This is a genomic window from Micromonospora sp. NPDC004704, from assembly GCF_053601675.1.
On the sequence record NZ_JBSGCD010000003.1, the window covers coordinates 111,785 to 169,013 of the forward strand.

The 57,229-nt window shown below is 69.5% G+C and carries 54 protein-coding genes and 1 pseudogene (2 of these 55 cut by a window edge); 31 read left to right on the forward strand and 24 right to left on the reverse strand.

The genetic code is table 11. From position 1 onward, the window contains the following. Positions 1-5,287, forward strand: partial view of a polymorphic toxin-type HINT domain-containing protein gene (locus ACWEFB_RS04810; protein WP_452282282.1) — the 3' portion only. The gene continues 1,235 nt to the left of window position 1, outside the view; only the last 5,287 of its 6,522 coding nucleotides appear in the window; its start codon lies beyond the left edge, outside the window; it ends in the stop codon at positions 5,285-5,287. 17 nt (positions 5,288-5,304) lie between these two features. Beyond that, complete coding sequence (locus ACWEFB_RS04815) at positions 5,305-6,012, forward strand: SMI1/KNR4 family protein (RefSeq protein ID WP_452282284.1); 708 nt, start codon at positions 5,305-5,307, stop codon at positions 6,010-6,012. 128 nt (positions 6,013-6,140) lie between these two features. Here the strand turns inward: ACWEFB_RS04815 and ACWEFB_RS04820 are convergent, their stop codons facing one another. After that, positions 6,141-7,337, reverse strand: a complete 1,197-nt coding sequence (locus ACWEFB_RS04820) for a chitosanase (protein ID WP_452282286.1) — start codon at positions 7,335-7,337, stop codon at positions 6,141-6,143. Positions 7,338-7,606: 269 nt separating this feature from the next. Continuing rightward, positions 7,607-9,034, reverse strand: a complete 1,428-nt coding sequence (locus tag ACWEFB_RS04825; protein WP_452282288.1) for a trypsin-like serine protease — start codon at positions 9,032-9,034, stop codon at positions 7,607-7,609. 133 nt (positions 9,035-9,167) lie between these two features. On the opposite strand from ACWEFB_RS04825, the gene ACWEFB_RS04830 reads away from it, so the two are divergent. From ACWEFB_RS04830 to ACWEFB_RS04840, 3 genes are read left to right on the forward strand one after another with little or no spacing between them, the layout of a single operon-like run. After that, entirely contained in the window at positions 9,168-11,909 is a 2,742-nt protein-coding gene (locus ACWEFB_RS04830) for a BTAD domain-containing putative transcriptional regulator (RefSeq protein ID WP_452282776.1), read from the forward strand. 59 nt (positions 11,910-11,968) lie between these two features. Continuing rightward, a complete protein-coding gene (locus ACWEFB_RS04835; RefSeq protein ID WP_452282290.1) occupies positions 11,969-12,511 on the forward strand; it encodes an RNA polymerase sigma factor in 543 nt (180 codons plus the stop codon). An 11-nt stretch (positions 12,512-12,522) separates the two neighbouring features. Next, positions 12,523-13,560 carry a CU044_5270 family protein gene (locus tag ACWEFB_RS04840; RefSeq protein WP_452282292.1) on the forward strand — a complete coding sequence of 346 codons (1,038 nt, stop codon included), beginning with the start codon at positions 12,523-12,525 and terminating at the stop codon, positions 13,558-13,560. A 52-nt stretch (positions 13,561-13,612) separates the two neighbouring features. On the opposite strand, the gene ACWEFB_RS04845 is transcribed toward ACWEFB_RS04840, so the two are convergent. The 3 genes from ACWEFB_RS04845 to ACWEFB_RS04855 all read right to left on the reverse strand — a co-directional run bounded on the left by ACWEFB_RS04845 (position 13,613) and on the right by ACWEFB_RS04855 (position 15,772). Beyond that, on the reverse strand, positions 13,613-14,722 hold the full coding sequence (locus tag ACWEFB_RS04845; RefSeq protein ID WP_452282294.1) for a serine/threonine protein phosphatase: 1,110 nt from the start codon (positions 14,720-14,722) through the stop codon (positions 13,613-13,615). Positions 14,723-14,807: 85 nt separating this feature from the next. Next, positions 14,808-14,996, reverse strand: a complete 189-nt coding sequence (locus tag ACWEFB_RS04850; RefSeq protein ID WP_452282296.1) for a DUF397 domain-containing protein — start codon at positions 14,994-14,996, stop codon at positions 14,808-14,810. Beyond that, positions 14,987-15,772, reverse strand: coding sequence for a helix-turn-helix domain-containing protein (locus tag ACWEFB_RS04855; RefSeq protein ID WP_452282298.1), 786 nt, complete (start codon positions 15,770-15,772; stop codon positions 14,987-14,989). Before ACWEFB_RS04855 ends, ACWEFB_RS04850 begins: the two co-directional genes overlap by 10 nt. A 292-nt stretch (positions 15,773-16,064) precedes the next feature. Here ACWEFB_RS04855 and ACWEFB_RS04860 point away from each other — a divergent pair, with 292 nt between their 5' ends. The 3 genes and pseudogenes from ACWEFB_RS04860 to ACWEFB_RS04870 all read left to right on the forward strand — a co-directional run. Beyond that, entirely contained in the window at positions 16,065-16,580 is a 516-nt protein-coding gene (locus tag ACWEFB_RS04860) for a DUF6328 family protein (RefSeq protein WP_452282300.1), read from the forward strand. Positions 16,581-17,211: 631 nt separating this feature from the next. Further along, positions 17,212-17,520: a MerR family transcriptional regulator gene (locus ACWEFB_RS04865; RefSeq protein WP_326556321.1), complete on the forward strand. Its 309-nt coding sequence runs from the start codon at positions 17,212-17,214 to the stop codon at positions 17,518-17,520. 160 nt (positions 17,521-17,680) lie between these two features. Then, positions 17,681-19,678, forward strand: a pseudogene (locus tag ACWEFB_RS04870) (acyl-CoA dehydrogenase family protein); the annotation flags it as partial. Positions 19,679-19,890: 212 nt separating this feature from the next. Here the strand turns inward: ACWEFB_RS04870 and ACWEFB_RS04875 are convergent. The 8 genes from ACWEFB_RS04875 to ACWEFB_RS04910 form a co-directional block, all read right to left on the reverse strand. Further along, entirely contained in the window at positions 19,891-20,496 is a 606-nt protein-coding gene (locus ACWEFB_RS04875) for a hypothetical protein (RefSeq protein WP_452282302.1), read from the reverse strand. Positions 20,497-20,554: 58 nt separating this feature from the next. After that, positions 20,555-21,544, reverse strand: a complete 990-nt coding sequence (locus tag ACWEFB_RS04880) for a hypothetical protein (protein ID WP_326556323.1) — start codon at positions 21,542-21,544, stop codon at positions 20,555-20,557. Positions 21,545-21,663: 119 nt separating this feature from the next. Next, positions 21,664-22,074, reverse strand: a complete 411-nt coding sequence (locus tag ACWEFB_RS04885) for a Fur family transcriptional regulator (protein WP_452282304.1) — start codon at positions 22,072-22,074, stop codon at positions 21,664-21,666. A 28-nt stretch (positions 22,075-22,102) separates the two neighbouring features. Further along, a complete protein-coding gene (locus ACWEFB_RS04890; protein ID WP_326556325.1) occupies positions 22,103-22,423 on the reverse strand; it encodes an ArsR/SmtB family transcription factor in 321 nt (106 codons plus the stop codon). 16 nt (positions 22,424-22,439) lie between these two features. Beyond that, a complete protein-coding gene (locus ACWEFB_RS04895) occupies positions 22,440-23,345 on the reverse strand; it encodes a metal ABC transporter permease (RefSeq protein WP_326556326.1) in 906 nt (301 codons plus the stop codon). Then, entirely contained in the window at positions 23,342-24,124 is a 783-nt protein-coding gene (locus ACWEFB_RS04900; protein ID WP_452282307.1) for a metal ABC transporter ATP-binding protein, read from the reverse strand. The genes ACWEFB_RS04895 and ACWEFB_RS04900 overlap by 4 nt, the downstream gene beginning before the upstream one ends. A gap of 14 nt (positions 24,125-24,138) precedes the next feature. Beyond that, positions 24,139-25,086, reverse strand: coding sequence for a metal ABC transporter substrate-binding protein (locus ACWEFB_RS04905; RefSeq protein WP_452282309.1), 948 nt, complete (start codon positions 25,084-25,086; stop codon positions 24,139-24,141). Positions 25,087-25,152: 66 nt separating this feature from the next. Further along, on the reverse strand, positions 25,153-25,410 hold the full coding sequence (locus ACWEFB_RS04910) for a DUF6703 family protein (RefSeq protein WP_452282311.1): 258 nt from the start codon (positions 25,408-25,410) through the stop codon (positions 25,153-25,155). 27 nt (positions 25,411-25,437) lie between these two features. Here ACWEFB_RS04910 and ACWEFB_RS04915 point away from each other — a divergent pair, with 27 nt between their 5' ends. The 3 genes from ACWEFB_RS04915 (at position 25,438) to ACWEFB_RS04925 (ending at position 28,012) form a co-directional block, all read left to right on the forward strand. Further along, positions 25,438-25,779 (forward strand): antibiotic biosynthesis monooxygenase family protein, encoded by a 342-nt coding sequence (locus tag ACWEFB_RS04915; RefSeq protein ID WP_326556330.1) that lies wholly within the window; start codon positions 25,438-25,440, stop codon positions 25,777-25,779. A 196-nt stretch (positions 25,780-25,975) separates the two neighbouring features. Then, complete coding sequence (locus tag ACWEFB_RS04920; protein WP_452282778.1) at positions 25,976-26,452, forward strand: hypothetical protein; 477 nt, start codon at positions 25,976-25,978, stop codon at positions 26,450-26,452. Positions 26,453-26,632: 180 nt separating this feature from the next. Continuing rightward, positions 26,633-28,012 carry a glycine--tRNA ligase gene (locus ACWEFB_RS04925; RefSeq protein WP_326556331.1) on the forward strand — a complete coding sequence of 460 codons (1,380 nt, stop codon included), beginning with the start codon at positions 26,633-26,635 and terminating at the stop codon, positions 28,010-28,012. Positions 28,013-28,058: 46 nt separating this feature from the next. On the opposite strand, the gene ACWEFB_RS04930 is transcribed toward ACWEFB_RS04925, so the two are convergent. Continuing rightward, positions 28,059-28,838 carry a hypothetical protein gene (locus tag ACWEFB_RS04930; protein WP_452282314.1) on the reverse strand — a complete coding sequence of 260 codons (780 nt, stop codon included), beginning with the start codon at positions 28,836-28,838 and terminating at the stop codon, positions 28,059-28,061. A gap of 74 nt (positions 28,839-28,912) precedes the next feature. Between ACWEFB_RS04930 and dusB the strand changes: the two genes are divergently transcribed. Further along, entirely contained in the window at positions 28,913-30,064 is a 1,152-nt protein-coding gene (dusB, locus tag ACWEFB_RS04935) for a tRNA dihydrouridine synthase DusB (protein ID WP_452282316.1), read from the forward strand. Positions 30,065-30,181: 117 nt separating this feature from the next. On the opposite strand, the gene ACWEFB_RS04940 is transcribed toward dusB, so the two are convergent. Continuing rightward, a complete protein-coding gene (locus tag ACWEFB_RS04940) occupies positions 30,182-31,807 on the reverse strand; it encodes a beta-N-acetylhexosaminidase (protein ID WP_452282318.1) in 1,626 nt (541 codons plus the stop codon). 292 nt (positions 31,808-32,099) lie between these two features. On the opposite strand from ACWEFB_RS04940, the gene ppdK reads away from it, so the two are divergent. Further along, positions 32,100-34,847 (forward strand): pyruvate, phosphate dikinase, encoded by a 2,748-nt coding sequence (ppdK, locus tag ACWEFB_RS04945; protein ID WP_452282320.1) that lies wholly within the window; start codon positions 32,100-32,102, stop codon positions 34,845-34,847. A 25-nt stretch (positions 34,848-34,872) separates the two neighbouring features. Here ppdK and ACWEFB_RS04950 read toward each other — a convergent pair whose 3' ends face one another. Further along, entirely contained in the window at positions 34,873-35,376 is a 504-nt protein-coding gene (locus tag ACWEFB_RS04950; protein WP_326556336.1) for a roadblock/LC7 domain-containing protein, read from the reverse strand. A 412-nt stretch (positions 35,377-35,788) separates the two neighbouring features. Here ACWEFB_RS04950 and ACWEFB_RS04955 point away from each other — a divergent pair, with 412 nt between their 5' ends. From ACWEFB_RS04955 to ACWEFB_RS04970, 4 genes are all read left to right on the forward strand, one after another. Then, positions 35,789-36,151, forward strand: a complete 363-nt coding sequence (locus ACWEFB_RS04955; RefSeq protein WP_452282322.1) for a VOC family protein — start codon at positions 35,789-35,791, stop codon at positions 36,149-36,151. Positions 36,152-36,171: 20 nt separating this feature from the next. Then, positions 36,172-37,401: a deoxyguanosinetriphosphate triphosphohydrolase gene (locus ACWEFB_RS04960; protein WP_452282324.1), complete on the forward strand. Its 1,230-nt coding sequence runs from the start codon at positions 36,172-36,174 to the stop codon at positions 37,399-37,401. Between the two features lie 58 nt (positions 37,402-37,459). Beyond that, the gene (locus tag ACWEFB_RS04965) at positions 37,460-38,488 is read left to right on the forward strand and encodes an alpha/beta hydrolase (RefSeq protein WP_452282326.1); all 1,029 of its coding nucleotides are present in this window, start codon (positions 37,460-37,462) and stop codon (positions 38,486-38,488) included. 94 nt (positions 38,489-38,582) lie between these two features. Beyond that, positions 38,583-39,422, forward strand: coding sequence for a siderophore-interacting protein (locus ACWEFB_RS04970; protein WP_452282328.1), 840 nt, complete (start codon positions 38,583-38,585; stop codon positions 39,420-39,422). Between the two features lie 48 nt (positions 39,423-39,470). On the opposite strand, the gene ACWEFB_RS04975 is transcribed toward ACWEFB_RS04970, so the two are convergent. Together ACWEFB_RS04975 and ACWEFB_RS04980 are read right to left on the reverse strand one after the other, a co-directional pair. After that, positions 39,471-40,622 carry a low temperature requirement protein A gene (locus ACWEFB_RS04975; protein WP_452282330.1) on the reverse strand — a complete coding sequence of 384 codons (1,152 nt, stop codon included), beginning with the start codon at positions 40,620-40,622 and terminating at the stop codon, positions 39,471-39,473. A 63-nt stretch (positions 40,623-40,685) separates the two neighbouring features. Then, complete coding sequence (locus tag ACWEFB_RS04980; protein ID WP_452282332.1) at positions 40,686-41,576, reverse strand: NAD-dependent epimerase/dehydratase family protein; 891 nt, start codon at positions 41,574-41,576, stop codon at positions 40,686-40,688. 155 nt (positions 41,577-41,731) lie between these two features. Between ACWEFB_RS04980 and dnaG the strand changes: the two genes are divergently transcribed. Both dnaG and ACWEFB_RS04990 read left to right on the forward strand, forming a co-directional pair. Further along, positions 41,732-43,609 carry a DNA primase gene (gene dnaG, locus ACWEFB_RS04985; protein WP_452282334.1) on the forward strand — a complete coding sequence of 626 codons (1,878 nt, stop codon included), beginning with the start codon at positions 41,732-41,734 and terminating at the stop codon, positions 43,607-43,609. Beyond that, on the forward strand, positions 43,610-44,152 hold the full coding sequence (locus ACWEFB_RS04990) for a hypothetical protein (RefSeq protein ID WP_452282336.1): 543 nt from the start codon (positions 43,610-43,612) through the stop codon (positions 44,150-44,152). It begins immediately after the preceding gene. Positions 44,153-44,275: 123 nt separating this feature from the next. Here ACWEFB_RS04990 and ACWEFB_RS04995 read toward each other — a convergent pair whose 3' ends face one another. Beyond that, complete coding sequence (locus ACWEFB_RS04995) at positions 44,276-45,325, reverse strand: sugar phosphate isomerase/epimerase family protein (RefSeq protein WP_452282338.1); 1,050 nt, start codon at positions 45,323-45,325, stop codon at positions 44,276-44,278. 334 nt (positions 45,326-45,659) lie between these two features. On the opposite strand from ACWEFB_RS04995, the gene ACWEFB_RS05000 reads away from it, so the two are divergent. Beyond that, positions 45,660-46,592, forward strand: a complete 933-nt coding sequence (locus tag ACWEFB_RS05000; RefSeq protein ID WP_452282340.1) for an ABC transporter ATP-binding protein — start codon at positions 45,660-45,662, stop codon at positions 46,590-46,592. Between the two features lie 8 nt (positions 46,593-46,600). Here ACWEFB_RS05000 and ACWEFB_RS05005 read toward each other — a convergent pair whose 3' ends face one another. From ACWEFB_RS05005 to ACWEFB_RS05015, 3 genes are all read right to left on the reverse strand, one after another. Beyond that, positions 46,601-46,948, reverse strand: a complete 348-nt coding sequence (locus ACWEFB_RS05005) for a winged helix-turn-helix transcriptional regulator (protein ID WP_326556347.1) — start codon at positions 46,946-46,948, stop codon at positions 46,601-46,603. A gap of 323 nt (positions 46,949-47,271) precedes the next feature. Beyond that, positions 47,272-47,493: a hypothetical protein gene (locus tag ACWEFB_RS05010; protein WP_452282343.1), complete on the reverse strand. Its 222-nt coding sequence runs from the start codon at positions 47,491-47,493 to the stop codon at positions 47,272-47,274. Beyond that, a complete protein-coding gene (locus tag ACWEFB_RS05015; protein ID WP_452282345.1) occupies positions 47,490-47,762 on the reverse strand; it encodes a hypothetical protein in 273 nt (90 codons plus the stop codon). Before ACWEFB_RS05015 ends, ACWEFB_RS05010 begins: the two co-directional genes overlap by 4 nt. Positions 47,763-48,005: 243 nt before the next feature. Between ACWEFB_RS05015 and ACWEFB_RS05020 the strand changes: the two genes are divergently transcribed. Next, positions 48,006-48,815 (forward strand): helix-turn-helix domain-containing protein, encoded by an 810-nt coding sequence (locus ACWEFB_RS05020; protein WP_452282347.1) that lies wholly within the window; start codon positions 48,006-48,008, stop codon positions 48,813-48,815. Next, the gene (locus ACWEFB_RS05025) at positions 48,806-48,997 is read left to right on the forward strand and encodes a DUF397 domain-containing protein (protein WP_363591653.1); all 192 of its coding nucleotides are present in this window, start codon (positions 48,806-48,808) and stop codon (positions 48,995-48,997) included. The genes ACWEFB_RS05020 and ACWEFB_RS05025 overlap by 10 nt, the downstream gene beginning before the upstream one ends. A gap of 62 nt (positions 48,998-49,059) precedes the next feature. On the opposite strand, the gene ACWEFB_RS05030 is transcribed toward ACWEFB_RS05025, so the two are convergent. Both ACWEFB_RS05030 and ACWEFB_RS05035 read right to left on the reverse strand, forming a co-directional pair. Further along, a complete protein-coding gene (locus ACWEFB_RS05030; RefSeq protein WP_452282349.1) occupies positions 49,060-49,314 on the reverse strand; it encodes a type II toxin-antitoxin system RelE family toxin in 255 nt (84 codons plus the stop codon). After that, the gene (locus ACWEFB_RS05035) at positions 49,311-49,733 is read right to left on the reverse strand and encodes a hypothetical protein (RefSeq protein WP_452282351.1); all 423 of its coding nucleotides are present in this window, start codon (positions 49,731-49,733) and stop codon (positions 49,311-49,313) included. The genes ACWEFB_RS05030 and ACWEFB_RS05035 overlap by 4 nt, the downstream gene beginning before the upstream one ends. Before the next feature lie 462 nt (positions 49,734-50,195). Between ACWEFB_RS05035 and ACWEFB_RS05040 the strand changes: the two genes are divergently transcribed. The 9 genes from ACWEFB_RS05040 to ACWEFB_RS05080 form a co-directional block, all read left to right on the forward strand. Beyond that, positions 50,196-50,591, forward strand: a complete 396-nt coding sequence (locus ACWEFB_RS05040; RefSeq protein WP_452282353.1) for a hypothetical protein — start codon at positions 50,196-50,198, stop codon at positions 50,589-50,591. Positions 50,592-50,601: 10 nt separating this feature from the next. Next, on the forward strand, positions 50,602-51,084 hold the full coding sequence (locus ACWEFB_RS05045; protein WP_452282780.1) for an NUDIX hydrolase: 483 nt from the start codon (positions 50,602-50,604) through the stop codon (positions 51,082-51,084). Positions 51,085-51,159: 75 nt separating this feature from the next. Next, positions 51,160-52,374, forward strand: a complete 1,215-nt coding sequence (locus tag ACWEFB_RS05050) for a low temperature requirement protein A (protein ID WP_452282355.1) — start codon at positions 51,160-51,162, stop codon at positions 52,372-52,374. Between the two features lie 33 nt (positions 52,375-52,407). Beyond that, the gene (locus tag ACWEFB_RS05055) at positions 52,408-52,797 is read left to right on the forward strand and encodes an ArsR/SmtB family transcription factor (protein ID WP_452282357.1); all 390 of its coding nucleotides are present in this window, start codon (positions 52,408-52,410) and stop codon (positions 52,795-52,797) included. Beyond that, positions 52,794-53,462: an SRPBCC family protein gene (locus ACWEFB_RS05060; protein WP_452282359.1), complete on the forward strand. Its 669-nt coding sequence runs from the start codon at positions 52,794-52,796 to the stop codon at positions 53,460-53,462. Before ACWEFB_RS05055 ends, ACWEFB_RS05060 begins: the two co-directional genes overlap by 4 nt. 127 nt (positions 53,463-53,589) lie before the next feature. Beyond that, a complete protein-coding gene (locus ACWEFB_RS05065; protein WP_452282782.1) occupies positions 53,590-54,405 on the forward strand; it encodes an ABC transporter permease in 816 nt (271 codons plus the stop codon). 13 nt (positions 54,406-54,418) lie between these two features. Next, a complete protein-coding gene (locus ACWEFB_RS05070) occupies positions 54,419-55,225 on the forward strand; it encodes an ABC transporter permease (RefSeq protein WP_452282361.1) in 807 nt (268 codons plus the stop codon). A gap of 75 nt (positions 55,226-55,300) precedes the next feature. Further along, positions 55,301-56,374, forward strand: coding sequence for a YihY/virulence factor BrkB family protein (locus ACWEFB_RS05075; protein ID WP_452282363.1), 1,074 nt, complete (start codon positions 55,301-55,303; stop codon positions 56,372-56,374). A gap of 159 nt (positions 56,375-56,533) precedes the next feature. Then, positions 56,534-57,229: the 5' portion of an ROK family protein gene (locus tag ACWEFB_RS05080; protein WP_326556361.1), read on the forward strand. It continues 483 nt past the right edge of the window; 696 of the gene's 1,179 nt are visible here — the first part of the coding sequence; the start codon lies at positions 56,534-56,536; its stop codon lies beyond the right edge, outside the window.

The window sequence follows — 57,229 nt, forward strand, 5'->3', positions numbered from 1 at the left end:
GGACGGCCGCCAGACGCAGTACTACTACACCGGCACGGTGCTGACCGCGGTGAAGGACGCGCGCGGTTACCACTGGAAGTACACCTACGGCGCCAACGGGCTGCTGACCGAGGTCATGAACCCGCAGCGGATCGTCGAACTGCGCAACGAGTACGGCGCCGACAACCGGGTGGTGCGCCAGACCGACGCGCTCGGCAAGGCGACCACCTTCGAGTGGAGGGCGGCGGAACAGGAGGCGCTGACCGTCGACCCGGACGCGGTGAAGGTCTACGACGGCTACCGGGGCAACGTGCTGGTCTACACCCAGCGCGGCAACGGTGACGCCGAGAACCACCGCTACGACGGCTCGCTCAACCGCCCGCTGGTGGTCAACGCCAAGCACAGCCAGCACGAGGCGACCTTCGACGACGCCGGCAACCGCATCTCGCAGACCGCGCCGAGATCGCTCAACTTCGGCACGAAGACGAAGTACGACGCCCGGAACAACCCGACCGAGCACACCGACGCGAACGGCAACGTCTGGACGGACACGTACAACGAGTTCGACGAGCTGGTCGAGAGCGTCGACGCCGAGAAGAACAAAATCACCTACGCGTACGACGAGCGTGGTCTGCTGGTCAGCCAGACCGACCCGCGCGGCAAGGTGACCCGGTACGAGAACCTGCCGGTGGGGGACCACAACTCGGGCCTGCTCAAGGCGGTTGTCTCGCCGGAGGGGCGCCGTTCCGAGGTCGGCTACGACCGGACCGGGCGGGGAATCCTGTCCGTCGATCCGCGCGGCACGGTCCGGCACGCCGACCGCGACGACTACACCACCCGGTACGAGTTCGACGCCCAGGACCGGCCCACCGTCGTGCGCCAGCCGGGCAAGCGCGGGGTGGTGCGGACCAGCTACGACGAGGTTGGCCGGACCAGGACGCAGACGACCCAGCTCGACGCGCGCACCGAGTACCGCTACTTCGACAACGGGCTGCTCCGCTCGGTCAGCGACTCCCGGCGTACCACCTCGTACACCTACACCGACGCGGGGCGACGCGCTTCGGCGCGGGTGGAGATGAAGCACGAGCCGGACCTGGTCACCACGTACGCGTACAACGCGAAGGGGTTGCTGAACAAGGTCACCTCGCCGCGCGGCAACGTACCCGGGGCGAACCCGGCGGACTTCACCACCACCTACCACTACGACGCCAACGACAACCCGCTCCGGGTCGAGCGCCCGTATCCGGGGGGCCGTACGGTCAGCCGGGACATCAGCGTCGACGAGTTGGACCGGACCAGGACCAGGACCGACGAGCACAACAAGACCTCGCAGTTCGACCGGGACAACACCGGCAACGTCACCGCCGTCAGCGACAACCTGGGCCGGACCTCCCGGATGGAGTACGACCGGAACGGGCGCCAGACCTCGATCCGGGACGCGGGCACGAACACCTCGCGATTCGAGTACGACGAGGCCGGCAACAAGATCAAGCAGATAGCCGCCACCGGTGGCATCAGCACCTGGGAGTACGACGGCGACGGTCTCCTCGTCGCCGCGACCGAGCCGCGCGGCAACGTCGAGGGTGCGGACAAGGAGCGGTTCACCAGCCACCACGAGTACGACCTGGCCGGTAACCGGGTCAAGAGCATCGACCCGCTGGACCACGTCACGTCCTACCACTACGACGCGAACAACCGGCTGGTCTCGGTCACCGACGCGAAGGACCGCACCACGCACTACACGTACCGGGAGGACGACCTTCCCCGTACGGTGCACACCCCGGACAGCCCGTACGACCCGCGCGAGCCGGCCGACCGGTCCACCGTCTACGACTACTACGAGGACGGCCTGCCCTCGTCCGTGCGGGACCCGAACGGCCACCGGACCTCGGTAGAGTACGACGAGGCCGGACGGGCGACCAGCAGCACGGACCCGCTCGGCCGGGTCACTGAGGTCAGTTACGACGCCGAGGGCAACCCGGTCTCCACCATCACCCTCGGAGAGCGTGAGCGCCTGTCACCGCAGGAGCGGGCCCGCCGGACCGCGGTGGACACCTACGACATCGTCGGCCGCCGGGAGACGCGGGCGCTCGGCAGCGGGGGGCCCAGGTACACCTGGGGCTACGACGCCAAGGACCGGACCACCGAGTACGGCGACCCGACCGGCGTACGCACCGTCGTCTACGACGACGAGGACCAGATCGACAAGGTGACCCGTAACGAACCCGCCACCAACCTGGTGGAGGAGTTCGACTACGACTACGACGTGCGGGGCAACATCACCCTGCGCGCCTACCCGGACGGCACCCGGATCACCGCCGACTACGACGGGGACAGCCGGATCACCTCGTTGACCGCCTCCGGTGGCTCGGCCGGCGCGGTCGCCTCCACCTGGCGGTTCGGCTACGACGTCGCCGGCCGCCGGACCAGCACCACGCTGCCGACGCCGACCGGGCTGATCGAGCAGCGCGGCTACGACGACGCCGGTCGCCTGACCAGCATCGGCACCACCCGCGCCCCGGCACCCGAGCAGTTCACGCTGCCCGCCGCCGAACCGGGCGGTGCCGCCGCCGGTGACGACCGGCCGAAGCCACCGACCGACGTGACCGCACAGCCGGGCGCCGGCCTGGCGGTGGTCTCGTGGAAGCCGTCGAAGGAGCACGGGCACGACGACGTCGCCGGCTACACGGTCACCGCGCAGCCCGGCGGCAAGTCGGTCACCGTCGGCCCGACCGCGAGCAGCGCGATCGTCAACGGGCTCGACGCGGGTGTCGCGTACACCTTCACCGTCACCGCCCACGACCGGTACGGCGCCGGTGCGCCGTCCGTCGCCTCGGCCCCGGTGGTGCCGGTGGCGCTGCCCCAGGACCCGATCTCGGCCTACCAGCTCGACCTGGACGAGGTGGGCAACCCGACGAAGGTGGTGACCACCCGGGGCGGCGTCTCGGAGACGGTCGCCTACGCCTACGACAAGGTCGATCGGCTCACCTCGGCCTGTTACGCGGTCGATTCGTGCGGCGGCAGGACCAAGCCGGTCGGGCGGATCGACTACGAGTACGACCTGGTCGGCAACCGGACCAGCCAGAAGCGCACCGGGAACGCCGGTGACGACACCACCACCTACCAGTACGACGCCGCCGACCAGCTCACCAAGCAGGTGATCCGGGAGCCGAAGCACGTCACGACCACCGAGTACGCGTACGACCTGAACGGCAACCAGATCCGGTCCGGCACCGACAGGTTCGAGTACAACCTCGACAGCTCGCTGGCCAAGGCAACGGTCAACGGCCGGGTGGCGACGTTCGCGTACGACGCCACCGGGTTGAGGTTGACCACCACCACCGATCCCGGCGAGCAGGCACAGACGCAACGCTGGTCGTGGGACGTCAACGGCACCCTGCCCCAGATCGCCGTCGACACGGTGACCAACTCCACCGGCCAGACGATCGAGAAGCGGGACTTCGCCTACGGCCCGGATGACGAACCGCTGGCACTGCTGGACGGGGCGGCCGGGGTGCATTCCTACACCCACGACTCGCTCGGTGGTGTGGCGAACATGCTCTCGCCGACCGGAACGCCGCTGGTCGGCTACGACTACGACCCGTTCGGCAACCCCCGTGCCGGCCCGACCCTGGCCGGTCAGGGCGGTCAGGAGCACTCGCCCAGCGGCTCGGGTGGGCAGGGGCCGGGCACCCAGGCGAGCGCCCCGGAGAACCCGATGCAGTTCGCCGGGGCCTACCAGGATTCCAGTTCCGGCAACGGCAACTACTACCTGCGGGCCAGGAACTACAACCCGGAGACCGGGAGGTTCTCCTCGGCCGACCCAATGCCCCAGGGGGGTGCGGCGACCTCGGCCTACACGTACGGGGACAACAACCCGACCTCGTACACCGACCCGACCGGGGCGACCCCGGAAGCGGCTGCCACCGGGGCGGGGGAGACCGGGCCGAGTCCGGAGGACGTGGCCAAGGCCCAGCAGTTGCAGAGCAAGAGTGTGTTGGACATCGTCCTGGAGGCCGGTGGCCAGATCCTGATGGAGTTCCTCGGGATCAACGACATTCTCAACTGCATCAAGGGTGACCTGGGCGCCTGCGTATCGATGGTGATCGGCGCGTTGCCCTGGGGCAAGATCTTCAAGGCGAAGAAGATCGCCGAAGCGATCTTCCGGGCCGGCAAGGCCGTCGTCACCTTCTTCCAGGAAATCAAGTGGGCCCGTGCCATTCTCCAGGGCGCGGAGCAGGCGGCTCAGGCTGCGAAGGCGGCTGCGGCGAGAGCGGCGGCAGAGGCTGCGGCGAAGGCGGCAGCGGCCAAGGCCGCAGCTGAGACGGCAGCCAGACGGGCCGCCGCCGCCGCTGCGGCCAAGGCGAAGGCAGCGGCGGCGAAGGCCAAGGCCGCGACGAAGAAGAAGCCGGACTGCAAGGACAGCTTCGTCGCCGGCACGCCCGTCGTGCTCGCGGACGGCAGTCGCGTGCCGATCGAGCGGGTGCGGTCTGGCGACACCGTGCTCGCCACCGACCCGGAGACCGGCCGGACCGAGGCACGGCAGGTGACCCACACCATCCGTACCGACGACGACAAGGCGTATGTCGAGGTCACCGTCAAGGGCGAGGATGGCAAGGGGCAGGCGCTCACCACCACCGACCACCATCCGTTCTGGTCGGTGACGCAGGGCCGCTGGGTGGAGGCCGGAGATCTACAGCCCGGGGAACTCTTGCGTACCTCCGCGGGCACCTACGCGCAGGTCGGTGCGATCCGGCACTACCAGGCAGAGCAGGTCACCTACAACCTGACCGTCGACGGCATCCACACGTACTATGTGGTCGCAGGCGACACGCCGGTCCTTGTGCACAACGTCGGGGGCCTGCCGTCCGCGCCAGGGCTCATCGACGTGGGCGTGAGTGGGCCGTCCTGCCCGCTGTCGACCCGCGGTGAGTACTACAACATGAGCACGGCCACGAAAAAGGGTAAGCCCGCTCTGACGCCGGACGAGGTGCAGAACCTGCACGACTACGCGCGAGGCTCGAATAGGTGGCTGGAGGCGAACGGCCCGCAGGTCGTGCAGTCGACCAGGTTGTTGCAGGCAGATATGCGCGCTGCCATCGAAGCGGAGCGGAGGACCAACCCCGGCAGCTATCCGGCGGGATGGGTGCCGGGCCACATGCCGGACACGGGAGTGACTGGTATGGCGAATCCGCCGTCGTGGTTGCCCTCCCCATCGAGGGCAAATAGCATCGCGGGCGGTGGCCTCAGCTCCCGGATCGGGAAGACTCTGCGAGGCTTCCTCGTTGACGGCGTGTACATCACGTGATGCGGTGAGGGGATGCGATGAGCGGAGACGTTCTCCGACGTCTGCGAGGGTTGGAACTTGCAGATGTGGGACAGGCTCTAGACGATTCTGATCGAACGGAGACGCTCCTGGGAGAGCTGCCGAGCGTTTACGCGGCAGCTCTCCGCATCGCAAACGGATTCACGGTTCACAGCGGCATGAACCGCGTGTTCGGGATCCGTGCGGACCCGCACATGGATCTCCGGTCCTGGAACGAGGAGGAAGGTTGGCGATTCGCCTGGGGTGGAAAGGCGGATCCCTCCTTCCTCATGTTCGGCGAGACTGCGTTCGGAGATCAGTACGCGCTGCGTTGGACCGGAAGTTCCTACGAAGACGTTGTCTACCTCCTCGATGTGAATCTTTTGAGTGTGCGGCCCATCTTCGACTCGTTTGCACACTTCTTGGATCAGGAGATCGTGCAGAATGCACTGAGTCCCTCCCATCCGGTGGCGGTGGCCTGTGTCGGCAAATTCGGCCGCGTGTCCCCTGACGAGAATGTTGTCCTTACTCCTTCCCTCCTGCTGGGCGGGTACGAGGATGTTTCGAACATGGTGAAGATCGAGAGTTACACGGCGATGATTTATGGGGGCGACATCTACACGGCAGTGGTGTCGGCACCCGACGAGGCCGCCGTCGTGGGCGTGGAGCCCTGGGTCGATGACGTCGGCCGGCAAAGATTGCGTGTCGTATTCGCGGAGGAAGCCTGAGCACCTCCACGGCGCCCCTTGCCGGAGTGGTCCCGGGAACGAACTACCGGCTCGGTCGGTGTTCGGCTACAGATGGGGGGTCGAGGCGAAAGCCTCGACCCCCCACCCGTTGGTGGCGCAGCAGGGCGCTAGCTGTTGATGGTGAACGTGTCCCCGTAGACCTGCCAGGTCAGCGGCGTGTTCAGGTCGAGGTTGCCGTTGCGCAGGAAGACCCGTTGCGCGGTGTCGACGCGGCTGGTGTCGCTGTGCGCCTCCTCGGTCTTCATCGCGGCCACCCGTGCGTCGAGGAACGCGTTGAGGTAGTCGACCTCACTGCCGCCCTGCGCCGGCGTACGGGCGACCCGCATCGCGGCGGCGCGGATGCCGCCGAAGCTGACCGCGCTGTTGCCGGGGCCGTGCATGACGATGGCGTCGTAGTAGGCGAACTGCCCGAGGGCGCGCAGCCCGTCCTGCTTGGCCTGGTTCACCGACGGGTTGAAGTAGGTCCCGTCCCGTTCGGCGTCCTGCGCCGCCTGGAACACCGGATCCTGGGCGGCCGTACGCCAGTCGGCGGGAAAGTTGGGGTCGAGCCCGGCGTGGGAGTCGGACCCGTTCACGTTGCGCAGCGCCGGCAGGTACTTGGCCAGCACGTTGTTCGGTGACTGGTTGGTGTAACGCTGCACCACCTGGAGCATGTCCCCGGTGCCGGAGCAGAAACCGATGATCCCGGCGGTGTAGCCGCGCCCGTCCCGGATGTCCTCGATGTAGCGGTACTGCGCCCGCCAGTCCAGTGAGGAGTTCTCCGCGCTGGACACCAGTTGCATGGCGATGTCCTTCTTGTGGGGGTCGGTCAGGTCCACCCCACCGGGCGTGCTGGGGGTGGGGGTGGGCGTACCGCCGCCGGAGCCGGCGCCGTAGACGGTCAGTTCCCAGAGCGAGTAGCCGTACGGGGTGCCCCGGCTGGTGCCGTACATCCGGAGGTAACGCCCGGTGCCGGTGAGCCCGGTCAGGTCGTCCACCCCGCCGTTGCCGCTGCTCGTGGAGTAGATGGTGGTCCAGGTCGTCCCGTCGGCCGAGGTCTGGATCTGGTACGCGCTGCCGTACGCGGCCTCCCAGTCCAGCTTGACGTGCGTGATCGTACGGGTGCCGCCGAGGTCCACGCGGAGCCACTGCGGGTCGACGCCCCCGGCGCTGGCCCACCGGGTGCCGGTGGACCCGTCGACCGCGTTCGCCGGGCCGAGCGTCGAGGTTTCCGTCGAGGAACTGGTGGTCGGGCGACCCTGGGAGAGCACGGTCTCGGCCGCGCTGGCGGAGTTGCCCCAGACCAGCGGCAGCGTGGCCGTCACCGCCGTCGCTACCGTGGCAGCGGCGAAACCGGCCGTTCTACGTGGACTTTTCACCTGATCTCCCCAAGAAAACTGTTAAGACTGTTTACATCTCGTAGGGAACCACTCCCGTCGATCCGGGTCAACCCACCAAAGCTGGACTTAATACTCGTACCCGGTCCCGGTATCCCGTACGCGCCGGGCCCGGCGGTCCCGGAACGAACGCTGCCCCGGTCGATGACCGGGGCAGCGTTCCGGGGCGGGGTGGGCGCCACGCGGTTCAGTGGGTCTCAGTACCGCTTGATGATTCCCGGCAGGATCTTCTCGGCCAGCCGGATGTCGGTGAAGTACTCGCGGCAGGGTGACTCCAGGGCGCCGGTGTAGTGGTCGCTGCCGCCGCCACCGCCGCCGCTGTGGATGCCCTTGGCGATGATCTTCCCGGCGGAGTTGATGGTGAAGATCGGGCCGCCGGAGTCACCGGGCGCGGTGCAGTGGCCGTGCTTGGTGCCCTTGGTCATGTTGCGGGCGACGGTCCCGTCGCTGTACTTGACCGTCACGTTGACCGAGGTCACCTTCCAGTTGCAGATGGTGCCCTTGGTGCTGCCGCCGGTGCAGTAGTGGTCCCCGGTCTTCGGGGCCCGCGACGAGATCCCGCCCACGACGCGACTCGTGCTGGAGGTCGGGCCGCCGGTGTACACCCGCGGGAAGGTCGAGTAGCCGCTGTTCATCTTGACCAGCGACAGGTCCCCGCTGTAGTACGACGCGCCGTTGATCTTCGTCGAGCCGCTGGCGTTCGCCCAGTTGTCGTCGATCACCTTGCCGACCGCGGACGAGTACCCGTTCATGTAGACGTTCTGGTTGAGGCTGGTGCAGTGCCCCGCGGTGATGAAATAGCGCTGGCCCTCGTGGGTCCAGGAGAACCCGATCGTGCAGCCGTCCGGGCCCATCCGCGCGCCACCGTAGAACGGGCTGGTGTCGTTGTGCCGGGCCTGGATCTCGCCCGCGTTCTCGCCGGGAGTGAGCCGCAGCGCCACCATCCGCGTTCCGTACCGCACGGCCAGGGCCAGACGCATGCCCTGGGTGACGCCGGATGCCTCGACCACCACCCGGTTTCCGGGTGCGTCGATGTAGGCGGAGTACATGTGCTCGGAACCGGCCAGGCCGGCGGACAACACCTCGTCGCGCGCCGCGGCGAGCTGGGCGAGGCTGTACGTCACCCGCGGGGTCGCGGGGTAGTAGAGCACCGGGAAGGCCGGTACGTCGGCCGCACGCGGTGCGGACAGCGGCGCCACGGCATCGGTCTCCTTGACCGACGACTCGCCCGGCACACTCTCGTCCACGCCCTGCTCGTCCGGATCGACCGACGGGACCGCGATGCTGCCGGCGGCGTAGGCCACCTTCGTCGGACTCGCCGTGGTGAGCACCGGGGCGGCCACCCGACCGGTCAGCGCGTCGTAGTAGGGCGGCGCGAGGTCGGTCGGATCGGCCTCGGCACGGGCCTCCGCCGTCTCCAGCGCGGCCGCGTCCCGGGCCGACAGCTCGGTCAGCCCGTCGCCCAGGTCGGCGGTGAAGACCGCCACCGCGGTATCGGTGGCGGCGGCGTCCTCGGTCACCTCCGTGTCGGCGCTGGCCACCCCGGGCAGGGCTAGCACCACGCCGGACGCAAGCAGTCCGAGCACCAGGGCTCGGGCCATCGCCGGCCGCATTCGTACCCTCATACAGATTCCTCCCGTGGGGCGGGTCCACATCGGACCGCCGTTGGTGACAGCATGCGGAGCGCCAGTGGGTCGGGAGTTGAACAGAATCTTGACAAGCAGGTGAGGGTCACGCAGGGTGCAAATCTTGAACGACGTGAATGTTCGTCTGCTCGGCAGTGCCGATGGTTCGATCCGACCGCAGCAACGCCTGGTGCTGGCCGCGCTCGCCGTCGACGCCGGCCGGCTGGTGCCCTGGGACGTCCTGGTCGACCGGGTCTGGGGCGAGGACCCACCGGCCCGGGCCCGGCAGACGTTGTACACCCACATTGCCAGGATCAGGAAGTCCGCGCCGGTGAGCCGGGTCGCCGGCGGCTACCTGCTCGACATCGACCCGGACCGGGTCGACCTGCACCTGTTCAGCCGCCTGGTCGAGCGGGCGGGATCGACACCGGTCGGATCCGGGCACGGAGGACCCGACGAACCCGAACGTGCCGACACACTGCGCCGCGCGCTGGAGTTGTGGCGCGGCGAGCCGCTGGCCGGGCTGCCCGGCGACTGGGCCGGGCGCACCCGTGAGCAGTGGCGGCAGCGCCACCTGGAGGCCGTCGCCGCGTGGGCACAGGCCGAGCTGGATCGGAACAACCCGCAGCCGACCCTGCGTCCACTGACCGCGCTCGTCGACGAGCACCCGCTGGTCGAACCACTGGTGGCAACACTCATCCGGGCACTGCACCTGGTCGGGCGTACCGCCCAGGCGCTGGAGCGGTACGTCGCGTACCGCAGCCGGCTCGCCGACGAACTCGGCATCGACCCCGGTACCGAAATGCTGGAACTGCACCGGCTGCTGGTGAGCGAACCGGCGCCGGCACCACCGGCGGACCGGGTGTTCGCCGAACCGGCCACCGTACCGGCGCAGTTGCCCGCGGCGGTCACCGGCTTCGTCGGACGGCACCGCCCCCTCGCCCGGCTCGACGCGCTCGCCGACACCCGCGCCGGGGTGGCGATCCTCATCGGCATGGCGGGGGTGGGCAAGACCGCACTTGCCGTGCACTGGGGCCGGGAGTCGCGGGCACGCTTCCCGGACGGGCAGCTCTACCTCAACCTGCGCGGCTTCGAAACGGACCAGGCCGTGGTGCAGTCGTCGACCGCGCTGCGGATCCTGCTGGAGACGTTGGGCGTACCGGCGCAGCGCATCCCGGTCGAACCGCAGTCCCAGGTGGGGCTCTACCGGAGCCTGCTGGCGAACAAGCGGATGCTGGTGCTGCTCGACAACGTGCGCGATGTCGAACAGGTACGACTGCTGCTGCCCGGTGCACCCGACTGCTTCGTCATCATCACCAGCCGCGATCAGCTCACCGGGCTGATCGCGAAGATCGGTGCCCATCCCGTACCGCTGGAGCCGCTGGACCAGCAGGAGGCGCGCGACCTGCTGGCGGTACGCCTGGGCGAGCGGGTCGCCGCCCAACCCGAGGCGGTCGGGCGGATCGTGCAACGGTGTGCCCGGCTGCCGTTGGCGCTGGCGATAGCGGCAGCCCGCGCCGCCGTACAACCCGACCTGCCGCTCGCCGCGCTCGCCGACGACATGTACGCCGAGACCGTGCTCGACTCCTTCGCCGCCGATCCGGGCACCGACCTGCGGGCCACCTTCTCCTGGTCGTACCGGGGACTCGGTGCGCCGGCCGCCCGGATGTTCCGGTTGCTCGGGGCGCACGTCGGGCCGGACATCTCGCTGGCGCTGGCGGCGAGCATGGCCGGGGTCGGCCTGACCGACGCACAGCACCTGCTGCGGGAGCTGACCCGGGCCCAACTGCTGATGATCGCCTGCGCACCGCAGCGCTGGGTCTTCCACGACCTACTCAAGGCGTACGCCGCCGAACTGCTCGACGACACCGAGCGGGCGTACGCCACCGTGCGCCTGCTTGACCACTGCCTGTACCACGCCCTGCGGGCCGCCGCCCGGCTCGAACCGAACCGGAAGCTGATCACCGTCGCACCGGTGTCGCCGACCCCGGCCGGACCGGCGCCGGCCAGCCTCGACACGGCCATGAGCTGGATGCAGGCCGAACATGCGGTGGTCGAGGCGGCGGTCGCACGGGCCGAACGCGACGGCTACGACACCCACGCCTGGCAACTCGCCTGGACCCTGTTCACCTACCACCGACGGCAGGGGATGGTTCGGGAGTGGGTGGACTGCCAGCGGACAGCGGTACGGGCCGCGGCCCGCGCCGGTGACCCGGTCGGGCAGGCGAACGCCCACTACCAGTTGGCCGCCGCGCAGTTCCGGTACGGCTGCCACGACTCGGCCGAGCAGAACGTACGGCAGGCACTGCGCCACTACGGCGACCTCGCCGACCACTACGGGCTCGCCAGCAGCCACTATCTGGTCACCAACCAACGGGAGGCGACCGGCGACTTCGCCGGGGCACTGGAGCACGCCGACGCGGTGTACCGGCACTACCGGTTGGCCGGGCATCTCGCCGGGCAGGGCCGGGCGCTCTGCGCCATGGGCTACTACCAGGCGAGACTGGGCCGGTACGAGGCTGGGCTGGTGCAGTGTCGTGCGGCGTTGACCCTGCTGCGCGAGGCGCGTGACGTCACCGGGGAGGCGTTCACCTGGCACAGCCTCGGCTACATCCACCAGCAGCGCGAGGAACCGGACGCGGCGGTGGCCGCGTACGGGACGGCGGTGGCCATCCACCAGGAGCTCGACGACCGTAACAATCTCGCGCCGACGCTGGAACACCTGGGTGACGCGCAGTTGGCCGCCGGTGACCCGGTGGCGGCGGGGGTGAGTTGGCGGCGGGCGCTGGACCTGCTGACCGGGTTGGGGCGCGCCGACGCCAGCGGCCTGGGGGCAAAACTCGACCGGCTGACCGGTACGGCCATCCACCGGTAATCATCCCGACGGCGGCGACACAGGACAGGGTGAAGGTCGCCGACGAGTTGGGAGTTCGGATGGGTCCACCGCACAGACGCGACGAGAGCTGGTTCACCGGGATCTACACCGACCACTACGCCCACATCGTCAGCTACGGGCAGCGGCGGCTCGGCGACCCGGAGGCGTCGGCCGAACTCGCCCAGGAGGTCTTCGTGATCGCCTGGCGGCGCCGCGCCGAGGTGCCGGCCCGCACCCTGCCCTGGCTGTACGGGGTGGCCCGGCGACTGCTGGCGAACCACTGGCGGGCCCGGCGGGCCGCGCCGGACGTACTGCCGATCGTCGACGAGGAACGGCTCTGGCAACCGGTCCCGTCCGGACCCGAGGCGAGCGTCGCCGTCACCGACCTCCGCGCCGCGCTCGGCACCCTCACCGACCTCGACCAGGAGATCCTCCGCCTGGTCGGCTGGGAGGAACTGACCGTGTCCGAGGCCGCCCAGGTCCTCGGGTGCACCCGTACGACCGCTGCGGTGCGGTTGCACCGCGCCCGGAAGCGACTGACCGCCGCGATAACCGCCCGGAAGGCCCGGCCCGCGCCACAGCCGGCGCCGGCCCGGTCCTGAGAGGAACCGTCATGTTCGGAGAACAGCAAACCCGTACCCTGCTCGGACCGGCCGACCCGGTCCGGCCCGGCACCGTCGCGCCGCCCCGGCTCTCGGCGCACGACCTGATCGTCCTCGCCGAGGCCGCGCCCGCACCGGTCGGTGACCGTCGGGCCACCCGCCCGACCCGCCGGCTTGTCCTGTCGGCGGGCGCCGTGGTCGCGCTGGCCGCCGCCGGAACCGTCGTCTACACCTCCGACGACCGAATCGTGCAGGTGCCGAACATCGTCGACCGGCCCGGGGAGGCCGGCCCGGGGAGCGCGACGGCTCCGGGGAGCCGGGTGCTGGTGCCGATCGCGTACCAGTTCGCCGAGAGCACCACCCCGGCCGCCGCCGAACTGCGCGCCCTCGCCGGACGCCTCGAAGACGCGCCGTACGAGAACAGCACCGGCAGGTACGCCTACCACTCCTCGAAGTCGTGGGGTGATCCGCTGATGGGGAAGGGTCCCTATGTGATGGGGATGGTCAGCGAGCTCAAAATCTGGCAGGCGGCAGACGGGTCGGGAAAGCAGATCCGGACCGAACTCGACCCGGAGTTCCCGGACGAGGCGTCCCGCGACTACTGGACCCGCAACCCGCCGCAGCCGAACAAGAAGTTCCCGGAGGCCGGCGGTGCCGACTCGCTGCCGCCGATCGAGATCCCGCCGCTGCCGGCGGACCGCGCGGGCCTGTCGGACCTGCTCAAGGTCGAGCACGGCGCCGGCGCCGTGAGCAAGGAGACCATGACCGTGTACGGGCGCTACGTCGTCCCGCGCCGGATCCGGGCGGAGATCCTGCGGGTGCTGGCCGACGTACCCGGTTTCCTGTGGCGGGGTGAGGTGACCGACCGGGTCGGACGGCCGGGACTGGCCATCACCTTCGACGACCGCGTACACGACCAGCAGCACCTCCTGATCTTCAACAGGAGGACCGGAGAACTCACCGCCCACGAACTCGTGCTGCTGGACCCGATCCAGATCACCAGCTACACAACCCTCCTCGACACCGGCCGTACCAACACCCCCGGCTGACCCCGCACCCCCTCCTCGGCGATCTTGCAGTTGTGGTGCCTCATAAAAGCGGTCAATCCGGCATCCTGGGCGCCACAACTGCAAGATCAACGGGGTGGGGGTGGGGGACGGGGCGGGTGCGGTCGATCTCGTGGGCGGGGTAGGGGGTGGTGCGGGCGGTGCCGTGGAGGTGCCAGTAGAAGTCGTTCAGGACGGCGGTGACTGGGGCGTGGCGGTGGATGATCGCGGCGGCGGTCGGGGGGAGGTTTGCGGGGGGCTCGCCTTCGGCGTACCGGCGGATCAGTTCGTTGCGTTCGGCGGCGGTGAACCGGCCCTCGACGGTCGGGCCGACCAGGGTGGTGACCAGCCAGTTGACCAGCGTCGTCACCGCGTACGCGGCGTCGTGGCTCGCGTTCGTGGCGAGGAAGTCCCGCTCGGCGGGGGACAGGTCGAACCGGGGTGAGGTCGCCAGGCCGAAATCGGCGAGGTAGAGCCGCCGGCCGTCGGTGAGGATGTTGCGAAAGTGCGGGTCGAAGTGCGCCAACCCGTTGCCGTTCATGAAGGCGACGTCGGCGATCAGGTTCCGTTCCACCATCACGCAGGCCGCCTCGATCGCGTCGCTGCCGAGGGCGACCTGTTCGGTCAGCCAGGCGTCCAGCGTCTGCGGCAGAGGTTCGAGGAACAGCACCACGGTGGCGGTGGACCTGGCCGTCGCCAGCAGCCGTTCCCGTACGGCCGACGAACCGCCCCAGTACGCGACCGTCGCCTCCACGTCGAGGTGTTCCTCCGGCGTCGGCAACACCCCCGGCAGTACGCGCCAGTGGTACATCAGCGGGAAGCTCCCGCTCTGCCCGCTGAGCACCCAGTTCGTCGTCATGACGTTCGCGGCCAGTTCACGCCAGACGCCGAAGCTCGGGCCACCGACGCCGTACTGGTTCGCGGTGGGAAGTTGGAACATGTTCGCGGTGGACCTGAGGTTGCCGGGCTGCCGTTCCAGGTCGGTCAGGGGTACGCGCTTCGCGAAGACCGGTACGCCCTCGACCTCCAGTGCCACGGCCGAGCCTCCGATACCGGCGACGATCGGCGGCGCGTCGTCCACCAGCGCGCCGAGTTGCCGGTCACCGAGCAGTGCCAGGGCGGTGGAGACGATTGAATATCTGCGCAGCCGGGCGGAGTGGGACATGCCGGAAGTCTATGGAGTCGGATCGATAGATAATGGCCGGCGAATTCACCGGGGCCAGCCCTGCGAGCGGGGGAGACGAGTGCGGTCAGCGGCCCTTGGCCGTGGTGACGAACGCCTGCCATGCCGTGGGGTCGAAGGTGAGGACGGGGCCCTGGCGGTCCTTGCTGTCGCGTACGCCGACGATGCCGCGCAGGTTGTCGGCCACCTCGACGCAGGTGTTGCCACCGTTGGACGAGCGGGTGGACGTGCGCCAGGTGGCGCCGGTCAGTTCCATGTCTGGGCCACTTCCTTGATCAGGTTGATGGACTGCCGGTGGGGCAGTGCCTCGCTCCGAATACGCTCCCATGTCTCCTGGAGAGTCGCAACGTCCCCGTGATGGCTGACGACCTGGCCGCGAAGTTGGTTGTCCAGGTAGGCCACCCAGCCCCCGCCGTCCTCGAAGCCGGCGAGCAGGAACGGGCCGTTCAGGCCGACGTGTACGCCGACCTCGTACGGCACCACGTGGAGGTCGACCTGCGGTAGTTCGGCCACAGTGACCAGGTGGTCGAGTTGCTCGGCCATCACCGTGGGGTCGCCGACCCGCCGGTGCAGGGTCGCCTGGTCCAGCACGGCGATGAGTTGCGCCGGGTCCTCGCGGGTGATGACGCACTGCCGTTCCAGTCGCGCCGTGACCCGGCGGTCCACCTCCGCCTGCTTGAGCGGGCGACCGGAGAGGATGACGGCGCGGGCGTACGCCTCGGTCTGGAGCAGGCCCGGCACCAGGTTCGGCTCGAACGTGCGGAAGAGTTTCGCCTCCTGCTCGGCCTCCCGCCAGGGGCGGAACCAGGTCGGCTCACCTTCGCGCAGGGCGATCTTCAAAAGCTGGACCAGTAGGCCGCTGGTTTGTAATACCTCGTCCACCCGCTTCAGGAACGGCACGTCCAGCGGTCGGGTGCCCACCTCCACCGCGCTGATCGACGAGGCCGAAAAGTTGATTTTCTTGCCGAACTCCTCCTGGTTCAGTCCGGCGGAGGTACGCAGCCGCCGTAGCTGGAATCGGATCAGATCCATGGTCGGGGTGTCGGTCGTCATATCGCCTCCCGTGATTGCCGCCGGTATGGGGGACGACCGTAGTGGGCTGCGGCCCGAACGGGTGACCGACTGCCCGGTAGTCGACAAGGAAGTCCTTTGTTGGGGCAGGACGGTGGCAGCGCGGTGGCAATGTGTGGCGTGGTTGTGGAATCGGTACGAAGTGGGCGGGGGCCGGTTGCCTGCTCGTCTGTGAGTCCTGGTCATGTTTGGTGCAAACTCCCGCCGGGCAAACCTGGCCGCAACCGAAACATGAACGAGAGGTGGCCCGAGGGTGTCCAAGGAGACCGAGAAGCAGCGCTGGCAGCGCAACTTCGCCGATCTGCTCCAGGAGTTGAGGGTCGCACAGACCGGCGTGCAGATCCTGTTCGCGTTCCTGCTCACGCTCCCGTTCAGCAACGGCTTCCCGGACACGAGCCAGTTCCAGAAGGACGTGTACGTGGTGGCGCTGCTCGCCGCCGCCGCCGCGACCGCGCTGATCATCTCGCCGGTTGCGTTCCACCGGGCGTTGTTCCGCCAGGGTCGCAAGCCCGAGCTGGTGCTCTTCGCGCACAGCATGGCCACCGGTGGGCTGGGCTTCATGCTGATCGCGATGGTCAGCTCGGTACTGCTGATCACCGACTTCGTCCTGCCCCGCCCGATCGCGTTCGTGTTGAGCGGGTTGACCGCGCTCTGGTTCCTGGTCTTCTGGGCCGGGCTGCCGTACCTGCGTCGCAAGTGGGGCGAGGACGAGGACGAGGACGAGGACGCAGCGGAGGACGACAGTCCGCGGGTGCTGCCGGGGAGCTGACCGGGGCGGCGACACGGTTTCGGAGCGTCACCGGCCGATGCCGAAGAGTTGAGTCAGATTCACTAAAAAAACTATCGCGGTTGGGGTAGATATTCCTCGCCGGGCAGGGTAACGTTCCTGGTGTCGAGAGAGCACGATCAACAAAGACGCGGACGGACTGACCGGCACGCGAGGACGCGACCGGCAGGAAGAAGTTGGGGCCAGGCACCTGAACAGGGCTCCGGCTTGATCGAGTGTCGTCGGAAGTGCATGGGGCCAGGTGTTTGCTAGGGGCTCCGGCAGCGACAGACACCGCAGTAGTAGCAAGGTAGGTAGTAAGTAGTGGTAGCAAGGTAAGTGGAAGTAACGGTTAGTAGGAACAGCAAGGTAAGTAGAGGAATCAGAGGAAAGGGGAGGGAAAGACACCGTTGGATCGCCCGTCGGCGACGCTCTTGTGCGTCGGACGGACACCGTAGTCCCATCGGAACGAAAGGTGGTCTCCGGTCACGATTATGCGATCCTCGCACCGCCAGCCGCTTCAGACGGCCGGTGCGCACACGAGAGACCGGCGTCAGCGTCGGTAAATGGTGTTCAACCCAAGACCCTGGGCCCCGGTGCTTCGGCACCGGGGCCCTCGTGACGCGGAGGTGCAATGGGTCAAGACCCGAACACGACGTTCGACGACGAGCACTACCCCGCCTACACCATGGGCCGGGCCGCCGAGATGCTCGGGATCACCCCGGGATTCCTGCGCAGCCTGGACGAGGCGAAACTGATCGAACCCCAACGCTCGGCCGGCGGCCACCGCCGATACTCTCGCTACCAGTTGCGCCTCGCCGCGCGGGCGCGGGAACTGGTCGACCAGGGCACCGCACTCGACGCGGCCTGCCGGATCATCATCCTCGAAGACCAACTCGAGGAAGCGCTGCGGATCAACGAGGAACTGCGCGGACGCGAGTGACCGATCCCGGTACGCCGACCGTTCGGCGTACCGGCACAGGTGCCGTTCGTTGCCGGAAATCCTGGGGAGTGCACGAACCTACCGCTGGGTAACAGAGCGCAGTAGCGTTGTCCGTGCAGGGCAACGCGGGCTTGCACCGTACCTCGCCTAGGGGGTTGCCATGACCACCACGCAGAACGACCGGCCGATGGCGGACGGCGCCGACGAACCGGGGCCGACCAGTTCGAAGGACGGAGCCGGACCACTGCCCAAGGAGGCCGGTCAGGTCTCCGAAAAGGAGGCCCGCCAGGTCGCCGAGGCGGCCCGGCAGACCGACTGGGGCAAACCGAGCTTCGGCAAGGAACTCTTCCTCGGCCGGTTCCGGCTCGACCTGATCGACCCGTGGCCGCGAACCGACCCGGACCGCGCCGGCAAGGCCGAGGAGTTCCTCGCCCGGCTCGACACCTACGTGCGCACCGAGGTCGACGGCGCCCGGATCGAACGCGACGCGAAGATCCCGGACGAGGTGTTCCACGGGCTGGCCCGGCTCGGCGCCTTCGGGATGAAAATCGACGAGGAGTACGGCGGCCTCGGGCTGTCGAACCTGCACTACTGCCGGGCCCTGACCCTCGCCGGGTCGGCCAGCCCGGCGATCGGGGCGCTGCTCTCCGCCCACCAGTCGATCGGTGTGCCGCAGCCGTTGAAGATGTTCGGTTCCGACGAGCAGAAGCAGCGTTTCCTGCCCCGGCTCGCCGCCGGTGAGGTGTCCGCGTTCCTGCTCACCGAGCCCGACGTCGGCTCCGACCCGGCCCGGGTCGGCACCACCGCCGAACCCACCGAGGACGGCACCGGGTACCGGCTCAACGGGGTCAAGCTCTGGGCCACCAACGGCACCGTCGCCACCCTGCTCGTGGTGATGGCCCGGGTTCCGGCCGCCGAGGGTCGGCGTGGCGGGATCACCGCGTTCGTGGTCGAGGGCGACTCGCCGGGCATCACCGTGGAACGGCGCAACGAGTTCCTCGGCCTGCGCGGGCTGGAGAACAGCGTTACCCGGTTCCACGACGTCTTCGTGCCGAACGAGAACGTCATCGGCGCTGAGGGCAAGGGGCTGAAGATCGCCCTGACCACGCTCAATACCGGACGGCTGTCGCTGCCCGCGATGTGTGTCGGTGCCGCCAAGTGGTCACTCAACGTGGCCCGCGAATGGTCCGCCGAGCGGATCCAGTGGGGGCGCCCGGTCGGGCAGCACGAGGCGGTGGCGAAGAAACTCTCCTTCATCGCCGCCAGCACGTACGGCCTGGAGACGATGCTCGACCTCTGCTGCCTGCTCGCCGACGACAACCGTAACGACATCCGGATCGAAGCGGCCCTGGTCAAGCTCTACGCCAGCGAGATCGCCTGGCAGATCGGCGACGAACTGGTCCAGATCCGGGGCGGGCGGGGTTACGAGACCGCGGACTCGATCGCCGCCCGAGGTGAACGCGCCGCCGGTGTCGAACAGCTCCTGCGCGACCTGCGGATCAACCGGATCTTCGAGGGCTCCACCGAGATCATGCACCTGCTGATCGCCCGCGAGGCGGTCGACGCCCACCTCGCCGTCGCCGGAGACATCATCGATCCCGACGCCGGACTCGGCCGCAAGGCCCGCGCCGCAGCCACCGCCGGCGCCTTCTACGCGAGGTGGCTGCCGACGCTCACCGTCGGTCGCGGTCAGCAACCCACCTCGTACGCCGAGTTCGGCCCGTTGGCCCAGCACCTGCGTTACGTCGAGCGGTCCTCCCGGAAGCTGGCCCGGTCGACCTTCTACGCGATGTCCCGCTGGCAGGGCAAACTCGAACGCAAGCAGGCGTTCCTCGGCCGGATCGTGGACATCGGCGCGGAACTGTTCGCGATGGCGGCGGTCGCCGTCCGGGCCCGCGCCGAATCCGAGCAGCGCCCCGAGGGCGTCGAACTGGCCGACCTGTTCTGCCGTCAGGCCCGGTCCAGGGCCGAGATCCTGTTCCACACGCTCTGGGAGAACACCGACTCGGTCGACGTGGCGGCGGCCAAGCGGATCCTCACCGGCCGGTACGCGTTCGTCGAGGACGGTGTGATCACCCCGGCCGCCGAGCGGGACTGGGTCGCCGCCTGGGAGCCGGGCCCGTCGACCGTGCCGGACGTACGCCGCCGCATCCCACCGGACCCGTCCACGACGACCCAGCCGGGGACCGGGGAACTGCTACCAGACGATCAGGATGACCAGGGCGACCACGGCCAGGTTGAGCGGGATCAGGAGCAGGTAGGCGAACCGGGGGATGCCCCGACCCCGCTGGGCGGCCCAGAGCAGGGCAGCCGCGTAGAGCAGCAGAAGGACGCTCAGTAGGCCCAGCAGGATACGCACAGTTGTCGACTCTATCGACCGACACGCAGGCCGAGGCGCCTGAGTTCCAGGGCGGCCAGCGCATCGACGGTGGATTCGTCGCCGCGTCGCCACGCCTCGGCCACGTCCGGATCGATCTTCGTGAGCTGGCGCAGCGGCTGGTTGGTCAGCGCCCGCAGCGCCAGCAGGTCCCGTCCGGCCGGTGCGTTGCGCAACGAGGTCGCCGCGTTGGCCCGGCGGATCCACCGCAGCCGCAGCGGCAACCAGCCGAGCAGCACCAGGGCGAGCGGGAAGACGAGGGCGAGCAGGGCCAGCGTGAGAGCCAGGTCGGCGACCTGTTCCTGCTGGTTGTGACCGGCTTCGGCGAGCGACCGGGCGGCGTCGGCCGCCCGGTCGAACGGGCCGGTCAGGTCGTCGCCGACCAGTGGCGTACGACCGATCTTGTCGCTCGTCTCGCTGAAGTTCCGGGCCAGGTCGGTGCCGGCGCCCTCCAGCTTCTGGCCCGGAACAGCGAGCTTCTGGATCAGGTCGTGGAGCCACATCGAGAACCGGATCGACAGGTACACCCAGGCGATCACGAGGAGATCGGTGAAAACCTGCCGGGCGGCTTTGGGAAAACGGTCAGCGTAAATCTTCACGCCGGCCAGGGTGCCACGTTCGGGCGGAGTGCACGAGGTCCCGACGGACGCACCTGCGCTACGCCCAGGGGGCGGTGGGGTACCAGGGGATGATCTCCCGCCGGTCGAGCAGCCGTACGTCCCAGTAGAGGAAGGTGAAGACCCCGGCCACCAGCAGTGCGACCGCCGTGACCACGGTGATCCGGCGCGGGTTGACGGCGATCCACCGTTGCAACCGCCCGCCGACCACGTACGTGAGGATCAGGAACAGGACCGCCATCACCACGACGTTGCCCAGCGACTGGAGGGTGAAGGCGGCGGCGCCGTACAGGGGGTTGCCGCTCTCGGCCGCGTCCCGGAACATCTGCCGGAACAGCGGGAACGGGCGTCCGATCAGGAAGGCGCCGATCAGCACTCCCATGAACACCATCGGTGCGTTCGGAAAGCGCCGGGCGATCCGGGCGAACGGGTCGCGTACGACTCCGAGAGCCGCCAACCCGAGGTAGGTCATCGCGAGTCCGACCAGCCCGAACACCACCATCGACTGGATGCTGCGCGGTGACAGTTCACCGACCGGATTCGGTGCGGTCGAGAACTGCGGCATGTCGGTGCCGACGAGTCCGACGACAACGCCGTACGGGATGGAGACGGCGAACATGCCGATGGCCAGCCAGCCCAGTGGCTTCAACGTCTGGCCGAGCCGCTGCCACCGGCCCCCGGTACCGCCGAGCAGCGGTGCCACCGCCCCGAACGCGGCGATGTTGCAGGCGGTGAACGTACCGGCCAGCCCGGACACGAAGGCGAACGCGATACCGGCGGCGATGCCGGCGATCGGGGTCTCCTTGGCGTCGTGGCCCAGCAGCGTGTTGGCGACGTTGTCGCCGATGGTCGAGTCGACGAACTCCGCGGACCAGACCACGGTCAGCAGGAAACCGCCGAGCACGCTGAGCAGGATGATGAGCCCTCGTCGACGGGGAAAATACCCATTGACGAGGGTCGAGGTGGGGGCGGAGTCGGGAACTGCGGTGGAGGGGATGTGGACGAGATCCGGATCGCGGGTCTGACTCATGGCGGTCCTCCCGATTCGCAGCCGTGCCCGGGCGACGGCAAACATGCCGACCGAGTATCGAATCGGGATCGTCGCAGCGGCTACTCCGAGAGTGCTCAGATTCGTAGCCGTGAATGGACTCAGGCGACGCAGTCCGGGCAGGTGCCGAAGATCTCCAGGGTGTGGCTGACGTCGGCGTACCCGTGTTTGGCGGCGACCCGGTCCGCCCAGTTCTCCACCGCCGGCCCCTCGATCTCGACCGTACGGCCACAGCCCCGGCAGACCAGGTGGTGGTGGTGCCCGTCGCTGCACCGCCGGTAGAGGTGCTCGCCACCGGCCGGGCGCATCACGTCGATCTCACCGGCGTCGGCGAGCCCCTGCAACGTCCGGTAGACGGTGGTCAGACCGACCCGTTCGCCCCGGTCGCGCAGCATCCCGTGCAGGTCCTGGGCGCTGTGGAAGCCCGCCACCTCGGCCAGCAGGGCGCTCACCGCGCTGCGCTGCCGGGTGTTGCGTACGGCAGCGCCGGTCTCCGCCTCCGCGTCCACCATGATCCCCTCCAGCTCGCCGGCAGGTCGCTCAGCTCGCGGTCAGGCGGGCCGGTGCCGCCTCGCCCGCGTGGCTGACCGCGTCCGCGACGATGTGCGCGATGTGCTCGTCGACCAGGGCGTACGCGATCTCCCGGCCACGGCGTGAGCCGCGCACCACACCCGCCCCGCGCAGCACCCGCAGGTGCTGGGAGACCAGTGGCTGGGCCGCGCCGAGCTTCTCCACCAGCTCGTGCACGCAGCGCTCCCCGTCGGCCAGCTCCGTGACGATCGCGACCCGGATCGGGGCGGACAACGCGCGCAGCAGTTCACCCGCGCTCTCGTACACTTCGTATCCGCTTCCGCTCGTCACCCCGTAACGGTAACCACTATCGTCCCGGTCCGACCAACGGGGCCGCGTGCTCCAGCACCGATTCGGGCGTCTCGACCGGCGGAATGCCCGCCGCGACCGGCACCACCCGCCGACGGACCGCCCGCCAGCCGGCACCACCGGCGGCGATCAGCAGGAAACCGGCGATCGAGACCACCACGATGGTCGCCCCCGGTGCGGTGTCGGCGGTCCCGGCCAGCCACACCCCGACCGCGGCGGCGACCAGGCCGAGCGTCATCGCCGCCGTCATGGTGCTCCGGAAACCCCTGGTGAACTGCTGGGCGGTGGCGACCGGGATCACCATCAGGGCGCTGATCAGCAGCAGCCCGACGGTCCGCATGGCGATCGTCACGGTCACCGCCGTGGTCGCGGCGAGCAGGAGGTTCAGGGCGCGTACCGGGACCCCGGACACCCGGGCGTACTCCTCGTCGTGTGAGATCGCGAACAGCACCGGACGCAGGCCGATCATGGTGACCAGCACCACGGCCGCGACCACCACGATCACCACCAGATCGCGGGGCGCCGTCGTGGTCAGCGCGCCGAACAGGTACGACATCAGGTTCGCGTTGCTCCGGTTGTCGGAGAGACCGACCAGCATCACCCCACCGGCGATCCCGCCGTAGAACAGCAGCGCGAGCGCCAGGTCCCCGGAGGTCCGGCCCCGTTCCCGTACCAGCTCGATGGCGACCGCCCCGACCGCCGAGACGATCACGGCGGTGAGCACCGGGGAGGTGTTCAGGAGCAGGCCCACCCCGACCCCGGTGAGGGCGACGTGCCCGACCCCGTCACCGATCAGCGACATCCGGCGCTGCACCAGGTAGATGCCGAGCGCCGGGGCGGCCAGCCCGATGACCAGTGCCCCGGCCAGCGCGCGGAGCATGAATTCGTACTGGAAGAGGCTCATTTGATGCACAACCCCGGTAGTTCCTCCGGACCGTGCGGGTGGACGTGGTCGTGCCCGGCACCGGCGTGATGACCCGCCGGCTCCGGCACCGCGCCGTTGTGCACGATCTCTCCCTGTCCGACGACCACCGCCCGGCTGATCAGCGGTGCGAGGGGGCCGAGTTCGTGGGCGACGAGCAGCACCGTCCCGCCGTCGTCGACGAAGTTACGCAGCGCACCGGCGAACGCCTCCTGGCTGGCGGCGTCGACACCGGCGGTCGGCTCGTCCAGGATCAGCAGCTCCGGCTGCCCGGCCAGGGCGCGGGCGATCAGGGTCCGCTGCTGCTGGCCGCCGGAGAGGGTGGCGACCGGGTCGTCGGCCCGGTCGGCGAGGCCGACCGCGCGCAGGGCGCTGGCCACCGCCGTACGGTCGGCCGCGCCGGGCGGGCGCAGGAATCCGCGCCGGGCCAGCCGGCCGGACCCGACCACCTCGGCCACCGTCGCCGGTACGCCGCCGCCCGCCCCGAGCCGCTGCGGTACGTATCCGAGTCGGGCCCACTGCCGGAACCGCCGCAGCGGGGTGCCGAACAGCTCGACCGACCCCCGGCTCAGCGGGACCAGCCCGAGTACGGCCCGGATCAGGGTCGACTTGCCGGACCCGTTGGCGCCGAGTACGGCGACCACCTCACCGGCGGTCACCTCCAGCGAGACGCCGCGCAGGATGGGGCGTTCGTCGTACGCGACGATGGCCCGGTCGACGGTGATCACCGTCCGGGACTGCCCGCGCTGTTCCCCGTTCACCCGTTGATGCTCGCTCATGGGCAGTTCAGGGCGGTCTTGAGGGCGCCGAGGTTGGTACGCATCACCGAAAGGTAGTCCGCGTTCCCGCCCGCCGGCAGTCCCTCGATTGGATCAAGGACGGCGGTCTTCGCCCCGACCTCCCGGGCGATGGTCTCGGCGACCTTCGGGCTGACCAGGGTCTCGAAGAAGATCGTGGTGGCGCCGTGTTCCCTGGCCTCGTCGGCGACCTCGGCCAGCCGCTTCGGCGACGGCTCGTCCTCCGGGGTGACCCCGGAGATGCCGACCTGTTCGAGCTGGTAGCGGGCGGCGAGGTAGCCGAAGGCGGTGTGCGCGGTCACGAGTTCCCGGCGCTGGCAGGTGCGCAGGCCCTGGGTGTACTCCTGGTCCAGCGCGGTCAGCTCCGTACGCAGCGCCTGTGCCCGCGCGGTGTAGTCGGCGGCCCGGTCCGGGTCGGTTGTGGCGAGCCGTTCGGCGAGCCGGTCGGCGATGGTGGCGAGCCGGGTCGGGTCGAGCCAGACGTGCGGGTCCTTGACCTCGGACCGCCCACCGGCGCCGCCGCCCTCCTCGTGCTCGTGGCCACCCTCGGCGGCGTCGCGCAGCGGCTCCACCCCGGCGACGTCGAAGGCACGGTCGCCCCCGACCTGCTCCACCGCGTCGTCGACGGCCGGCTGGAAGCCCTTCAGGAAGACGATCACGTCCGCCTCGCTGACCTGGCCGACCTGGCCCGGGTTCAGCTCCAGGTCGTGCGGTTCGGCACCCGGCTTGGCCAGGTTGGTGACCCGTACGGCGTCTCCGCCGACCCGCTCGGCGACGTACTGGAGGGGGTAGAAGGCGGCGACGACCTCGACCCGGCCCCCGGCATCGCCCCCGACGGCGTCCTGCCCGCAGGCGGCGAGGCCGCCCAGCAGGAGCAGGGCGCCGGCCGCGGCGGCCAGGGTACGCGGAGCCGAGCGGATCACCATGTCACCCACTGTCCGCGCAGGCGACAATGATTGTCAAAAACGCATGAGTGCATGTAAGGAAGGCAACTACAGGATCTTCACCAGGGCGATCGCCACCAGCAGGGTCAACATCACCAGGCGGATGGTCCGGGTGACCGGCGCCTGCACCGGCCAGGTGACCCGCATCAGGGCGGCCAGGCCGGCGGCGAGCGCCAGCAGCACCGCCCCGCCGACGATCCCCGGTGCGAAGAGTCCCACCAGCGCCACGGCGACCGTGGCGAGGAACACGGCGGTCGGGTTCACCCGGGCGAGACGGGCCAGCAAGACGCTCTGCGTACGCTGCATGGCACAGACTCTACGAGGAGGCACCGGGTGCTGGTGACGAACCGGTTCGTGGTCGACGAGGACAACGCCGAGTCCTTCACGGAACGGGCCCATGCCGCGCTGGCGGCGCTGGCCGCCCGACCCGGCTACCAGCGCGGGCAGCTCGTCCGCGCGCTGGAGGACCCCCGGCAGTGGTCGCTGGTCACCGAGTGGGAGTCGGTGGGCACCTACCGGCGGGCGCTCGGCGCGTTCGACGTCAAGATCTACGCCACCCCGCTGCTCGCCGAGTCGCTGGACGAGCCGTCGGCGTTCGAGGCCCTCGCCACCGCCGAACCGGGCGGCCAGGTCGAGGTCGCCGTCAGTGACCGGGCCACCGACCCGAGCCGGTGAGGTCGGGGTCGGGGTCGATGGGTTCACGGTCGGCACCGATGCGGTTGCGGTCGGAGCCGACGATGCCGAGGGCACTACCCTTGCGTCCATGACCTTTCCGGGGCCGGCCGGCCCGCCGATGCCGTACCCGGTGACACCCGGACCGGAGGGTGCGCCGGCCGCGTACCCGGCGCCGGTCGGACCGGGGCCGTACGGCGTGCCCGCACCGCCGCCGGGGCCGGGCGTGACGCCCCCGTTCGCCGCCCCGCCGACCGAGGGTCGGACCATGCGGATGTGGATCGGGCTCGGGGTCGCCGGCCTCGCCGTCCTGCTCTGCTGCGGTGGCGGGGTGGCGGCCGTGGTCGGCCTGACCGTCGCCGGCACCGAGGCGATCAACGAGCAGGCCCGCGCGGTTGCCGGTGACTACTTCGAGGCGGTCAGCAACGAGGAGTACAACAAGGCGTACGACTTCCTCTGTGACGCCGCCCAGCGCCGGGAGTCGCCCCGGGAGTTCGAGGAGCGGGTCTCCGAGGAGCCGGAGATCGACTCCTTCCGGATCGGCGAGGTGACGGTGGTCAGCGACCTGATCGTCCCGGTCGGGGTGACGTACGCCGGTGGTGGACGCGACGACCTGCAGGTGCGGTTGGCGCAGGACGGCCGGACCGGTGCGCTGGAGATCTGCGGCATCACCTGACGGGGCAGCATCACCTGACGGGGCGGCCGGCACCGGCCAGTGGGGGAGTCGGCGGTGGTGCCGGCCGGCGGAGTAACCTGCTGGGCTTGGACCTCCGGCGACGTCTGCCGGGTTCCGCCCTGCCCGTCCCGTCCCCGAACACGTCCCCGCCGACCGCCAGTCGGCGTAGGAGGAGAACCAATGCCGGCCGACCGTATCGATGCCGTGGTCAGTCTCGCCAAGCGTCGAGGCTTCGTCTTCCCCTCCAGCGAGATCTACGGAGGCACCCGGTCGGCCTGGGACTACGGCCCGCTCGGCGTCGAGCTGAAGGAGAACGTCCGCCGCCAGTGGTGGCGCAACATGGTGCAGCAGCGTGACGACGTGGTCGGTCTCGACTCGGCCGTCATCCTCGCCCGGGACGTCTGGGCCGCCTCCGGGCACCTGGAGGCGTTCGTCGACCCGCTGACCGAGTGCCAGTCCTGCCACAAGCGGTACCGGGCGGACCACCTGGAGGAGGCGTTCGAGGCCCGCAACGGCCGTCCGCCGGCCTCGCTGGCCGAGCTGAACTGCGCGAACTGCGGCAACAAGGGCACCTTCACCGAGCCCCGGATGTTCAACGGGCTGATGAAGACCTACCTCGGCCCGGTGGAGAGCGACGAGGGCCTGCACTACCTGCGGCCGGAGACGGCGCAGGGGATCTTCGTCAACTTCGCCAACGTGATGACCTCGGCGCGCAAGAAGCCGCCGTTCGGCATCGCCCAGGTCGGCAAGTCGTTCCGCAACGAGATCACGCCGGGCAACTTCATCTTCCGTACGCGCGAGTTCGAGCAGATGGAGATGGAGTTCTTCGTCGAGCCGGGCTCGGACGAGCAGTGGCACGAATACTGGCTGCGCGAGCGCTGGAACTGGTACCTCGACCTCGGGCTCAGCGAGTCGAACCTGCGGATGTTCGAGCACCCGCAGGAGAAGCTCTCGCACTACTCGAAGCGCACCGTGGACATCGAGTACAAGTTCATGTTCGGCGGGACCGAGTTTTCCGAACTGGAGGGCATCGCCAACCGGACCGACTTCGACCTCACCACGCACAGCAAGCACTCCGGGGTCGACCTCTCCTACTTCGACCAGGAGAAGGGCGAGCGCTGGATGCCGTACGTGATCGAGCCGGCCGCCGGCCTGACCCGCGCGGTGCTGGCGTTCCTGCTGGAGGCGTACGACGAGGACGAGGCGCCGAACACCAAGGGCGGGGTGGACAAGCGGACCGTGCTGCGGTTCGACCCCCGGCTGTCCCCGGTCAAGGTCGCCGTCCTGCCGCTGTCGCGCAACCCGGAGCTGTCCCCGAAGGCCCGCGACCTCAGTACGGCGCTGCGCAAGCGCTGGGTGGTCGAGTTCGACGACTCGCAGGCGATCGGTCGGCGTTACCGCCGCCAGGACGAGATCGGCACCCCGTTCTGCGTCACGGTCGACTTCGACACCCTGAACGACAACGCGGTCACCGTACGGAACCGGGACACCATGCTCCAGGAGCGCGTCTCCCTCGACCAGGTGGAGAACTACCTGATCGAGCGCCTCCCCGGCTGCTGACCCGCCGGTTCGGGTAGCTGCCGGGCCAGCTCGGCCTCCGGGCCGGTCAGGCGTCGGGCCAGACCAGCCACATGAGCAGGCCCGCCACCAGGATCACGGCCAGGCCGGTGAGGCTGAACGCCCGGGCCATGCTCCGGGAGTCGGCCATCGCGGTGATCCGGCGGTGGTGCACCTGCTCCCCGGTGTCGGTGGTGAGGACCGTCACCGGTCCGCGCCGGGACGCGGCGAGCACGGTGTAGCCGCCGTCGGTCCGGGCGCTGCCGACCGCGTAGACCAGCCGGCCGGCGGGCACGACCAGTTCGGTCAGCACCAGGGTCTCGTGCTTCCTGGTGCCGACGAACGTGTCCCGGGGCACGATCGCCGGTACCAGGTTCTCGTCGTCGCGGCGGTAGCGCCGGACCGTCGTGGTGGTGATCGGCGGGTCCCCGTCGGTCGACTGCCGGCGCAGCAGTCGAGGGTCGAGGAGCAGTTGCCCGGTGTGGTCCTGGAGGGCGGGTGGGCCGGGTGCCTCCTGCGCCCAGAGGTGGTCGACGCTCGTCGCGCTGTCGTCGTACCGGCGGGACGGGTCGCGGACCAGGTCGACGGCGTACCAGGCGCAGGTGGTCCCGGTCACCGGGGAGACCACCAGCCCGGCCGGTCCGGCGGTGACCATGCCGGCGGCGGCCAGACGCTGCCGGCCGGGACGCCAGTCCGCGAACGGCACCAGCGGGGTCCGTTCCAGGATCCGCCGCTGGCGGGCCTCGCCCCAGCGGAGCAGGACGGCGATCCCGCTGACGACGAGCAGGCAGAGTCCCAGGCCGAACAGGAGCGCGGCGAAGGTAAACACGGCGATCAATATATGCCAGGTTGGCAAGCAGGGGTCGTTACCGGCCGTGCGGTCCGAGGTGGGATGCTCGGAGGATGACGTCGACCGCCGCCCCGGCCGTGCCGGGATCGCTGGCCCTCGGCGGGCACCAGGTGTGGCCACCGGTGGTGCTCGCGCCGATGGCCGGCATCACCAATGTCGCCTTTCGTCAGCTCTGCCGGGAACAGGGCGGCGGGCTGTACGTCTGCGAGATGGTCACCACCCGGGCGCTGGTGGAGCGGAACCCGCGCACCATGCGCATGATCGCCTTCGGCGGTGACGAGCGCCCACGCAGCCTCCAGCTCTACGGCGTGGACCCGGAGACCACCGCGGCGGCCGTCCGGATGGTGGTCGAGGAGGACCTGGCCGACCACATCGACCTCAACTTCGGCTGCCCGGTGCCGAAGGTCACCCGCAAGGGCGGCGGCGCGGCGTTGCCGTGGCGGCGCCGGCTCTTCGCCCGGCTGGTCCGGGCCGCGGTCGAGGCGGCGGCACCGGCCGGGGTGCCGGTCACGGTGAAGATGCGCAAGGGCATCGACGACAACCACCTGACGTACGTCGAGGCCGGTCTCGCCGCACAGGAGGCCGGGGTGGCGGCGGTGGCGCTGCACGCGCGTACGGCCGAACAGCGCTACTCGGGCAGCGCGGACTGGGACGCGATCGCCACCCTGAAGCAGGCGCTGGACGTACCGGTGTTGGGTAACGGCGACATCTGGGAGGCGGACGACGCGCTCCGGATGGTGGCCTTGACCGGGGTGGACGGGGTGGTGGTCGGCCGGGGCTGCCTGGGCCGGCCGTGGCTCTTCGCCGACCTGGCGGCGGCGTTCGAGGGGCGGTCCGAGCGGCGGCTGCCCGACCTCGGTCAGGTGGCCGCGACGATGCGCCGGCACGCCGAGTTGCTGGCTGAGTGGTTGGGCAGCGAGCGGGACGGTTGCACCGACTTCCGCAAGCACGTGGCCTGGTACCTCAAGGGCTTCCCGGTCGGCGGTGAACTGCGCCGGGCAATGGCGATGATCAACAGCCTGGCCGAACTGGACGACCTGCTCGGCAAGCTCGACCCGGCCGAGCCGTTCCCGATCGGCACCCTCGGCCAGCCGCGCGGCCGGACCAACGCGCCCGGCAAGGTCCACCTCCCCGACGGCTGGCTAACCGACCGCGACAGCGACCTAGTCCCAGCCGACGCCGAGATGGACAACTCCGGCGGCTGACGGGCCTGACCCCGCCCCCGTCCCTCCCCAACCCACGCGACGATCTTGCAGTTGTGGTGCCTGAATTGGGGGGCTAGGTCAGGTTTGTGAGCAGCCACAAGTGCAAGATCGGCGGCTTTACGCCGTGCGTGGGGTGGGGGTGGGGGTGGGGACGGGGGGCCAGGGGATTTCGGGGGAGGGGTGGAAGGTGATTCCGGCTCGGGTCCAGCGGGGGGAGTGGGTGGCCAGGCGGAGGCGGAAGCCGTCCCAGTCGCGGGTGGTCGCGGGTGACCAGGCTAGTTCGGCTACTGCTACCAGGCGGGGGTACGTCATGAACTCGATCTCGGCGACCGTACGGATGGTTTCCGTCCACAGTGGTGCTTCGACGCCGAGTACGGACTCCGCCGGCACCCCGTCGAGGTAGGTCCCCGGATCCCAGTCGTACGCGGTTCGTACGTCGATCAGCCCGGCCCAGTCCTGCCCGAGCGTGGTCGCGGCGGTGTACTTCATGTCCAGGTAGGTGCGGTTGCCCGGCGACATGATCACCCGTGCGCCCTGGCGTACCGCCGAGGCCACGTTCTCGTCGCTGGTGGTGGTGCCCCAGTACTGGAGCACCCGGCCCGGTACGTGCTCGGCCGGCGCGAGCTGGTGCCAGCCGACCACCGTCTTGCTCTTGGCGGCGACGATCCGCTGCACCCGGTTCATCACGGTGCCGTAATCGGCCGCGTCGAGCTTGAACGCCTCGTCGCCCCCGATGTGCAGGTACGGGCCTGGGGTGAGGGCGGCCAGCTCGCCGAGTACGTCGTCGACGAAGTCGTACGTCCGCTCGCTCGCCACGGCCACCGAGCTGAACCCGACCTCGGTGCCGGTGTACGGCGCCGGTGCGACCCCATCCGGCGCGAGTTCTCCGTACGCGCTGAGCGCGGCGTTGGTGTGGCCGGGCAGGTCGATCTCGGGTACGACGGTGATCCGGCGGGCGGCGGCGTACTCGACGATGGTCCGGTAGTCGGCCTGGGTGTAGTAGCCGCCGGTCCCGCCGCCGACCTCGGTGGCGCCGCCGATCTCGGCCAGCCGGGGCCAGGAGGCGATGGCGATCCGCCACCCCTGGTCGTCGGTGAGGTGCAGGTGCAGGTGGTTGAGCTTGTAGCGGGCGAGCTGGTCGACGAAGCGGAGCACGTCGGGCACCTCGAAGAAGTGCCGGGAGACGTCGAGCATCGCGCCCCGGTAGGCGAACCGGGGTGCGTCGACGATCTGCCCGCTGGGTACCTCCCACGGGCCGGGCGCGACGGTGGTGCTCTCGATCTCCGCCGGCAGCAACTGCCGCAGGGTCTGTACGCCGTAGAAGAGGCCGGTCGCGGTCGCCGCCCGGATCACGACACCCTCGGCGGTCACGTCGAGCCGGTACCCGCCGTCCGGTTCCGTGGCCGGTGCCGGTTCGGTGTCCGCTTCGAGGAGCAGGGTGACGGTGTCGGCCGGGGGAGTGTCGTCGGCGGCGAGCGGGGTGACCGGTAGCGGGTGGCCGGTGGCCGGGCGGAGCAGGTCGGCGAGGTGCTCCCCGACGGCGAGCGCGGCCGGGTCGTCGCTGGTCCGGATCGTCGTCCCGGCGGTGAGCAGGTAACGCACCCCTGGGGTGGGCCGTGCGCTCACCGGAGCGGGGATCACCTCGGTCAGCCGACTCCCGACGCCGTCGAGCGCCGGGGCGCCGGTGCGGGGGCGGGGTACGGGCGGGTGCGTGCGGGACTGCTCCAGGGGTGCACTGCTCATCGTCAGTCAGCTTCCTCGCGGCCAGACCGGGGGTGGACGCCGTACGGGTGTGCCCACCAAGGTTAGCGCTGCTCGGATGCGTGCTCGTGCGCGTGGAAACGCTCCCATAAACCGGTGCGAACACGGACAGGGACGACGCCTGTGCCTATTGTCACCCAATGCTGACGGGTCGCCTTAGGCTGGCTTAACCTTCGCGGACCAATGGCCATTGGTTCTCCCCGGTACGGACTTCCTCCGTCGGGGTAACAGACCAACTAAACCTTCGTTCAGCGTCGTACGTGGGAGGCTTCTGGTGGCATCGAGCGAAACCGCAGCGAGGGACAGCGCACCGAGAGACAGCGCACCGAGCGAAAGGCGCAAGTTCGTCTACAACTTCGCCGAGGGCAACATGGATCTCAAGGATCTGCTCGGCGGCAAGGGCGCCAACCTGGCCGAGATGACCAACCTCGGCCTGCCGGTGCCACCCGGATTCACCATCACCACCGAGGCCTGCCAGGCGTACCTGGCCACCGGAACCGCACCCGGCGAACTCGCCGAGCAGATCACCGCGCACCTGACCGCACTGGAGCGGGCGATGGGCAAGCGGCTCGGCGACCCGGCGGACCCGCTGCTGGTGTCGGTCCGGTCCGGGGCGAAGTTCTCCATGCCGGGGATGATGGAGACCGTCCTCAACGTCGGGCTCAACGACAACAGCGTGGCCGGGCTCGCCATCCAGTCCGGTGGCAACGACCGGTTCGCCTGGGACTCGTACCGGCGCCTGATCCAGATGTTCGGCAAGACCGTCTGCGAGGTGCCGGGCGAGGAGTTCGAACACGCCCTGGACGAGGCCAAGCGGGCCAGGGACACCACGAACGACCTCGATCTCGACGCGGCCGACCTGCGGGCGCTGGTCGACACGTACAAGACGATCTTCCGTAAGCACACCGGGCGGGACTTTCCGCAGACCCCGCGCGAGCAGCTCGATCTGGCCATCTTCGCCGTCTTCGGCTCGTGGAACGCCGACCGGGCGGTGCTCTACCGACGGCAGGAGCGGATCCCGACCGACCTCGGCACCGCGGTCAACGTGGTCGCGATGGTCTTCGGCAACCTCGGCCCCGACTCCGGCACCGGGGTCGCGTTCACCCGCGACCCGGCCAGCGGAGCCCAGGGGATCTACGGCGACTACCTGGCCAACGCCCAGGGCGAGGACGTGGTCGCCGGCATCCGCAGCACCGTCCCGCTGCAACAACTCGAAAAGCTCGACCCCCGGTCGTACGGGGAACTGCTCGGCATCATGGCCCGGCTGGAGGAGCACTACCGGGACCTGTGCGACATCGAGTTCACCATCGAGCGCGGCAAGCTCTGGATGCTCCAGACCCGGGTGGGCAAGCGGACCGCGGCGGCGGCGTTCGTGATCGCCGGGCAGCTCGTCGACGAGGGACTGATCGACCTGGACGAGGCGCTGCACCGGGTCAACGGCGCCCAGCTCGCCCAGCTCATGTTCCCGAGGTTCCGGCTGGAGCACGACATCGCCCCGCTGGCCGACGGTATCGGGGCCTCACCGGGTGCGGCGGTCGGGAAGGTGGTCTTCGACGCCGCCCGCGCGGTGGAGCTTGCCGGCGAGGGTGAGTCGGTCATCCTGGTCCGCCGGGAGACCAGCCCGGACGACCTGCCCGGCATGATCGCCGCCCAGGGCATCCTCACCTCGCGCGGTGGCAAGACCAGCCACGCCGCGGTGGTCGCCCGGGGGATGGGCAAGACCTGCGTCTGCGGCGCCGACGCCCTGGAGGTGAACGTACGCGAGAAGCGGTTCACCGCGCACGGGCAGGTGGTGAAGGAGGGCGACGTCGTCTCGATCGACGGCACCACCGGTCGGGTCTACCTCGGCGAGGTGCCGGTCTCGCCGTCCGAGGTGGTGCGCTACTTCGAGGGCAGCCTCGAGCCGGCCGAGTCGGACGATCCGCTGGTGCAGGCCGTACACCGGATCATGACCCACGCCGACCAGCGGCGGGTCCTGCGGGTACGGACGAACGCCGACACCGGGGAGGACGCGGCTCGGGCCCGGCGGTTCGGGGCCGAGGGGATCGGCCTGTGCCGGACCGAGCACATGTTCCTCGGTGACCGGCGGGAGCTGGTCGAGCGGCTGATCCTGGCCCGGACCGAGACCGAACGGCAGGAGGCGCTGGCCGCGCTGCTGCCGCTGCAACGGGCCGACTTCGTGGAGATCTTCCGCGAGATGGACGGGCAGCCGGTGACCGTACGCCTGATCGACCCGCCGCTGCACGAGTTCCTGCCCCCGCTGGAGGAGTTGGCGGTGAACGTGGCGGTCGCCCAGGAACGTGGTCAGGACGTGGCCAAGCAGGAGGCGCTCCTGTCGGCGGTACGCCGGATGCACGAGCAGAACCCGATGCTCGGGCTGCGTGGTGTCCGTCTCGGCCTGGTCATCCCCGGCCTGTTCGCGATGCAGGTACGGGCGATCGTGGAGGCCGCGGTGGCGTGCGCCCGCGAGGGACTGGTGGCCGAGCCGGAGATCATGGTCCCGCTGGTCGGCGCGGTCCAGGAACTGGAGACCGTACGCGCCGAGGCCGAAAAGATCATCACCGAGGTGGTCGGGGACAGCGGGGTGAAGGTGCTGGTCGGCACCATGATCGAGGTGCCCCGAGCGGCGCTGACCGCCGGACAGATCGCCGAGGCGGCCGAGTTCTTCTCCTTCGGCACCAACGACCTGACCCAGATGGGCTGGGGCTTTTCCCGCGACGACGTCGAGGGGGCCTTCTTCTGGCGTTACCTGGAGCTGGGCATCTTCGGCATCTCCCCGTTCGAGTCGATCGACCGGGACGGGGTGGGTCGGCTGGTCCGGATCGCCACCGAGGAGGGCAGGGCCGCCCGCCCCGGACTCAAAATCGGCGTCTGCGGTGAGCACGGGGGCGATCCGGAGTCGGTGCACTTCTTCCACGAGGTCGGGCTGGACTACGTCTCCTGCTCGCCGTTCCGGGTCCCGGTCGCCCGGCTGGAGGCGGGTCGGGCCGCGATCGAGACCGCCGGTTCGGACAGCCGCTGAGTCACCGTCCACCGGGGACTGCGCGTCAGTGCAGCCCCGGTGGGCGCAGTCCGCCCGTCTCGGCCCAGAGGTCGGCGGGCAGGGTGGCCATCGGTGTGCGTACGGCGAGCGGGGCGGTGGGGTCGGGGCTCGGGCCGTTGGCCATCGCCGCCGCGTGCCGCAGGGAGTCGACCATCGTGCCGAGCCGCTGTGCGGTCGCCCGTGCCTCGGGGTGGATCCGTTCCACGTTGCTGTCCGGATAGGTCACCAGGGTCAGCAGCCCGTACGCACCGGCCGGGTAGGTGATGACGCAGCCACCGGCGCTGCGTACGACCGACTCGTGCAGGGCGCCGTGACCGGCCGACTGGGCGAAGCGGTGCCCGATGCCGAGGGTCGCGGCGGAGAGTGCGGCGAGGTGGTGCGGGTCACCGGCGGTCAGGTCGTACGCGACCATGAGTCCGTCCACTCCGCCGAGCACCGCGCCCGACAGATCGGGTAGCCGGCGGCGCAGCCGGTACAGCTCGGCCCGGATGGCGGCGTCAGCATCCACGGGAAAGTCTCCTTTAACTGTCCTGCTGAGGGTTCCGGACGGCCGGCATGTCCGGGCGATATCGGTGGCGCGGGTGGGCAGCACCTGGGCGTGCCCCGTCGGGTCGACGCCGGTCGGCAACGCGGATGGTCGCGGGTGGGACAGTGGACCGGTCGGCCGCACTGGGCCCGGGGCCGGTGTCGCCGCCGGCTGGTGACCTTCTGTTTACGGCACGCTACACCTGGCCATTGGTCGATGTCATCCCGTGACGGTCGGCAATTGGACAGCAACTCTGGACTGATCGGTGGTTGCGGCTGATCACCAATCGACTGCGTTCAGTGCGGTCCGCTCGGCGGTGCGCCGACCCGAACGGGCGGGCGTAACCTGGGCGTCACCCAAGTTTCGTCGCCTGATCACAACGGAGGTCGCTGCCATGGGCAGTCTCTGGGAGAACCTGGTGGTCGACGCCCAGGACCCGGCGCGGCTCGCGCGCTGGTGGGCCGAGGCACTCGGCTACCGGATCACCTACGAGAAGCCCGACGAGGTGGAGATCCGGCGGTCCACCGACGAACTTCCCGGCCTCATCTTCGTGCCCGTACCCGAGGGCAAGACGACGAAGAACCGGCTCCACATCGACCTGCGCCCGACCGATCAGGAGGCAGAGGTGGAGCGCCTGGTCAACATGGGTGCCCGGCACGTCGACGTCGGGCAGCGGCGGACCGACCGGTGGACCGTGCTGGCCGATCCGGAGGGGAACGAGTTCTGCGTGCTGCAGGCGCCGTCGACCGCGCCGTGAACGGGTGACAGGGTGAACGGGTGAACCACGACGGCGACGCCGAGCGCCTGGTCGCCGAGGCACCCAAGGACACCGGGCACGGGCGCGGGCCGTACCAGCGCGACCGGGCCCGGGTGCTGCACTCGGCCGCCTTCCGCCGGTTGGCGGCCAAGACCCAGGTGCACACCGCGGGCACCGACGACTTCCTGCGTACCCGGCTGACCCACTCGCTGGAGGTGGCGCAGATCGGCCGGGAGATGGGCCAGCGCCTCGGCGCCGACCCGGACGTGGTCGACGTTGCCGGGTTGGCGCACGACCTCGGGCACCCGCCGTTCGGCCACCACGGCGAGGCGGTGCTCGACGGACTGTCCCAGTCCTGCGGCGGCTTCGAGGGCAACGCGCAGACGCTGCGCGTACTGTCCCGGTTGGAGGCCAAGGTGCTGCGGCCCGACGGCGCCTCCGCCGGCCTCAACCTGACCCGCGCCTCGCTCGACGCGGCCGGGAAGTACCCCTGGCCGCGCCGGCCCGGCCAGCGCAAGTTCGGTGTGTACGCCGACGACGCCGAGGTCTTCGCCTGGCTGCGTCGGGGTGCCCCGGAGCAGGCGGTCTGCCTGGAGGCGCAGGTGATGGACTGGGCCGACGACGTGGCCTACTCGGTGCACGACGTGGAGGACGGCGTCTACCGGGGCTACCTGCGGCTGCCGGACCTGCTCGACGACGTGCAGGAGCGGGCCGCCCTCTGCGCCGACGTGGCCGCCAACTACTCCGGGGAGTCCGCCGAGGACCTCGGCGTGGTGCTGGTCGAGTTGCTCGCCGACCCGGTGCTGGCACCGCTGGCCGGTTACGACGGCAGCCACCGGGCCCAGGTCGCGCTGAAGCAGACGACCAGCGCCCTGACCGGACGGTTCGTCTCCACCGCGGTCGACGCCACCCGGGCCGCGTACGGACCCGGCCCGTTGCGCCGGTACGCCGCCGACCTCGTGGTCCCCCGTCCGGTCAGGGCCCAGTGCGCGCTGCTCAAGGGCATGGCGCTGCGGTACGTGATGCGCCGACCCGGCGCCGACCGGTGGTACGCCCGCCAGCGTGAGGTGATCACCGAACTGGTGCACGCCCTGACCCTGCGCGCGCCGGACGCGCTCGACCCGGTCTTCGCTCCACTGTGGCGGGCCGCCGGCACCGACGCGGCGCGGCTGCGCGTGGTGATCGACCAGGTCGCCTCGCTGACCGATCCGGCGGCGATCGCCTGGCACCACCGCCTCGCCGCCGGCTGACCCGGCCCCTCCCGCGAGGGGTGATCCGAACCCACTCCGGCGTGGTTGACTCGGTGGCATGCTGCCCTGGGACCACGAGCTGGCCGGCCGGCTCGACCGTCACGTCATCTCCTCCGAACTGCTGCGCGGCAACCCGCTCGGTGACCCGCACGAGCGGCCGATCTGGGTGTACGTGCCACCGGGTTACGACGACGACCCGCAGGTGCGTTACCCCACCGTGTACGTGATCCAGGGCTACACCGGGCACCTGTCGATGTGGGCGAACCGGACGCCGTACCGGCAGCCGTTCGTCGAGACCGCCGACCAGGTGTTCGCCTCCGGCGAGGCACCCGGCTGCGTGGTGGTGTACGTCGATGCCTGGACCACGTACGGCGGTTCGCAGTTCGTCGACTCGCCCGGCACCGGGGCGTACCACTCGTACCTCTGTGACGAGGTGGTGCCGTGGGTGGACGCGCGGTACCGGACCATCGACGACCGGGAGTCGCGGGCCATCTCGGGCAAGTCGTCCGGCGGCTTCGGTGCGCTGATCACGCCGATGCTCCGGCCGGACCTGTTCGGGGCGCTGGCGAGCCACGCCGGTGACACCCTCTACGAGTTGTGTTACCTGCCGGAGTTCGGTCAGGCGGTCCGCTACCTGCGCGAGTACGACCAGGACATCTTCCGGTGGTGGGAGGACTTCCGGTCCCGGCCCTCGTTCACCAAGCCGGGTGACCAGACGCTGCTGATGGTCCTCGGCTGCACGGCGTGCTTCTCCGCCGGCCCGGACGGCACGCCGGAACTGCCGTTCGACCCGCGTACGGGGGTGTTGCGGCCGGAGGTGTGGCAGCGCTGGCTGGACTGGGATCCGGTCCGGATGGTCGAGCGCTACCGGGACGCGGTCGGTTCGCTGCGGGCGGTCTGGCTCGACGCCGGCACCCGAGACGAGTGGTTCCTCGACCTCGGCACCGAGGCGTTCCGGGCCGAGTTGACCCGGATCGGGGTGCCGGACGACCGGGTGCGGTTCGAACTCTTCGAGGCGGGTCACGGGGGGATCGACTACCGCTATCCGCTGGCCCTGTCCTGGCTGGCCCACCGCCTGGCCCGCTGAGCCGGGCCGTCCGGTCGGGAGGCGTCGGGCGTGATGTGCGCCTCGGTCGGGAATCCGTCCGGCGCCCCCCAGGAAGTTAGGCTAACCTAACCTCATGACGGACCGTAAAGCGCGTGCCCAGGTCACCAACGCTACCGTGAGCCGCACCGAGCAACTCACCCCGCACATGATCCGGGTCGTGCTCGGCGGTCCGGAGCTGGCCGGACTCGACATCGGCCGGTGCACCGACCACTACGTCAAGCTGCTCTTTCTCCGGCCGGACGTCGACTATCCGGTGCCGTTCGACCTGGAGGCGGTCCGCCGCGACCTGCCGGCGGACCAGTGGCCGAGGCTGCGGGCGTATACCGTCCGGGCCTACGACCCGGTGGCGCTGGAGCTGACCATCGACTTCGTCTACCACGGCGACGAGGGGTTGGCCGGACCGTGGGCGGTCGGCGCCCGCCCCGGCGACCCGGTCATGTTCGTCGGCCCCGGCGGCGGCTACGCCCCGGACCCGGACGCCGACTGGCACCTCCTGGTCGGTGACGAGAGCGCCCTGCCGGCCATCGCCGCCACCCTGGAGCGGCTGCCGCTGGACGCCACCGTCCGGGTCTTCCTGGAGGTCGCCGGCCCCGAGGAGGAACAGAAGCTGACCGTTGAGTCGCCCGCCGACATCGTCTGGCTGCACCGGGGCGCCGGGACCGTCGGCGAGGCCCTGGTCGCCGCCGTCCGGGAGGCGGAACTTCCCCCGGGTACGCCGCACGCCTTCGTCCACGGCGAGGCCGCTTTCGTCAAGGAACTGCGGCACCTGCTCCGGGTCGAGCGCGGCCTGAGCCGGGACCGGCTCTCCATCTCCGGCTACTGGCGCCTCGGCGCCGACGACGAGGGCTGGCGCGCGGTCAAGCCCGAGTGGAACCGCCGGATCGAGGAGCAGGAAGCCCTCGAACTCGCCTGACCGGCGCCGTCCCGTGGCCGGCGCCGTCCTGCCCGACCGGCTGCCGGGTCAGGTGGTGGCGGCGCGGGCGTTGCCGAGGTGGGCGATGTGCCGGCTGACCACGATGGCGTAGGCGACCAGGACGACGGCGAGCAGGCAGAGCAGGGTGAACGGGTCGGTCACCACGGTCGTGATGACAACGATCGGGGCGATGCCGCACACTCCGATGATCGCCCGGCGGTGCGGTAGGTAGCCCAGCGACACCCACTGCAGGCAGAGCCCGCAGAGCATCCAGACGATCAGGGCCACCGCCAGCAGTAGCCGCAGGCGGTCCGGTGCCGCGTCGGCGTGCACGCTGATCTGCCCGACGACCTCCCCGAGTCCCCAGCCGAGCAGCAGCAGCGCGGCACCGAGGAAGGAGTGCACGTACGAGTAGGCCAGTCCCGCGCTCAGCCGGGGCAGGGCCAGCCCGGTGGTGACGAAGGTGGTGTAGACCCACCACACCGCCGCCGGGATGACCAGCGCGACGGCGGCGGCGATGACCACGTCGACCTCGGGCCGGGGGGCGATCGCGTCCCGCAGGTCGGTCAGGGTGGTGCCGAGCAGGATGATGGTGAACTGGCCAATCCGTTCGGGTAGGTGCGAGGTGTCCACCGGGATCCGGGTCACCCGGGACCGGCCCAGCCACGGGGTGAGGAACTCGATCATGAGCGCGATCGCCCACAGCAGCGGTCGGATGCGCTCGGGTACCGCCAGCGAGACGACCCAGACCAGTACGCCGGCACCGAAGCCGATCAGGTACACGGTGGTGAGCCGGTGGGCGAGCGGGGTGCTGTTGCGTACGCGCAGGTAGAGCACGATCAGCATGACCCGTACGACGATGTAGCCGATCGGGAGCAGCAGGGTGTGCGGGGCGCTGGCGGCGCCGACCGCCATCGCCCCGGCGCCGACCATGCCGACGAGTACGGCGAGCCGGTGGATGAGATCGTCTGGGTCGAACCGGGTGTCGTAGAACGCCTGCCCGATCCAGGCCAGCCAGACCACCGCGAAGAGGCCGAGGGTGGCGGCGAGGTCGCCGAGGTGCGGGGTCGGCACGTCCAGCCGGTTCTGCACCGTGGCCAGGGCGAGCACGAAGACCAGGTCGAAGAAGAGTTCCAACCAGGTGGCGTGCCGTTCGTCCTGGTCGAGGGGGAGTTCGGACTCACGCAGCCCGAGCCGCACCCACCCGATGCCACGTCGGCGAATGTTGGCCGGATTCCACCAGCTCACCGCGTCTGCGCCCGGTCAGATCCGGCGGGCGTACGAGCCGGTTTCGATCTCGTCGAGCAGGGACGGTCCGATCGGCTTCCAGCCGAGTTCGCGGGCCTTGGCGCCGCTGGCCTGCTGGTCCAGGCAGAACGCCTCGGCGATCGGGCCGAGCCGACTGCGGCTGTCCTCCGGGGGTTCGGGGGCGATCCGGCCGCCGAGCCCTCGGGACCGGCTGGCGGCGGTGGCGATCTCGCGCATGGTCGGGTTCTGGCCGCTGGCCACGATGTAGTACGACCCGGCGGGGGCCCGCATCAGGGCGGCGGAGTAGAAGGTGGCCACGTCGTCGATGTAGATGCTGGTCCAGTGCTGGTCGCCGGTGCCGGGGAAGAGCAGGGCCGGTTCGGGGTCCGAGGTCTGCGGCCCGTCGACGATCATCCGTACCAGCCCGGAGCCGTGCCCGTAGACGACGGCGGGGGAGATGATGATGTTGCGGATGCCCCTGGCGGCCCGCATCCGTTCGATGATCTTCGGCCGCCAGGCGGTGAGTGCCGGCGGGTCGAGGGGCGCGTTCTCATCGGCCACCCCGTGGGTGTTGCCGTGGACCCAGATCCCGGAGCTGTGGATGTACGGCTTTCCGCTGCCCTCGATCCCGGCCAGGACCCCGGTCACCACGGCGTTGTCCAGCGCGTCGGTGATCTGCCCGCCCGGTGTGACCACGTGGATCACGCCGTCGGCCTCGCGTGCGGCCTGGCTGAGCAGGTCGCTGTCGGTGACGTCGCCGCTGAGCGCGGTGGCTCCGGTGGCGGTGATGGTGGCGACCGCGTCGTCGCTGCGGGCGATCGCGGTGACCTCGTGTCCGTCGAGCAGCAGACCGGGCAGTACGGCGGAACCGATGTATCCGGTCGCGCCGGTGAGCAGAATGCGCATGGTAGTGACGATGCCATGGCATTGATCCGGTTATGGGCGGTCCGAGTGATTCGGCCTTCCGGCCCCGAGGTGGCGGCCGGGGAGCGTCGGCGGTGCCACCCGGAGCGGGTCGGATCGGTGCGGCAGGGCAGGATGTACGCCGGAGGGGGTGGCGCATGGCGGGGCGGATCAGGGACGAGGACATCACGCTGGTCCGTGAGCGCACCTCGATCGCCGACGTGATCTCCGAGACGGTCACCCTGAAGTCGGCCGGCGGCGGCAACCTCAAGGGGTTGTGCCCGTTCCACGACGAGAAGACCCCCTCGTTCACCGTCTCACCCGCGCGGAACGTCTACTTCTGCCACGGCTGCGGCGCCGGTGGCGACGCGATCAAGTTCCTGATGGACGCCGAGCACCTGTCGTTCCTGGAGTCGGTCGAGCGGCTCGCCGGCCGGGCCGGCATCCAGTTGCGGTACATGGAGGCCGGGCCGGCGCCCGTACGCCAGCAGCAGGGCCAGAAGCAGCGGCTGGTCGCCGCGCACGCCGCCGCGGTCGAGTTCTACGCCGGTCAGCTCGGCGCCGCCGGGGCCCGTCCGGCCCGTGAGTTCCTGGCCCAGCGCGGTTTCGACCGGGCCGCAGCCGAACGCTACGGCTGCGGGTTCGCCCCCGACGGCTGGGACCTGCTCACCAAGCACCTGCGGCAGCGGGGTTTCAGCCCGCAGGAGCTGATCACCGCCGGGCTGGCCCGGGAGGCCCGGTCCGGTTCGCTGATCGACCGGTTCCGGCGCCGGCTGCTCTGGCCGATCAGGGAGCTGACCGGGGACGTGATCGGCTTCGGTGCGCGCAAGCTGTTCGACGACGACGACGGCCCGAAGTACCTGAACACCCCCGAGACGCCGATCTACAAGAAGTCGCACGTGCTCTACGGCATCGACCAGGCCAAGCGGGAGATCGCCAAGCAGGGGCGGGCGGTGATCGTTGAGGGCTACACCGACGTGATGGCCTGTCACCTGGCGGGCGTACCGACGGCGGTGGCGACCTGCGGGACGGCCTTCGGCGCGGACCACATCGGCGTACTGCGGCGGCTGTTGCTGGACACCGACGCGGTGGCCGGCGAGATCATCTTCACCTTCGACGGGGACGCCGCCGGGCAGAAGGCGGCGCTGCGGGCGTTCGAGGACGACCAGCGGTTCGTCGGGCGTACCTTCATCGCGGTCAGCCCGGACAGCATGGACCCGTGCGACCTGCGCCTGGCAAAGGGCGACATGGCCGTACGCGACCTGATCGCCCGCCGGGAGCCGCTGGTCGACTTCGCCCTGCGGCACGTGCTCAACCGGTTCGACCTGGACACCGTCGACGGTCGGGTGGAGGCGATGCGGCAGGCCGCCCCGCTGGTCGCCAAGCTCAAGGACCGGGAGAAGCGCCCGGAGTACGTCCGCAAGCTCGCCGGTGACCTCGGGATGGAGATCGAGCCGGTGCAGCGGGCCGTGCTCAACGCGGCGTCCGCGCCCACCAAGCCCACCCCCGGCGGTACGGCGACCGCCCCGTCCCGCCCCGCAGCCCCCGCCCCTCCGGCGGTGGACAACCCGCAGGTGATGGTGGAGCGGGAGGCGCTGAAGCTGGCGTTGCAGGAGCCGGTGCTGGCCGGTCCGATGTTCGACGCGCTCGGCCCGGAGGTCTACCTGCACCCGATGCACCACGGGGTCCGCGAGGCGATCACGGAGGCCGGCGGCGCGGCGAGCGCGGCCAGCGGCGCGGTCTGGATCGAACGGGTACGCGACGCCTGCACCGATCTCGGCGGACGCGCCCTGGTCGGCGAGTTGGCGGTGGAGCCGCTGCGGATCGACGGTGACCCGGATCCTCGGTACGTGTCGATCACCATGGCCCGGCTGGAGTGGGGGGCGGTCACCACCCGGATCCGGGACCTGAAGTCGAAGGTGCAGCGGATCAATCCGGTGGCCAACAAGGACGAGTACTTCGCGCTCTTCGGTGAGCTGCTCTCGTTGGAGCAGCACGCGCGGGCGTTGCGCGAGCAGGCTGCGGGAGGTTTCTGAGTGGGACTGTTCAACCGGAAGCCGAAGCTGGCGGCGGACCGTCGTCCACCGCTGGAGCGGGACGAGCGGATGCTCTCCTGGGCGGAGACGGCCAACGGCGACGGGGTCGTGGTGGTCAGCAACCGGGGGCTCTGGCTGCCCGGTCGGGCGCACCGCCTGGGCTGGCACGACATCAACAAGGCGGTCTGGTCCGGGCGCGAACTCGCGATCACCCCGGCCGAGGTGGTGGCGGAGCGGGACGGCGGTTACCTGGTGGTGTCCGACCTGCCGGTGGAGACGTACCTGCTGTTGGAACCGGGCGACGTGCCGCACCAGGTGCGCGCGCGGGTGACCAGCTCGGTCTCGTACACCGCGCACTACAAGCTGCCGGCGGGCGGTGCGGTACGGGTGGTGGCCCGGCGGGTCAGCGGGGTCGACGGCCTGCGGTGGACGGTCCGCTACGACCCCGGTACGCCGATTGACGACGAGGCCGTGGTGGAGCAGACCGGCTCCCTGGTGGCGGCGGCCCGCGACACCGGCGACCCGGGTGCACTGCCGGACTGACCGACCGCGCCGCGACCGCGCCGGACTGACCGACCGAGCCGGAACAGTCGTCGTGCCCGAGCGGACCGCCGGCCGGGGAAGGGACTCCCCGGCCGACGGATCCTGCGGTGATGGAGCGGTGAATCAGAAGCGGGTCGCCTTGATGGCGTTGACGCTGCGCTCGGTGGCGCCCCAGACGCCGCCCTGCTCGACCGGGGTCGAGCCGGCGTTGTCCTGCTCCCAGATGTAGTGGTGGTCGTCGAGGGACTTCAGGCTCTTGAAGAAGTCCTCGAACGGCACGTACCCGCCCGGTACGCCGAACTCGGTCATCGAGAGGCTGGTGCCCTCGGCGTTGAGCAGACCGTCCTTGACGTGGAACAGCGGGAAGCGCTCCTGCTGCTTCGCGATCGTCTTGATCGGGTCGAGGTTCTTGCGCCGGGTGGCGCCGAACTCGTCCAGGTAGGTCTTGAACCGCACCTGGGCCTGGTACGCCCAGTAGATGTCCATTTCGAAGTAGACCAGCTCGGGGTCGGTCAGGCCGAAGAAGTACTCCAAGCCGCGCTGACCGGTGGAGCGGGTCGGCCTGCCGTTGGCGTCCAGCGGGCCGGTGTCGAGCAGGAAGTTGTACTCCCCGTCGTGGTTGTGCTGGTAGAACTTCAGCCCGCGCGCCTTGGCGGCCCCGCCGACGGCGTTGTACGCGTCGGCCGCGGCCCGCCAGTCGGACTTGTACCGGCTGCCGGTCGGCGCGTTCGCGGTGCCGACGAACTTCATGCCGAGCATCTGCGCGATGTCGAGCTGCCGGGTCAGGTCGGTCTGGAACGAGCCGAAGCCGACGTGCGAGCCGACGGCCTTGAGACCGTTGTCGTCGAGCAGCTTCCGGATCGCCAGGATGTCGGCGTCGGTCGGGTTGGTCCCGTACCCGGCGAACTCGATCTCCTTGAAGCCGAGCTGGGCGAGCTTCGGCAGCTTGTCGGCGAACGGAGCCGGGTCGCTGCGGATCGAGTAGAGCTGGATGCCGATCTTGCCGACGGGCAGCCGGTGACCCTGGCTGTCGCGTACGGCGCCGCCGTCGGCGGCCTGGGCCATCCCGCTGAACGGGCCGGCGACGGTGATCGCGCTGGCCGCGGCGCAGGCGGACAGCCCGAGGAACCCGCGACGACTCCAGGCGGGGTTGGTGGTGTCTGGTGAGGCCATGTGTTGGCTTCCCTTTCAGCTCTCGGTGGGCAGGTGTGGTGCTGGCGTGCGCCGATTCGCCGAAGTGCGGAGCCGACCCGGGGCTCTGTGCCACCAGAGCCGAGGGCTCTGCGCCAACAGAGCCGGGGGGGAGACCCTGCGCCAACAGGGTCGGGATTCCGGACGGGTCGATCTCCTGTTGCGGACCGTACCCGCGATCAAGGTCAAAAAGAAAGAGTCATCTGACGGGAAACTCTCTTCCCGCAGGTGACAAAGTTGCGCTCCTGAAAACGAAAACCGTAACCTGCCGGAAACTCGGTGGGAGGTGTCGTAGGTCCGGGCTAGGGTCGTCGCCGTGGCCACGGAACAACCTCTCATCCAAGCTCGCGGACTGGTCAAACGGTTCGGTGACTTCACCGCCGTCGATGGAATCGACGTCGAGGTGCGTCCCGGCGAGGCGTTCGGCTTCCTCGGCCCCAACGGCGCCGGCAAGAGTTCGACCATGCGCATGGTCGGCTGCGTCTCCCCGCCCACCGACGGCGAGTTGCGCATCCTCGGCATGGACCCGAGGCACGACGGCCCGGCGATCCGGGCACGGCTCGGCGTCTGCCCCCAGACGGACAACCTCGACCCCGAGCTGACCGTGCGGGAGAACCTGACCACGTACGCCCGCTACTTCGGCATCCCGCGCAAGGTGGCCCGCGAGCGTTCCGCCGAGCTGCTCGACTTCGTCCAGTTGACGGAGAGGGCCAACAGCAAGGTCGAGCCGCTCTCCGGTGGCATGAAGCGCCGGCTCACCATCGCCCGCGCGCTGGTCAACGAGCCCGAGATCGTGCTGCTCGACGAGCCGACCACCGGGCTCGACCCGCAGGCCCGGCACCTGGTCTGGGAGCGGCTGTTCCGGCTCAAGCAGCAGGGCGTCACGCTGGTGCTGACCACCCATTACATGGACGAGGCCGAGCAACTCTGCGACCGCCTGGTGGTGATGGACGGCGGCAGGATCGTCGCCGAGGGCTCGCCCCGCGACCTGATCGAGCGCTACTCGACCCGCGAGGTGGTGGAGCTGCGCTTCCCGACCCAGTCGCAGGAGGAGTTCGCCGGCAAGCTCTCCGGCATCGCCGACCGCACCGAGGTCCTACCCGACCGCATCCTGCTCTACGTCGACAACGGCGACGCCGCACTGACCGAGGTCCACAACCGCGCCCTGGTCCCGTCCAGCTCCCTGGTACGCCGCAGCAGCCTGGAGGACGTCTTCCTCCACCTGACCGGCCGCACCCTGATCGACTGAGACGCGCCCTACCAGCGTTCGGTGGTGGGCGGCATCGGAGCGCGCTGCCCCCACTGTTCGAGGGCGCGCAGGGCGGGCTCCAGCTCGCGTCCCCAGTCGGTCAGCTCGTAGATCCGTACGCGGTCGGGGGCGCCGAGGTCGCGGAAGCGGACCACCTCGAACTCGACCAGCTCGCGCAGGCGCTTGCTCAGCACGTTCGGGCTGATCCCGGGCAGGCCGGCGAGGAGCGCGGGAAACTCCTTGGGGCCGGGCAGCAGGTCGCGTACCACCAGCAGTCCCCAGCGCTCACCCACGACGTCGAGACTCCGGGCGACACCGGACGGATCTCCATAACTACGACTACTGGTACTGGTCACAGCCCGCAGGTTACGCGGCCCTTCCCGCCCCGCCTCCACCCCGTCCGCCCCTGCCGTGCCCCTGCCGTGCGGCTGTCGTGCGGCTGCCCGGCATGATCCACGCGCGCTGAGCTGTTGTCAGGCCTGCCCGGAGAACAGCTCAGCGCGCGTGGATCATCATTGGTCACGGTGCTCCGCAATTCCGGCAACTCCCTTCTTCCGCCACATTCCTGCTTTCGTGTTCGGGCGTGTTGGGAATGGGAAGTGGTATCACCGTCGGGACGTACATCATCTTTGATGTGCGTACATCGAATTTGATGTAAAGGTTTTTCGAGTCATACGGTCTAGACGAGGTAGACGTCCACCGGGACGCCGTCCGGTTTGACGATCCGGAAATGGCCGTCGGGTGCCAGGTCGTGCATCAGGTACGCGACCCGCAACGCCCGGTTCAACGCATCGGTACGACTCAACCGCTGTCCGGCGGCGAGCCCGGTAAGCGCGTCGGCTGCCGCCGGAGTCAGGTTCACCGTCACCTTCACCAGCCGCGAACCGACCGGATCCGTCATCGGCCCAGTGTCATCGGCCAGCCCATGAAACGGGTGTAGAGGTCCTCGCGGGGGCCGTTCGGGCTGAACTCGGCCAGGTCGTCGAGGGCGCGGACGTACTGGCCGGAGAGGTAGTGGCACAGGGCGATCCGGTTGCGCCCGTAGTCGGCGAGCAGGCCGAGCTTCGCTGGTGGACACGGCCACCTGCCTGCGCAGCGGCGACACCGCCACGAGGGGCGCATGGGCAGGTGCAGCCGCATCGCGTGCCGGATCCGGCCGCGCCGACTCATAACGTCTCCTATTCGCCGTCGGGAATGGAAGGGGCCGCCCCGGGCGGGCGGGTGGGAAGCCGGGGCGGCCCCGCAGTCCCGCCCGGTCCTTTGCCGACCGAATCCGAACGGTTCCGCTGAAGACACCTTGCCCGCACACATTTATTTATGGGAAGGTCCTTGGGGCGCACCTGGCGGAAGCGCAGATCCCGGCCTATCTCGCTTGTGGATCAACAATGATGATCACAAAACTGTGGAGGAAGTGTGGCGACCAAACCCGTACCCACGGCGGACCTGATTCGGGCACAGTTACGGCGAATCCGAACCGCCGCGGGGATGAGCCAGGAGGACTTCGGTAAGCGAGCCCACTATTCGGCCTCCCTGGTGTCCTCCGTGGAGGTCGGTCACCGACCCCTGGACGAGGCCTACCTGGCCCGAGCCGACGAGATCCTCCAGACCGAGGGCCTCTTCGTCGCCATGCTGGAGCTGGCCAAGCGCGACGGCGAACCCACCTGGTTCCGCCCCTGGCTGGATGCCGAACGCAGCGCCCTCCAACTGCGGTGCTTCGAACCGAATCTGATCCCCGGACTGCTCCAGACGCCGGACTACGCCCGCGCGGTCATCCGAGGGGATGTCCGCCTCACCGAGGACGAGGTCGACAAGTTGGTGGCCGCTCGAATCGAACGGCAGACCATCCTGATCCAGGAGCACCCACCGCAGCTCACCATCGTGGTCGACCAGTCGGCACTACAGCGCTTCGGGGGCGGGTTCGAGAAGATCATGGCCGAGCAGCTCATGCACCTGGTCGAATGCGCCGAACGCCCGAACATCAGCGTGCACGTCATGCCCGCCACCGCTGGCCTGCACATCGGGCTGGGCGGCCCGTTCATCCTCGCCCGCGCCGCAGACGGCGGATGGGTCGGATATCTGGACAGTCAGCTCGGTGGGGGTGTGGCGGACCGCACCGAGGACGTGGAAACCCTGCTGTCGAGGTGGGAGAGTGTGCGTAACGACGCCCTCCCACGGCAGCAGTCGCTAGACCTGATCAAGGAGATAGTTGAGCCATGGATCTGACCGGCACCCGCTGGCGTAAGTCCACCCGGAGCAACGCCAGCGGCGGCAACTGTGTCGAGGTGGCGGACAACCTGCCGGGCAGGGTGTTCGTGCGGGACACCAAGGACCGTGACGGTGGCACCCTGGCCTTCGGCCCGGCGGCCTGGCGCGCGTTCGTCGCGGACGTCGCCCGCCGCCCGTAAACCCATGACGCTACGACCGGCGCCCGCGCTGCCCCTGGAGGGAGCGCGGGCTACGTCGTCTGTCAGTAGGCCTTGCTTCGGTGAACGACCTCGACCACCAGCACCACGAGTTTTTGGTCGAGTACGGCGTACTTGACCCGATAGTCACCGACCCGTATTCGTAGCAGATCATCAGACGTAACGATCTTCCGGCACCCAGGCGGTGTCGGATCGTCCGCCAGTTTCTCGATGGCGGTGGCGATGCGTCGGCGAACGGGTTTGTCGAGGTTGGCGAGTTGCTTCAGCGCGGCGGCGTTGATCTCAACCTTCCATGTCACAGGTCAAGCTCCCGCTTTGCTTGCTCCCATGACACCGCCGGCTCCCCGGCTTGGTGCTCAGCTAACCGCTCCTCGGCCAACCCGCTGTTGTCCAGGTCGTCAAGGAGATCTTCAAGGTCTTCGTGTGCGCGCCGATGACCCTCGCTCCGACTCGGGTCAACCTCGCGAAGCAGGCTCACCACGGCCTGACGGGCACCCGTGGGGTCTGTCCTGGCCAAGATGCTGATTACCGAAGCGACGACAGCGACAACCTTCTCGTCCAACTCCATGTGACGTGGTGGGACTACTGCGGCGAAACGTTGGCCGTGGCGTGTGAGGTACACGACGTTGCCGTGCTCGGCCCGCTCGACTGCCTCAACCGGCGCAGGGCTATGTTCGGGTACCTCGTACTCGTACTCGAATGCGTGGGCTGCGGTCATGAGTGGATGCTAACTGACCGAGGGATTATCCTGTCCGATTACATGGCGTATGGTGCTAAAGTCGTGGATTTTGACTGACTGCGTGCTGCTGCCCATGTGTGGCTGGTGAGGAACAGCAGGAGCTGCCGCCCTCGATCGACGCTCGTCCCGCCCAACGGGGCCAGGTGCTCCTGAAGTGACCGGCAAAATCATGGGCTTCGGACTGGTGGGATGCCCGTTGAGCTGCGATTATAGGGAAAGTAGACTGTCGTACCCGGTCAGCGGATGCCTCCACTGTCGATGATCGAAGCATCGACGCCGGCACGTCCTGGCCCCGCCCGACGCTCCCGCTCCGGCGGGTAGGTGACGGTCCACCCCCTTTCGAATCCATCCGAGCGCGACACGGAACGGAAGAGAGGGTATCTCCATGAGCGAGCACATAGCGATGGTCGTACGGCAGGCTCGACGAGTGCGGGTGTCGACATGACCGCTCAGCCGCGTTCGTCGCAGGAGAATGAGGACTACAGCCGTGGGATGGACGCGGGCCGAATCGAGCAGCGCCTGCACGGTCACGACCTACATTTCGAGAAGATCAACGGTTCGATCGACGAGATGACCGACGCGCTCCAAGCCCTCACCGATGAGGTGCGGGCGAACGTCAACAAGTTCAGTGCCAACGTCACCTCCGATCGCCGCGACGCCGGAGAGCGGGAGAAGATCGCGGTCACGGTCGCCGCCGCGTTGGTGGAAAGGGAAACCCGCGTACGCGACGAGAAGACCCAGCGATGGACGGCGTGGCAGCGGCTGTTCGCCGTACTCGGTGCGGTCATGTTGATCGCCAACTTCACCTTGGCGATCTACCTCACGCTCAATCGCTGATCCGATGTTGATGTCGACGCCGGGGACTAGCGTCGGGGTTGTGGAGACGACGTACCGGCCCGCGACGCGGGTGATCTGCCTCGATGCCGTCGATCGGGTGCTGCTGTTGCGGTGGCGGGACCCGATCGACGGGGCGCTGCTCTGGGAGCCGCCCGGCGGTGGGATCGAACCGGGCGAGACGCCGTACGAGGCGGCCCGGCGTGAACTGTTCGAGGAGACCGGACTCGACCCGGCGGCAATCCTCGACCATTCGGTGCCGGTGCAGCGGGACGTCCGGTGGAACGGCAAGCGGTTCGTCGGCCCCGAACAGTTCTTCCTGGCTCGTTTTCCCGACGAGCGACCCGCCCTGACCCGCGCCGGACTGCTCGTGGACGAACAGCAGAACCTCGATTCGACCGGCTGGTTCGCGGATGCCGAATTGGTTTCACTTCCGGACCGGCTGGAGCCCCCGGAGTTGCGATCCGTGATCGCCGCCCTGCTGGCTATGCCCTAGCAGCCATATCGACCTGCCGACCCCTCACCCCGTGGTACGAATATCGGCGGTGGATGAGGTGAGGCGGACGAATTAGTGGCGGGCAACCTGGCGGCGAGGCTGCTGCGCAAGCCTGAGCATCCACGTCAGGCGTCAGCCCTCGAACTCTTCTTCGACCTGGCCTTCATCCTCGGGCTGACTCTGCTGTCGAGGCGGCTTTTTCATGAGCTGAGCTGGGGCAACACGCTTCAGACGTTGATCCTGTTCGCAGGCGTCTACTGGATCTGGATCGCGACCGCCTGGGCGACCGACTGGTACAACCCCAACGAGCCGATCATCAAGGGGCTCGTTCTCGGCATCATGTTCGTCGGCCTGGTGATGGTGGCCGCGATACCGGCCGCGTTCGGTGAGCACGGATTCATTTTTGCCGGGGCGTACGTCTTCGTACACTTCGGCCGGGGCGTGGTGTTGTACTCGCTGCTGCGCGGACATCCGCTGCAACACCGGTCGTTGCTGATCCTGATCTGGTTCTTGATCTCCGGGGTGCCCTGGCTGGTCGGTGCTTTCCTCCCGGAGACCGAACGGATGGTGCTGTGGCTGGTCGCACTGGCCATCGACTACGGAATAGCCTGGCTCGGCTGGCCGACTCCGGGGCTTGGCCGGGTGCCGGAGGAGAGCCTCCGCAATGTCGGCGAGCATCTGTCGGAGCGGTACCAGCAGGTGTTCATCATCGCCCTGGGTGAGGTGATCCTGGTCAGTGGTCTCGCGTACGCCAGCGCGGGAATCACTGTGCTGCGCACGCTCGCCTTGGGACTGACGTTCCTCAACGTGGTGCTGCTCTGGCGCGGTTACCTGATTCCCGGTGATCTCCGAATCGGCGGCATTCTCGATCAGAGTCGCCCGCGGTTGGCGGTTTCCGTCGCACTGTGCCAGGCGATGGTGCTCGGGGGAACCCTGCTCACCGCGGTCGGTAATGAAGTGCTCATCGCCGAGCCGCTCGGTGAGCCGCAGGGTGCGTGGGTGATGCTCATCGTCGGTGGAGCCGCACTTTTCCTGATCGGCAGGATTTCGTACCACGTGTCAGTGTTCCACCGTCTGCCGTGGCCGGGGGTGGTCGGCCTGGCGATTCTCGGCCTGCTGAGCCCCGTACTGCTCCTGCTTCAGCCGCTGAGTATCTCGTTGGTCACCAATCTGGCGCTGTTCGGGGCCGTGGCCGCTGACATCTACCTGATTCGGCGAGCGGTTCGGGAGGGTCGGATCACCACGTCCGAAGGCACCCCCCTGTCGATCAAGCGCGATGACAAGCGTTGACTTATATAAGCGCTGGCTGATAGCTTGCCGTTCGTGCACGCGTTCGACGTACTCGGGGATCCGGTGCGGCGGCGGATCCTCGAACTGCTCGCCGAGGGCGAGCTGACCTCCGGTGCGATCACCACGGTGATCTCCGATGAGTTCGGGATCAGCCAGCCGGCGGTGTCGCAGCACCTGCGGGTGCTGCGCGAGAACGGCTTCGCGACCGTACGGCCACAGGGTGCCCGCCGGCTCTACGCGGTGAACTCCGAACCCCTGCGGGACGTGGACGTGTGGCTGGACCGCTTCCGCCGGTTCTGGACCCCGCACCTGGCCGCGCTGGCGACCGAGATCGCCCGGGGCAAGCGGGAGCGCCGCCTGAACCCACCCGAGACGCAGACAGACCCGATCGACCACCCGACAGAGCAGAGGACAGATCCATGATCGATGTGAACGAGAAGATCAACGCCGTACGGCGACAGGTCGGCAAGCGGGTCCTGGAGGCGGGGGAGGCGCGCGTACAGACGATCAGCCAGGTGTACGACACCACCCTCGAAGACCTCTGGGACGCCTGCACCAAGCCCGAGCGGATCGCCCGGTGGTTCCTGCCCGTCACCGGTGACCTCCAGGTCGGCGGCCGTTACCAGTTCGAGGGCAACGCCGGCGGCACCGTCGAACGCTGCGACCCGCCCAAGGGCTTCGCCGCCACCTGGGAGTACGGCACCGAGGTGAGCTGGATCGAGGTCCGGCTGACCGGCGAACCGACCGGCGGAACCCGGTTCGAACTGGACCACATCGCCCACGTCGACGACGAGCGGTGGGCCCAGTACGGGCCGGGCGCGACCGGTGTCGGCTGGGACCTGGGATTCATCGGCCTCGGCCTGCACCTCGCCTCCGGCGGCGCCCCGGTCGACCCGGCCGCGGTCGAGGCGTGGTCCACCTCCGACGAGGGCCGGCAGTTCATCACCCTGAGCAGCCAGCGGTGGGCCGACGCGGCGATCGAGGCCGGGGAGGACCCGGCCGCCGCCAAGGCAGCCGCCGGGCGTACGACCGCCTTCTACACCGGAGCACCGGAGGACACCACCGGAGCCGAGGCGCCAGCGGAATAATGCGGCGAAAACGTCAGCCGCTCGCCGTACAGTTCCGGCGGTACGACGCCCTGGTCGTACCGCCGAGCTGTGCGGAGGCTGACGTGACGTGGTGGGTGGCGGAAACCGGCCGGACCGGGACGCGCTGATGGTGGCCGTGGACGAGTCCGCCTCGACACGTGCGCCGGCTCGGCCTCCGGGCGGGCTCGCGCCGGCGCTGGCCGTACTCGAATATCACCTGGTCAACTCCCGGCGGACCTGGCGGTCCAGCGCGGTCTCCTCGTTCGTGCTGCCGCTGCTGACCATGGTCGGCTTCGGCCTCGGGGTCGGCGCCTACGTCACCCAGGGTGTGGACGGCGTCGACTACCTCGACTTCCTCGTCCCCGGCCTGATCGCCTCCACCGCGCTCCAGGTCGCGGTCGGCGAGTCGACCTGGCCGGTGCTGAGCAACTTCAACTGGATCCGGACCTACTTCGCGCAGGCCGCCGCGCCGCTGCGGGTGTCCGACATCATCGGCGGACACCTGGCCTTCGTCGCGTTCCGGGTGCTCACCAGCAGTGCGGTGTTCCTGCTGGTGGCGGCGGTGTTCGGCGCGCTGCACTCGGTCTGGGCGCTGGCCACCCTGCCGCTGGTGGTGCTGATCGGGCTGTCCCTGGCCACCCCCGTCTTCGCCTACGCCGCCTGGGTGCCCACCGACAGCTACCTGGCGATCCTGTTCCGGTTCGCGATCATCCCGATGACGCTGTTCGCCGGGGTCTTCTTCCCGGTCGACTCGCTCCCGGTCGGGCTGCGCTGGGCCGCGTACGTGTCGCCGCTCTGGCACGGCGTCGACCTGTGCCGGGCCGCGACCCTCGGCGTCGCGCCGCAGTGGTCGGTCGCCGGTCATCTGCTCTACCTCGGCGCCTGGGTGGTCGGCGGCTGGCTGCTGGCCAGGGTCGCGTTCCGCCGTCGGCTCGTGATCTAGGAAAGGGACACCAGTGGTCAGCCTCGTCCTGCCCCGGTTGATCGGCATCGAGGGCGCCCGCCGTTCGGTCTCGGTGGCCGAACGCAACGTCGCCGCGCTCAAGTCCGCCTACTGGGTGGTGCTGGTCTCCGGCTTCTTCGAGCCGTTGCTCTACCTGCTCTCGATCGGCGTCGGCGTCGGCGCCCTGATCGGCGACCTCACCCTGCCCGGCGGGCAGGTGGTGACGTACGCGGCGTTCGTCGCCCCGGCGATGCTCGCCTCGTCGGCGATGAGCGGCGCACTGTCGGAGACCACCTTCAACTTCTTCGGCAAGATGAAGTACCAGAAGCTGTACGACGGGATCCTCGCGACCCCCGTACGGCCGTTCGAGATCGCGCTCGGTGAGCTGGGCTGGGCGATGATGCGCGGCACCCTCTACTCGGGCGCGTTCCTCGCCGTCATGGTCGCGATGGACCTGACCAGCCCGGTACGGGCGCTCGCCGCCTTCCCGGCCGCGGTGCTGGTCGGGTTCGCCTTCGGTGCGCTCGGCATGGCCCTGTCCACCTTCATGCGTAGCTGGCAGGACTTCGACCTGATGGGGTCGGCCCAGTTCGCCCTCTTCCTCTTCTCCGGCACCTTCGTACCGGCCCAGGGCTACCCGACGGTGCTGCGCTGGATCGTGGAGGCGAGTCCGCTCTACCGGGCGGTGGACCTGGTCCGGGGCATCACCACCGGGACCGGCGGCTGGCTGCGGATGGTCGACGTGTTGTACCTGGTCGCCGCCACCCTCGTGGGCCTGCTCGTCGCGTCCCGCCGGATGGGCCGGATGTTGTACAAGTGAGCTGATCGAATGGATTACCCCGGCTGCCGGTGGGGCAACAGGTGGTGACCACGCCTCACAGACAGGAGGGCCGCCATGGCCTCGGACCGGCCTTCGGACCCGGCAGCGTCGAAGGACGGGCCACCTGTGCCGGCGGACGGGTCGCCTTCGCCGGTCGACGGACCATCCTCCCCGGTCGACGGGCCACCGGCGCCGGATGACGGGCCGTCGAGTCCGGTCCGGCTCTCCGGCACCTCCTGGTGGGCGGCGCTGCGGCGTACGGTCGCCGAGTTCCAGAAGGACAACCTGACCGACCTGGCGGCGGCGCTGACCTACTACAGCGTGCTGTCGATCTTCCCCGGCGTGCTGGTGCTGGTCTCCCTGCTCGGGCTGCTCGGCAAGCAGACCACCGACGACGTGCAGGGAACCATCCGGGACGTGGTCCCGCAGCCGGAGATCCAGCAGATCCTCGACGGCGCGATCAACCAGGTACGCGAGAACAGCGGTACGGCCAGCCTGGCGGCGGTCCTCGGTCTGCTGACCGCGTTCTGGTCCGCGTCCGGGTACATCGGCGCGTTCATGCGGGCGTCGAACGCGATCTACGACGTACCCGAGGGGCGACCGATCTGGAAGACGCTGCCGATCCGGCTCGCCGTGACCGCCGTGATCGGGGTGATGCTGCTGGCCAGCGCCCTGATCGTGGTGTTCACCGGGCGGCTGGCCGAGGTGGCCGGCAACGTGCTGGGGATCGGCGGGGCGGCGGTGACGGTCTGGGACATCGCCAAGTGGCCGGTGCTGTTGCTGCTGGTCACCCTGATGTTCGCGATCCTCTACTGGGCATCGCCGAACGCCCGGCAGGGTGGGTTCCGGTGGATCACGCCGGGCGGGCTGGTGGCCGTGGTGGTCTGGCTGCTCGCCTCGGGTGGACTCGCCCTCTACGTGGTCAACTTCAACTCGTACAACAAGACGTACGGCACCCTGGCAGCCGTGATCGTGTTCCTGGTCTGGCTCTGGCTGACCAACGTGGCGATCCTCGTCGGCGCCGAACTCAACGCCGAACTGGAGCGGGGGAGGGCGATCGCGGCCGGCTACCCGGTGGACAAGGAGCCGTACCTGGAGCTCCGGGACGATCGCACACTGCGCAAGGCTGCGCGTCCGCCGAACGAATGAGTTTTCTTGATCAGGACGCTGCTTTTGCTGGAGAAGACAAAAGTTCGTTCCAGATCTCCTGAAGCTCTAGACAGGTACGCCAGAAGGCTCCTACTGTGTCGGGCACAACACCTCGACGTTGCGTCGATGTGAACAGACCCGACCGGGAGGTGAGTCCACGTGCGTACGGCGGAACCACTCCACCTCCGGTTGCTGCGACTGCTCCGTGACCAGGGAGCCGTCTCCCGCGCCGAACTCGCCGACCGGTTGGAGATGCCCCGGCCGCGCCTGCTCGCCGAGCTGGACCGGTTGGTGAACGCCGGCTACGTCGCCGAGGCGGGGCTCGCCGCGTCACGGGGCGGTCGCCGGTCCACACTGGTCGAACTCAACCCCGCCCTGCGGTTCGCCGCGGTGGACCTGGGTGCGAGTTCGATCGACGTCGAGGTGGTCAACGGCCGCCTCGAACCGGTTATCGCGTACACCGAGGCGAGCGACATCCGCTCCGGCCCCAAGGTTGTCCTGCAGCGGGTCAACGAGCTGCTGCACAAGGCCAAGGTGGAGGGCGCGTACGAGCGGCTCGACGCGGTCGGCATCGGCGTACCCGGCCCGGTGAGTTTCCGGGACGGTGTGCCGGTGTCTCCGCCGATCATGCCGGGGTGGGACCGCTTCCCCGTACGTGAGCTGCTCACCCGCGAGCACAACTGCCCCGCGGTGGTGGACAACGACGTCAACATCATGGCGATCGGAGAACGGCACGGAGGTGTCGCCCACTCGGTGGACGACTTCCTCTTCGTCAAGATTGGCACCGGTATCGGGTGCGGGATCTACCTGACCGGCGAGGTCTACCGGGGCACCGACGGATGTGCCGGCGACATC

Bases quoted from the DNA above. Each gene is read 5' to 3' on its own strand.
- ACWEFB_RS04905 (WP_452282309.1), bottom strand. From the start codon at position 25,086: ATGGTGATCCGCTCGGCTCCGCGTACCCTGGCCGCCGCGGCCGGCGCC.
- ACWEFB_RS04925 (WP_326556331.1), top strand. From the start codon at position 26,633: ATGCCGGCCGACCGTATCGATGCCGTGGTCAGTCTCGCCAAGCGTCGA.
- ACWEFB_RS04825 (WP_452282288.1), bottom strand. From the start codon at position 9,034: ATGAGGGTACGAATGCGGCCGGCGATGGCCCGAGCCCTGGTGCTCGGA.
- ACWEFB_RS04940 (WP_452282318.1), bottom strand. From the start codon at position 31,807: ATGAGCAGTGCACCCCTGGAGCAGTCCCGCACGCACCCGCCCGTACCC.
- ACWEFB_RS04835 (WP_452282290.1), top strand. From the start codon at position 11,969: ATGGGTCCACCGCACAGACGCGACGAGAGCTGGTTCACCGGGATCTAC.
- dusB (WP_452282316.1), top strand. From the start codon at position 28,913: ATGACGTCGACCGCCGCCCCGGCCGTGCCGGGATCGCTGGCCCTCGGC.
- ACWEFB_RS04885 (WP_452282304.1), bottom strand. From the start codon at position 22,074: ATGGTGGACGCGGAGGCGGAGACCGGCGCTGCCGTACGCAACACCCGG.
- ACWEFB_RS05040 (WP_452282353.1), top strand. From the start codon at position 50,196: ATGACCGCTCAGCCGCGTTCGTCGCAGGAGAATGAGGACTACAGCCGT.
- ACWEFB_RS04980 (WP_452282332.1), bottom strand. From the start codon at position 41,576: ATGCGCATTCTGCTCACCGGCGCGACCGGATACATCGGTTCCGCCGTA.
- ACWEFB_RS04855 (WP_452282298.1), bottom strand. From the start codon at position 15,772: ATGGATCTGATCCGATTCCAGCTACGGCGGCTGCGTACCTCCGCCGGA.
- ACWEFB_RS04840 (WP_452282292.1), top strand. From the start codon at position 12,523: ATGTTCGGAGAACAGCAAACCCGTACCCTGCTCGGACCGGCCGACCCG.
- ACWEFB_RS05045 (WP_452282780.1), top strand. From the start codon at position 50,602: ATGTCGACGCCGGGGACTAGCGTCGGGGTTGTGGAGACGACGTACCGG.
- ACWEFB_RS05065 (WP_452282782.1), top strand. From the start codon at position 53,590: ATGGTGGCCGTGGACGAGTCCGCCTCGACACGTGCGCCGGCTCGGCCT.
- ACWEFB_RS05010 (WP_452282343.1), bottom strand. From the start codon at position 47,493: ATGACGGATCCGGTCGGTTCGCGGCTGGTGAAGGTGACGGTGAACCTG.
- ACWEFB_RS05015 (WP_452282345.1), bottom strand. From the start codon at position 47,762: ATGAGTCGGCGCGGCCGGATCCGGCACGCGATGCGGCTGCACCTGCCC.
- ACWEFB_RS04965 (WP_452282326.1), top strand. From the start codon at position 37,460: ATGCTGCCCTGGGACCACGAGCTGGCCGGCCGGCTCGACCGTCACGTC.
- ACWEFB_RS04955 (WP_452282322.1), top strand. From the start codon at position 35,789: ATGGGCAGTCTCTGGGAGAACCTGGTGGTCGACGCCCAGGACCCGGCG.
- ACWEFB_RS04880 (WP_326556323.1), bottom strand. From the start codon at position 21,544: ATGAGTCAGACCCGCGATCCGGATCTCGTCCACATCCCCTCCACCGCA.
- ACWEFB_RS04970 (WP_452282328.1), top strand. From the start codon at position 38,583: ATGACGGACCGTAAAGCGCGTGCCCAGGTCACCAACGCTACCGTGAGC.
- ACWEFB_RS05060 (WP_452282359.1), top strand. From the start codon at position 52,794: ATGATCGATGTGAACGAGAAGATCAACGCCGTACGGCGACAGGTCGGC.
- ACWEFB_RS04815 (WP_452282284.1), top strand. From the start codon at position 5,305: ATGAGCGGAGACGTTCTCCGACGTCTGCGAGGGTTGGAACTTGCAGAT.
- ACWEFB_RS05035 (WP_452282351.1), bottom strand. From the start codon at position 49,733: ATGACCGCAGCCCACGCATTCGAGTACGAGTACGAGGTACCCGAACAT.
- ACWEFB_RS04865 (WP_326556321.1), top strand. From the start codon at position 17,212: ATGGGTCAAGACCCGAACACGACGTTCGACGACGAGCACTACCCCGCC.
- ACWEFB_RS04895 (WP_326556326.1), bottom strand. From the start codon at position 23,345: ATGAGCCTCTTCCAGTACGAATTCATGCTCCGCGCGCTGGCCGGGGCA.
- dnaG (WP_452282334.1), top strand. From the start codon at position 41,732: ATGGCGGGGCGGATCAGGGACGAGGACATCACGCTGGTCCGTGAGCGC.
- ACWEFB_RS05075 (WP_452282363.1), top strand. From the start codon at position 55,301: ATGGCCTCGGACCGGCCTTCGGACCCGGCAGCGTCGAAGGACGGGCCA.
- ACWEFB_RS04995 (WP_452282338.1), bottom strand. From the start codon at position 45,325: ATGGCCTCACCAGACACCACCAACCCCGCCTGGAGTCGTCGCGGGTTC.
- ACWEFB_RS04845 (WP_452282294.1), bottom strand. From the start codon at position 14,722: ATGTCCCACTCCGCCCGGCTGCGCAGATATTCAATCGTCTCCACCGCC.
- ACWEFB_RS04910 (WP_452282311.1), bottom strand. From the start codon at position 25,410: ATGCAGCGTACGCAGAGCGTCTTGCTGGCCCGTCTCGCCCGGGTGAAC.
- ACWEFB_RS04850 (WP_452282296.1), bottom strand. From the start codon at position 14,996: ATGGAACTGACCGGCGCCACCTGGCGCACGTCCACCCGCTCGTCCAAC.
- ACWEFB_RS05025 (WP_363591653.1), top strand. From the start codon at position 48,806: ATGGATCTGACCGGCACCCGCTGGCGTAAGTCCACCCGGAGCAACGCC.